This is a genomic window from Psychrobacter immobilis, from assembly GCF_003148585.1.
GTDB classification, from domain to species: domain Bacteria; phylum Pseudomonadota; class Gammaproteobacteria; order Pseudomonadales; family Moraxellaceae; genus Psychrobacter; species Psychrobacter immobilis.
This window is the reverse complement of record NZ_QGGM01000004.1, coordinates 115344-160268: the sequence shown is the minus strand read 5'-3', so window position 1 is coordinate 160268 and position 44925 is coordinate 115344. Positions and strand designations below refer to the sequence as shown.

At 41.5% G+C, this 44925-nt stretch carries 35 protein-coding genes (1 of these 35 cut by a window edge); 9 read left to right on the top strand and 26 right to left on the bottom strand.

Annotated elements, in window-relative coordinates:
- On the bottom strand, positions 1-1022 hold a 1022-nt coding region (gene galE, locus C8D84_RS05470; RefSeq protein WP_109590645.1), incomplete at its 3' end, for a UDP-glucose 4-epimerase GalE.
- 161 nt (positions 1023-1183) lie between these two features.
- Here galE (C8D84_RS05470) and C8D84_RS05465 point away from each other — a divergent pair.
- The 4 genes from C8D84_RS05465 (at position 1184) to C8D84_RS05450 (ending at position 5025) form a co-directional block, all read left to right on the top strand.
- Positions 1184-2167, top strand: coding sequence for a capsular polysaccharide export protein, LipB/KpsS family (locus C8D84_RS05465; RefSeq protein ID WP_109590643.1), 984 nt, complete (start codon positions 1184-1186; stop codon positions 2165-2167).
- 48 nt (positions 2168-2215) lie between these two features.
- Complete coding sequence (locus C8D84_RS05460) at positions 2216-3475, top strand: nucleotide sugar dehydrogenase (protein ID WP_109590641.1); 1260 nt, start codon at positions 2216-2218, stop codon at positions 3473-3475.
- A 3-nt stretch (positions 3476-3478) separates the two neighbouring features.
- Positions 3479-4570, top strand: coding sequence for a glycosyltransferase family 2 protein (locus C8D84_RS05455; protein ID WP_109590639.1), 1092 nt, complete (start codon positions 3479-3481; stop codon positions 4568-4570).
- A gap of 242 nt (positions 4571-4812) precedes the next feature.
- On the top strand, positions 4813-5025 hold the full coding sequence (locus C8D84_RS05450; protein WP_157292339.1) for a helix-turn-helix domain-containing protein: 213 nt from the start codon (positions 4813-4815) through the stop codon (positions 5023-5025).
- Positions 5026-5490: 465 nt separating this feature from the next.
- Here C8D84_RS05450 and C8D84_RS05445 read toward each other — a convergent pair whose 3' ends face one another.
- From C8D84_RS05445 to sdhC, 13 genes are all read right to left on the bottom strand, one after another.
- On the bottom strand, positions 5491-8370 hold the full coding sequence (locus C8D84_RS05445) for a glycosyltransferase (RefSeq protein WP_109590635.1): 2880 nt from the start codon (positions 8368-8370) through the stop codon (positions 5491-5493).
- An 18-nt stretch (positions 8371-8388) separates the two neighbouring features.
- Complete coding sequence (locus tag C8D84_RS05440) at positions 8389-9783, bottom strand: hypothetical protein (RefSeq protein ID WP_060490207.1); 1395 nt, start codon at positions 9781-9783, stop codon at positions 8389-8391.
- A 55-nt stretch (positions 9784-9838) separates the two neighbouring features.
- Positions 9839-10864, bottom strand: a complete 1026-nt coding sequence (gene galE, locus C8D84_RS05435; RefSeq protein ID WP_109590633.1) for a UDP-glucose 4-epimerase GalE — start codon at positions 10862-10864, stop codon at positions 9839-9841.
- Positions 10865-10963: 99 nt separating this feature from the next.
- The gene (sucD, locus tag C8D84_RS05430; RefSeq protein ID WP_045455414.1) at positions 10964-11839 is read right to left on the bottom strand and encodes a succinate--CoA ligase subunit alpha; all 876 of its coding nucleotides are present in this window, start codon (positions 11837-11839) and stop codon (positions 10964-10966) included.
- Positions 11840-11991: 152 nt separating this feature from the next.
- Positions 11992-13158 carry an ADP-forming succinate--CoA ligase subunit beta gene (sucC, locus tag C8D84_RS05425; RefSeq protein WP_109590631.1) on the bottom strand — a complete coding sequence of 389 codons (1167 nt, stop codon included), beginning with the start codon at positions 13156-13158 and terminating at the stop codon, positions 11992-11994.
- 156 nt (positions 13159-13314) lie between these two features.
- A complete protein-coding gene (gene lpdA / locus C8D84_RS05420) occupies positions 13315-14769 on the bottom strand; it encodes a dihydrolipoyl dehydrogenase (protein ID WP_109590629.1) in 1455 nt (484 codons plus the stop codon).
- 221 nt (positions 14770-14990) lie between these two features.
- Positions 14991-16232, bottom strand: coding sequence for a 2-oxoglutarate dehydrogenase complex dihydrolipoyllysine-residue succinyltransferase (odhB, locus tag C8D84_RS05415; RefSeq protein ID WP_055123664.1), 1242 nt, complete (start codon positions 16230-16232; stop codon positions 14991-14993).
- 153 nt (positions 16233-16385) lie between these two features.
- Positions 16386-19268, bottom strand: coding sequence for a 2-oxoglutarate dehydrogenase E1 component (locus C8D84_RS05410; protein WP_109590627.1), 2883 nt, complete (start codon positions 19266-19268; stop codon positions 16386-16388).
- Positions 19269-20031: 763 nt separating this feature from the next.
- On the bottom strand, positions 20032-21336 hold the full coding sequence (locus tag C8D84_RS05405) for an RNA-guided endonuclease InsQ/TnpB family protein (RefSeq protein ID WP_087813902.1): 1305 nt from the start codon (positions 21334-21336) through the stop codon (positions 20032-20034).
- A 507-nt stretch (positions 21337-21843) separates the two neighbouring features.
- Complete coding sequence (locus C8D84_RS05400) at positions 21844-22554, bottom strand: succinate dehydrogenase iron-sulfur subunit (protein WP_055123743.1); 711 nt, start codon at positions 22552-22554, stop codon at positions 21844-21846.
- A 211-nt stretch (positions 22555-22765) separates the two neighbouring features.
- Positions 22766-24616: a succinate dehydrogenase flavoprotein subunit gene (gene sdhA, locus C8D84_RS05395; protein WP_087813903.1), complete on the bottom strand. Its 1851-nt coding sequence runs from the start codon at positions 24614-24616 to the stop codon at positions 22766-22768.
- A gap of 463 nt (positions 24617-25079) precedes the next feature.
- On the bottom strand, positions 25080-25466 hold the full coding sequence (sdhD, locus tag C8D84_RS05390) for a succinate dehydrogenase, hydrophobic membrane anchor protein (protein ID WP_228244486.1): 387 nt from the start codon (positions 25464-25466) through the stop codon (positions 25080-25082).
- Positions 25467-25486: 20 nt separating this feature from the next.
- On the bottom strand, positions 25487-25873 hold the full coding sequence (gene sdhC / locus C8D84_RS05385; protein WP_083475612.1) for a succinate dehydrogenase, cytochrome b556 subunit: 387 nt from the start codon (positions 25871-25873) through the stop codon (positions 25487-25489).
- A 1029-nt stretch (positions 25874-26902) separates the two neighbouring features.
- Here sdhC and gltA point away from each other — a divergent pair.
- Positions 26903-28183 (top strand): citrate synthase, encoded by a 1281-nt coding sequence (gltA, locus tag C8D84_RS05380; RefSeq protein ID WP_055123667.1) that lies wholly within the window; start codon positions 26903-26905, stop codon positions 28181-28183.
- 172 nt (positions 28184-28355) lie between these two features.
- Here gltA and C8D84_RS05375 read toward each other — a convergent pair whose 3' ends face one another.
- Complete coding sequence (locus C8D84_RS05375) at positions 28356-29306, bottom strand: hypothetical protein (RefSeq protein WP_109590625.1); 951 nt, start codon at positions 29304-29306, stop codon at positions 28356-28358.
- 72 nt (positions 29307-29378) lie between these two features.
- Positions 29379-29885: a hypothetical protein gene (locus C8D84_RS05370; protein WP_045443744.1), complete on the bottom strand. Its 507-nt coding sequence runs from the start codon at positions 29883-29885 to the stop codon at positions 29379-29381.
- Between the two features lie 418 nt (positions 29886-30303).
- Here C8D84_RS05370 and C8D84_RS05365 point away from each other — a divergent pair, with 418 nt between their 5' ends.
- Positions 30304-31593 carry a replication-associated recombination protein A gene (locus tag C8D84_RS05365; RefSeq protein WP_055123669.1) on the top strand — a complete coding sequence of 430 codons (1290 nt, stop codon included), beginning with the start codon at positions 30304-30306 and terminating at the stop codon, positions 31591-31593.
- A gap of 325 nt (positions 31594-31918) precedes the next feature.
- Positions 31919-33031 (top strand): bifunctional 3,4-dihydroxy-2-butanone-4-phosphate synthase/GTP cyclohydrolase II, encoded by a 1113-nt coding sequence (gene ribBA, locus C8D84_RS05360; protein WP_055123670.1) that lies wholly within the window; start codon positions 31919-31921, stop codon positions 33029-33031.
- A gap of 93 nt (positions 33032-33124) precedes the next feature.
- Here ribBA and C8D84_RS05355 read toward each other — a convergent pair whose 3' ends face one another.
- The 6 genes from C8D84_RS05355 to C8D84_RS05330 form a co-directional block, all read right to left on the bottom strand.
- Positions 33125-33613 (bottom strand): acyl-CoA thioesterase, encoded by a 489-nt coding sequence (locus C8D84_RS05355; RefSeq protein ID WP_055123671.1) that lies wholly within the window; start codon positions 33611-33613, stop codon positions 33125-33127.
- Between the two features lie 58 nt (positions 33614-33671).
- Positions 33672-34649 (bottom strand): hypothetical protein, encoded by a 978-nt coding sequence (locus tag C8D84_RS05350; protein WP_055123672.1) that lies wholly within the window; start codon positions 34647-34649, stop codon positions 33672-33674.
- 101 nt (positions 34650-34750) lie between these two features.
- Positions 34751-35740, bottom strand: a complete 990-nt coding sequence (locus C8D84_RS05345; RefSeq protein ID WP_109590623.1) for a uroporphyrinogen-III synthase — start codon at positions 35738-35740, stop codon at positions 34751-34753.
- Positions 35741-35838: 98 nt separating this feature from the next.
- On the bottom strand, positions 35839-36873 hold the full coding sequence (gene hemC, locus C8D84_RS05340; protein WP_109590621.1) for a hydroxymethylbilane synthase: 1035 nt from the start codon (positions 36871-36873) through the stop codon (positions 35839-35841).
- 217 nt (positions 36874-37090) lie between these two features.
- Positions 37091-37828: a LytR/AlgR family response regulator transcription factor gene (locus tag C8D84_RS05335; protein ID WP_109590619.1), complete on the bottom strand. Its 738-nt coding sequence runs from the start codon at positions 37826-37828 to the stop codon at positions 37091-37093.
- 304 nt (positions 37829-38132) lie between these two features.
- A complete protein-coding gene (locus C8D84_RS05330) occupies positions 38133-39284 on the bottom strand; it encodes a sensor histidine kinase (RefSeq protein WP_109590617.1) in 1152 nt (383 codons plus the stop codon).
- 125 nt (positions 39285-39409) lie between these two features.
- On the opposite strand from C8D84_RS05330, the gene argH reads away from it, so the two are divergent.
- Both argH and C8D84_RS05320 read left to right on the top strand, forming a co-directional pair.
- Positions 39410-40783 (top strand): argininosuccinate lyase, encoded by a 1374-nt coding sequence (gene argH, locus C8D84_RS05325; protein WP_109590615.1) that lies wholly within the window; start codon positions 39410-39412, stop codon positions 40781-40783.
- Positions 40784-41089: 306 nt separating this feature from the next.
- Positions 41090-41380 carry an oxidative damage protection protein gene (locus C8D84_RS05320; protein ID WP_045443086.1) on the top strand — a complete coding sequence of 97 codons (291 nt, stop codon included), beginning with the start codon at positions 41090-41092 and terminating at the stop codon, positions 41378-41380.
- Positions 41381-41469: 89 nt separating this feature from the next.
- Here C8D84_RS05320 and phoU read toward each other — a convergent pair whose 3' ends face one another.
- From phoU to pstC, 4 genes are all read right to left on the bottom strand, one after another.
- Entirely contained in the window at positions 41470-42288 is an 819-nt protein-coding gene (gene phoU / locus C8D84_RS05315; RefSeq protein ID WP_228244476.1) for a phosphate signaling complex protein PhoU, read from the bottom strand.
- Between the two features lie 119 nt (positions 42289-42407).
- A complete protein-coding gene (gene pstB / locus C8D84_RS05310; RefSeq protein ID WP_109590758.1) occupies positions 42408-43334 on the bottom strand; it encodes a phosphate ABC transporter ATP-binding protein PstB in 927 nt (308 codons plus the stop codon).
- A gap of 97 nt (positions 43335-43431) precedes the next feature.
- Positions 43432-44337, bottom strand: a complete 906-nt coding sequence (pstA, locus tag C8D84_RS05305) for a phosphate ABC transporter permease PstA (RefSeq protein WP_109590613.1) — start codon at positions 44335-44337, stop codon at positions 43432-43434.
- 91 nt (positions 44338-44428) lie between these two features.
- Positions 44429-44925, bottom strand: the 3' portion of a protein-coding gene (pstC, locus tag C8D84_RS05300; RefSeq protein WP_055123678.1) for a phosphate ABC transporter permease subunit PstC. The gene runs 457 nt beyond the window's last position; 497 of the gene's 954 nt are visible here — the last part of the coding sequence; its start codon lies off the right edge, out of view; its stop codon occupies positions 44429-44431.

Below are 44925 nucleotides of genomic sequence, written 5' to 3'. Positions count from 1 at the left end.
TTATAACCATTCGGATTCATACTTTGCCAACGCCAGCTATCTTGGCACATCTCAGTAATTGATAATTTTGCTTGCCACTCTAACAGGTTTTTCGCTTTATCAGCACTGGCATAGCAGCTTGCTATGTCACCTGCGCGGCGTTCTGCAAATTGATAAGGAATTGATTGTCCAGAAACGTTAGAAAATGCTGTTACTAACTCTAATACAGAAGTCCCTTTACCAGTGCCTAAATTAATGGGTAAAAATCCTACTGGTGCTACTTGTCGCTCTAAATAATTTAACGCAGCGACATGACCTTGCGCCAAATCAGTAACATGGATAAAATCACGCACGCCAGTACCATCAATAGTTGGATAGTCATTACCAAAAACATTAAGTTTGGCAAGCTTACCAACAGCGACTTGCGAGATATAAGGCATCAAATTATTTGGGATATCATTAGGGTCTTCGCCAATCTGCCCTGACAGATGTGCCCCTACTGGATTAAAGTATCTCAAAGGAATCAGATTCCAACTGTCATCTGATACGGCAAGGTCTTCTAATATGTGCTCGACGGCAAGTTTGCTTTGACCATAGGGATTGGTACAAGAACGCGGTGAATTCTCGTCAATAGGCAGCGATTCGGGGTCACCATAAACTGTTGCTGATGATGAGAAAACAAGATTTTTGACATCATACTCAGCCATCACTTCTAGCAAGGTAATGGTACCACTGACGTTGTTATTGTAGTATAGCAATGGCTTGGCAACAGATTCGCCAACTGCTTTTAGTCCAGCGAAGTGAATCACGCCGAAGAAATGATGAGATAAAAATACTTGTCTAAGTGACTCAGCATCGCGAATATCGCCTTCGATAAACTCAATAGGCTGACCAATGAGAGCTGAGACACGATTGATGGCTTCACGACTACTATTAGATAAGTTGTCGTAAACTACAATCTCATAACCAGCTTCATGCAGTGCGATACAGGTGTGTGTGCCAATATAGCCCGCACCACCCGTGACTAGTATCTTGTTTTTCATAATATCGATCCATTATTTTTCGAAGTTATTATTTTTCGAAGTAGGTATTCGTTTTTACTCGTAAATGCAACTATACTGGGAACGATAAAACATTGCCAACGTAAATACCCCAATCATGCCTATCTGCCCTCTCGCTATCAAACTAAGCAAGCCAACATATTATGAAATTTAACGCTTACATCCGACCGCTATTATCAGGTTATTATAAACATAATCGTCAGCCAAAACAGCGTTTGGCGTTAGTCGTTGGTATGCTGCCATGGCAAGACTTGGTTGATGACTGGGTATTGGAGTCATCACATGTTCAAATACAACGACATTTTGATATGCGCTACTTTGACATATGGTTAAAGCCATTTATCAAGCGTGTAAACCCTGTTATCTATATTTGGGGTTATAAAGCGCCTGAGTATTTTATTGATTACATCCGCAAGCAAGGTCTAGACATTTTCTTTTTAGAAGATGGTTTTATTCGTTCAGGCCCTGACGATGAATCAGGCGCTCCACCGCTGTCTATTGTAATGGATAGCCAAGCGCCCTACTTTGATACCACTCGCCCAAATGACTTAACTGACCTCATAGCAAACTTTGATTTTGAGCAGGATGGTTATGATGAGGCGTTGGCACAGGAGATGCTGGATTATTACGTTTCTCATCGGGTGAGTAAATACAACCATCAGCCTTATGTCAATGTCATACCACTATATGGCGTTAAGAGTAAAAAACGTATATTAGTATTAGGTCAAGTGCCGCATGATGATTCATTAAAATATGGTGGCGGTATTGGTATTACGTTGCTTGATGTGGTCAATCAAGCAATTGAAGAAAATCCTGACGCACAAATCATTGTGAAACCACATCCAATGACACTCGATGATTTATCTATCGTCCATATACTCACTGAGCTAGATTGTCTTATTCTAACCCAGTCTATTCATTTGGTTGATGCTTTAAAGACTATCGATCACGTATATACCATTACATCATTAGGTGGGTTTGAAGCTTTGCTAAGAGGCAAAAAAGTCACCGTATTAGGGCGACCTTTTTATAAAGGTCTATGCAATGATGATGTAAAATCAAACACACCATTACTTTCTCAGCTATTTTATATCTGCTATTATGCCTACAATCTTAATTATCACTAAAGTAGCCAAACACTCTTATCTAATTAATTCATACCAAAAGGTCATTCGATGAATTCCAAAAAAATCGCCATTATAGGGTTAGGTTACGTAGGTCTACCACTAGCTTGTGCGTTTGCAAAAAAATATGACGTTATAGGCTTTGATATAAATGAAACACGTATTAACGAGTTATCTAATAATATTGATAAAACTAGAGAAGTGACCAGCGAATACCTCAAAAACACTTCTCGTCTTACTTTTACTTCTGACTCTAATGACCTAACCGCAGCGAACGTATTTATCATTACCGTACCAACACCAATTGATGATAATAACTTACCAGATTTATCCCCATTGGTTAAAGCTTCGCAGATGCTAAGTAAAATTATTAAGCGAGATGATATCGTTATCTATGAATCAACAGTATATCCAGGTGCTACAGAAGAAGTTTGTATTCCTGAGCTAGAAAAATCCAACTTAAAGTTAAATATAGATTTTGGTGTTGGTTATTCTCCAGAACGTATTAATCCAGGCGACAAACTGCGCACAGTAGAGAACATATTAAAAGTCACTTCAGGTTCAAACCCTTACTACACAGACATAGTGGATGAATTATATAGCTCAGTAATTACTGCTGGCACATTCAAGGCTTCCTCTATAAAAGTCGCAGAAGCATCTAAAGTTATTGAAAACACTCAGCGTGATGTCAATATTGCTTTGATAAACGAATTGGCCCTTATTTTCAACGAAGTTGGTATCGACACTCATGAAGTCATAGAAGCTGCTGCTACTAAATGGAACTTTATCAAGCTTATGCCTGGTTTAGTAGGTGGGCATTGTATTGGCGTAGATCCTTATTACTTGGCACACAAAGCATCATCTTTAGGATTAAATCCCAATTTAATTTTGACTTCTCGCGCAATCAACAACTCTATGAGTAAATTCGTTGCCGAACAAACCATCAAAAAGCTTATCTCATATGGGAAAAATATCAAAGATGCCCGTATTTTACTTTTAGGTGTTACCTTTAAAGAAAACTGTCCAGATGTCAGAAATACCAAAGTAACAGATATTGGTATTGAACTTGAGAAATATGGGGTAAGAATGACTTATTCCGATCCTTGGGTTACTGAAGAAGACTGGAGTAGCCTAGATGTTGATTATGTCGATTATAACGACATTCGAGAAAATAGTTTTGACGCTGTTATTGTAGCCGTTAATCATGCAGAGTTCATTGGTGAAGACGACAAGATAAATAGTTTTTGTACCAAACCAAAAGTAATCATCGATGTTAAAGGTGCATTAGTGAACCCAGATTGGCGTTTATAGTCTATGAGTACACTTCTAAAAGAGTTTGATCACCATGTTCAGGCTCAGCAATACGCCAGCGCGGACGCTCTAGTTGAGAGCCTTCTACAGACTGACTGTATTGCTAGCTTGGAAAGAAAAGATGCACTTCAATTTCTATATAGAATAGGTTATGTCTATCCTGAATTAACTCTAGAATTAAGTAAGCAAAGAGATGATATCCCTAGACCATTTAAAGATACTTTAAGAATAGCTTTAGGAGATATTCCTCCTCTACGCTTTTATAACCAAGCTGATACACTAGTCGCCATAAAAATTTCTCTCATGCGACATAAACCGTTATGGGCAAAAATACTCATTTATAGGTTTTACCATCAGTACGGGCTACAACCTATCGATCTAGTTAAAAACAATAAGATTACCATCGGTAATAATCGTAAAAAAGTTAAGAAAATTCATAATGCTCAGAAAGTCAGCATTATAGTCACTACCTATAATTCTGCAGCTTTTATCGAAAACTGTATAGACTCTTTATTGAATCAGTCAATTAAAAATATTGAAATTATTGTAGTAGATGACGCTAGCACTGATGATACTGTAGATATCCTCAAGAAGTATTCAACGATAAAAGTTATTAAACTTTCAGAAAACAATGGCACATACCATGCTAGAAATATTGGCATAGAGCAATCAACCGGATATTTTGTAACATTCCAAGATTCAGATGATTGGTCACATCCTGAGCGTTTAGAGTTACAACTTAAAGAGCTCTTAAATACATCTACTGCTATTGCTAGTTTCTCACACTTTTTTAGAGTTGATCAATCATCTGGCTTACCAACTTGTAGACAAAACTATCCATTATTGCGTCTTAACCTTTCCTCAATGATGATATCACGCTCTATTCTAAACAAACTAGGGAAATTTGATTCGTCAAAAAGGATTGAATCAGATAAGAAGTTATTCGAGCTCATAAAGTCTAGCTATAACGATGGTTCTATTGTATATATCAGAAAACCTCTTGCTATTGGGCTATACAGACATGATTCTTTAACTACAGCTCAATGCTCTGGATTTGATAAATATGGCTACTCGAAGATGAGATACCTCACATAGTTAATTCAAAACAGTAAAAAGTACAAGACTTCTCACTAATACAGGATATAATTCTTATCTATAGATAAATGATTTGATTACATTTAGCATTAGGCCTCTTGCAAACGTAGATTCAGATCTCAGAGTATATAACTGAACCCTAAATACTTAAAAGATATACTAAACTACTTGAACAGAATGATGTAGGTTTTAAACGTTATACCAGCATTTATAAAGCCAATTTTGAGCAAATGCTAGAAGCCATGCAAGAGCATGAAGCTTCCAAGACCAAATCAGGTCGTTTAAGTGCTCTTAGCTTAGAAGCGCAGATTTTACTAGCAATGACCTATTGGTATGAATACCGAACCCTTTATCATATTGGTATGCACTTTAACGTTCATGATTCCTCCGCCAGTCGTATTGTCAGAAAAGCAGAAGACACCCTTGTTAACTCAGGCAGATTTGACTTGCCATGAGAACTGCCACACAGTAAGCCTGAGGATATCAATTGGTCAGCGGTCATCATCGATGCCACTGAAGCACCCATTGAACGTCCAAAAAAAACCAAAGTAAGCACTACAGCAGAAAAAAGAAACAATATACCTTAAAAGCTCAGATAATCATACAGTGGCAAATAGGTCTGATTAAGTTGTTTAAGATCGTCGCTCAGCGCTATCGCAATCGACGTCAACGTTATGAGTTAAGAATGAAACTGTTCGTAGGATTAGTAAATTTCAAGCTTAATCTATGACTTTTGCAAGAGGTTTAATATAGACTCTAAAAATTTTATGACTGTTTTTCTTCAGATTAATGATATATCTTATATTTTGTTTATAACTATATCACCTCATGATAAATAGTTATCTAATGCATAATAAAAAAACAATAAGATCTAGCAACACACTATGAAGAAGTATAGTGTACTGCTAGATCTTCTCACATTAATTTTTGTAACCTAATCCTAAAATACTCTTGTTAAGCTGCCTAGCCAGATTAGCAGAACTAAATTTATTTTTTGCCAATTTTATATTCTCATTTCTAAAATTAGAAATACATTCTCTATTAAGACTTAGAATATGCTGTGCATATAAATTGATTTCTGTTTCAGAATATTCTAAATTTTTCATATCCTTTCTTTGTTTTATGGGAATCAATTTTGAATTAAATTCCTTTAAAGTAATATTGATAGCGGGGAACTGAGGATAAATGCAATAAATTCCTTTTCCTAATTGCTCCAACATAGTGATGGGCAAGCCTTCTGATGGTGATAAGTTCACTGCTACATCTATGACATTGTAAAAATCTTCTAACTCTTTGCCTAATAACTCTCCAAGATAAATAATCTTTTTATTATCTTGAAGAGTTAATAACTTCTGTTCAAATAATTTAAAATAGTTAGAGTCTTCCACCCTATCTGACTTACCACCTACTATTATAAAATATATATCTTTTCTCTGTTTAGTAACAGTTTCTGCAAGATCAACTATATTAAGCAAGTTTTTATCTTTAGCTACTCTCCCAATGTATGATACAACTAATGCATCTTTTGGAATTTTTAATTTTCTTCTAAGTTCTAAATTTATATTTTCATAGTATTCAAACGAAAAATCATGATTCAAGGTGTTATTTACAATATTAACTTTATCAGTTGAAACACCTGCATTGACCAAGTCTTCTTTGATATAATTATGAATAGCAATGTAACGATGAGTGAAAAAACGGAATTCTTTTTGATATTTTATAATCCATTCTACATCCGAATGCATAATTGTAAGATAATAAAAGTGTTTATTATAAGACATCTTTTCAAAGAGCTTATCATTATAAGCATTACAATTATAAATATAATTGCCATCTTCTACTTCATTTGCAAAATTATTAAATTCGTCTTTTTCTTCAAAGAAATTGGGTACATAATGCGTTTCAAAGTTGTTACTTAAATATTTATCCAAATAGTAGCCACTACCTACAGACCAAATAACAATATCAAAACCTATTGTTCTTAAAGCATAAGCATGATTAAAATGAACATATTCAGCTCCTCCTATATGATTATTATGTATAATCATATGTAATTTAGGCTTTAATTCACTTTTCTTATATTCAAATATAGAACTTCTAGGAATATATGATAGATTAGATCTATCCTTCAAAATAAAGTCTTTAAAGCTTTCTTTTGAATCCTCACTTAAGTCGACTTTAAACTCGTTAACTATTCGCTCACTATCTAACGCTGGTTTATAGTCATCAAACTGAAGAGTAATAAAGCTAGGTGAGTTCTTAATATCATACAAGGTGTTTATGTTATTGAAACCCGCTCTACATGCCCTAACTGCAAAATCAATATGCCCATATCCCTTAAAACCAAAACTCTTAGTATCAAACCAACCTATCTTATTGACTACATCCATGTTGAACGCTAGGAAAGCACCTTGTGAATAATAAGCACTAGAATAAGATATACACTTATCTGTAGTGCTTTTCACCTTGGCGTCTCTCCATTTAGTTTGGTAATTACATAAAAATCCAAACTCATTCATTCCATCTATATATGCGTTATCCCAGCCTTTTTTAACAAAGATGACATCATCATCACATTTAAAAACATAATCTGGTTTTATTTTATTTATTCGATCTAATATAGCATTAGTACCTTCATGTACTCCTTTCCTATTATTATAAATAATATGAATCTCAGTACCAACAATATTAATATTTTTAAGATACTCAATAGTCCCATCTGTAGAGCCATCATCATTTATTATGAGATGCCATTTATAGTATGGATTTCTAGTTGACAACCAAGTTTTTATAAAAACCTCAAGATAGTCTAGCCTATTATAAGTAGTAACAGCCAAAACAACTTCAAATTTATTTTTTTCACTAGAGTAGTACTTTGTTTTAAAATCGTCTTCTGGATGCCATTGATGATATAAGCCAGCAGCTTGAGCCCTAATAAAGCTATCTCCAAGCTGATCTTTCATATGATTATCTTCTGAACCCCACGATCTTTTCTCCCACCAGCTAATTTTCTCTGAAATCACTTTAGGTATAACAAGATTGCCCCACCCTTCATCTCTTATCCAACCTTCTTTATTATAAGGAGTGTAGTATGAATAACAAATAGGGAAGAATGGTTTTTGCTTGTCATAAGCATACTGCAAACTCTGAATCAAAAATTCTTTAGAAATAAGCATATCAGCGTCTGTAAAAAATAATATATCTCCAGTCGCCTTCTCTGCTGCTATATTTAAACCTCTACCTCTACTAAAAGGTTCATCACTCTTAATTACTTTTGCTTCAATTCCTTCTCTAACCCCTACAATTTCGTTTATCCAATCTTCCGGAGGATGATCATCTGAATTAAAATCAACAATAATTATTTCCAAGCATATACCATTAATTTTCGAATCGACGATACTTTTAACAAAGTTCTTTAAAAGATCTAACTGGAAGTTCATAGGATTTTTTTTATAGGAAGTAACAAAAGTTTTATTTTTAGTAACCCCATCCCAACTTACATTAACACAAGATCTGTTTTTTACTGAAATACAAAAGGTAAATTTAACATTATTCCATTTTTTTAATATAATTTCATCTAATTTTACCTGTAAATCTAAAACCTCATCTAAATCTGACTTTATTAAAGAATCAGACGCAATTTTTCCTAGATAATTTGGAAGACTATTAAAACAAAGTAAGTAACTAATATAATAATCTTTGAAATCAGGATTACTTTCAATTAAGCTCTCTAATAAGCTCATGACTTCAATTTTTTTATTACTTCTTATTAAACTATTTACTTCTTTTAAATTACTCATAAAACATCCCTAATAAAATTATTTTTTCTTAAAATTTTTCACTTCTTTAATCATTTTAAAAGGAAGTATTATGAAATTTATTGGTGAATCAAAGCTTTCAACAAAAACCTTACCTATTTTATAAGATAGATGTCTCTTAACTTTCTCTGCCTCAACTGAATCAGCATACATTTCTATACTTGAAGGTATACTTTTATTAGACTTGAAGTTCTTATGCTCATGTAATAAAGAAGCTGGCAGCTTTACAATACCTTTAACCGATTTAGAGTGTGTTATTATTGTAGAACCAAGTATATATGGTAATTCTTTTTTAAGAGCTTCTGCAGCACCCTTCGGATAAATTTTGTTACTATTACTTACTATACTTTCCTTAGTATTACCTAAATTTAAATAATACTCCTCAATTTTCTCTTGCGCTAATTGTAACTGCTCCATTAATAACTGGTTAGTTACTTCAAGCTCATTAGTACATTTATTGGTATCAATTTTTTTCTCGGATGTACGCCTATCTAAAATATTCTTAATCTCAATATATTTTTTTTCTATTTCTTTCTTATCTTTATTTACTTCATCTAATGTTTCTTTTAAAAAACTATTATCAACCTGTTGTTCATGATATTTTTCAGCTAAATCAGATTCCTGCAAATGGTTTAGTAAACTAACTAAACTATTTATATTGGTTTTTTTAAGCTTATAAATTGAATTACTATCCTTAATGGCTGCTTTATCTAATAAAGCATTAAATAGTCTAATTACCTCTGGATATTGACTCAATACCTCCTCAAAAACATGATCTTTTACTATATTAGACTGATGATCTAGACTGTGCTTACTGTTATCCTCAATCTGATTTGATACTTGCCAGCTACTCTTAAGTTGCAAGGTATTAGCAATCGTTTTCAGTTTTTCGCTTAGTTTACTGATGCTATCGATAGCACACTTTCCTTCTATCAATAACGCTTTATTTTGATTATTTTCTAGGAAATCTAACATATTCTGATGATAACTCACCCAATCACTCATAATTTGATTAAGTAAGTCTACTGTCATTGCTTGACTTGAAATTTGATTTAGTAGATTACTTGGATGGTCAAATACAAGAATAAATATTACATCAGATGCTGTTTCTTGCCAATACTCTAACGCCATTAGATTTTTTTCAGACTCCCAACCCCAATTTTCGAAATCTAAATTAGACAGTAAAAAGTCAGTCATGACATTATCAATCAATTTATTATTCGTAACAGCTGTACTATTTCGTGATATTACTTTAAAAATAGTATCTGCAATCTGCTGGGAAGTTAATTGATGAGTATAGCTATGTAGAGGCTCACTCAACCCTCTATTATATAGTTTTTGCATTAATAGCTTGGAGTTAGAAGAACGGTGTCCAGTTTGAATGATAATACTCATATGATTGTCTCTTTTAAATAATAAAATGGTAGATTAATAGATAGAATAAAGATATTTACTTATAACCATTCGGATTCATACTTTGCCAACGCCAGCTATCTTGGCACATCTCAGTAATTGATAATTTTGCTTGCCACTCTAACAGGTTTTTCGCTTTATCAGCACTGGCATAGCAGCTTGCTATGTCACCTGCGCGGCGTTCTGCAAATTGATAAGGAATTGGTTGTCCAGAAACGTTAGAAAATGCCGTTACTAACTCTAATACAGAAGTCCCTTTACCAGTACCTAAATTAATCGGTAAAAATCCTACTGGTGCTACTTGTCGCTCTAAATAATTTAACGCAGCGACATGACCTTGCGCCAAATCAGTAACATGGATAAAATCACGCACGCCAGTACCATCAATAGTTGGATAGTCATTACCAAAAACATTAAGTTTGGCAAGCTTACCAACAGCGACTTGCGAGATATAAGGCATCAAATTATTTGGGATATCATTAGGGTCTTCGCCAATCTGCCCTGACAGATGTGCCCCTACTGGATTAAAGTATCTCAAAGGAATCAGATTCCAACTGTCATCTGATACGGCAAGGTCTTCTAATATGTGCTCGACGGCAAGTTTGCTTTGACCATAGGGATTGGTACAAGAACGCGGTGAATTCTCGTCAATAGGCAGCGATTCGGGGTCACCATAAACTGTTGCTGATGATGAGAAAACAAGATTTTTGACATCATACTCAGCCATCACTTCTAGCAAGGTAATGGTACCACTGACGTTGTTATTGTAGTATAGCAATGGCTTGGCAACAGATTCGCCAACTGCTTTTAGTCCAGCGAAGTGAATCACGCCGAAGAAATGATGAGATAAAAATACTTGTCTAAGTGACTCAGCATCGCGAATATCGCCTTCGATAAACTCAATAGGCTGACCAATGAGAGCCGAGACACGATTGATGGCTTCACGACTACTATTAGATAGATTGTCGTAAACTACAATCTCATAGCCAGCTTCATGCAGTGCGATACAGGTGTGTGTGCCAATATAGCCCGCACCGCCCGTAACTAGTATTTTGTTTTTCATAAATTTATTTTCGAGACAAAAAAAGACACCCCATTGTAGGGGTGTCTTTGTTTCTTTGCAATGCAGTTTTGGTAGTTAAACTGTAGACTTATGCCTATCTTACCAACCAGTAACTTCTTTTAACTTCTCACCAAGCTTAGATGGGTCACGCGTATACGCGATACCAGCATCTTCAAACGCTTTGAATTTCTCTTCAGCAGTACCTTGACCGCCAGAGATGATAGCGCCGGCATGACCCATACGCTTGCCTTCTGGAGCGGTAACACCAGCAATATAACCAACGACTGGCTTAGTCACATGGTCTTTAATATAAGCGGCTGCTTCTTCTTCAGCAGTACCACCAATCTCACCGATTAAGATGATCGCTTCAGTTTGTGGATCTTCTTGGAACAGTTTCAATGCGTCAATTTGGTTCATACCAGGGATAGGATCACCACCGATACCGATACAAGTTGACTGACCAAAACCAAGCTTAGTGGTCTGAGCAACGGCTTCATAAGTCAATGTACCAGAGCGTGAGATGATACCCACTTTACCTGGCAGATGGATATGACCTGGCATGATACCAATTTTGCACTGACCTGGCGTGATAACACCTGGGCAGTTAGGACCAACCATGCGTACGCCTTCAGCTTCTTCGATATAACGTTTTGCTTTTAGCATGTCTAAAGTAGGCACGCCTTCAGTAATAACGATAATCAATTTAACACCAGCATCTACCGCTTCAACGATAGAATCTAGTACGAATGGTGCTGGGACATAGATAACAGAAGCGTCAGCTTGGGTGGCTTCCATAGCTTCTGCCATCGTGTTGAATACTGGTAGGCCTAAATGCGTTTGACCGCCTTTACCTGGCGTTACGCCACCGACGACTTTAGTACCGTACTCAATCGCTTGTTCAGAGTGAAACGTACCATTTTTACCAGTAAAACCTTGTACCAATACTTTGGTATCTTTATCGATTAATACACTCATTATTTATTCCTTGTATTCGGTTGTCTTGCAATAGCCACCTGATGATGTATTATCCATTAAATATTAATGATAAATTTATATCAACAAGCTGCTATTACGCGTTGACTACTATGCTTAAGCACGTATATTTAAAGGACTATGCCTCAAATATATTAAGCTTTAACAGCATCGACAATTTTTTGAGCCGCATCTGATAAGCCTTGGGCAGAAATCAATTTCAGACCAGACTCTTCTAGGATTTGCGCACCTTTTTCAGCATTGTTACCCTCTAGACGGACAACAACAGGTACTTTTACGTCAACTTCTTTGATAGCAGCGATAATCGCTTCTGCAATCATGTCACAACGTACGATACCACCGAAGATGTTGATTAGAACGCCTTCAACGCTGCTGTCTTCAAGGATAATCTTGAATGCTTCAACAACGCGATCTTTAGTTGCGCCGCCGCCAACGTCCAAGAAGTTAGCAGGCTTGCCGCCATACAATTTGATGATGTCCATGGTTGCCATTGCAAGACCAGCGCCGTTAACCATACAACCGATATTGCCTTCTAAAGCAACATAGTTTAGGTCAAACTCAGCCGCTTTAAGCTCACGCTCGTTTTCTTGAGTTTTGTCTTGTAGTGCCGCAATTTTAGGCAGACGATATAGTGCATTTGAATCGATACCAATTTTGCCATCAACACAAACGATTTCGCCATTTTCGCGAACAGCCAATGGGTTGATTTCCATTAGAGCAAAGTCGTTTTCAACAAATGCTTTATAAGCACCAGTCATTAATTTAACGAACTGGTTGATTTGCTTACCTTCTAGACCAAGTTTGAACGCAACATCGCGTGCTTGGAAAGGCATTAGACCAACTAAAGGATCAACATGTACTTTAAAGATTTTTTCTGGTGTCTCATTTGCGACTTCTTCGATATCAACGCCGCCTTCAGTTGATGCCATGAACGTTACGCGACGCGTAGAACGATCAACGACTGCACCAAGATATAGCTCAGTTTGTACTGGATACATATCTTCTGCAACCAATACGAAGTTAACTGGTTGGCCATCAGCGTCAGTTTGGAAAGTAACCAAATTGGTACCGATGAGCTCTTCAGCAACTTGCTTGGCTTCTTCACGAGTTTTAACCAGCTTTACGCCACCCGCTTTACCGCGACCACCAGCATGTACTTGCGCTTTAATAACCGCAATGTCTGTTGGCGTTTTATCAAAAGCAGCAGCAGCTTCGTCGCCGTTATGGGCAATGATGCCTTCTTGAATCGGCAAACCGTAGCTTTTTAATAGCTCTTTTGCTTGATACTCATGTAAATTCATTGATTGTATCCTTTATTTTTTACAATTAATAAAAAGTGAAAACAAGTGCGCGTATATACATATTAGACAAGCATATGGCGCACTCATGACCGTGGTGGAAGCCATAACAACCCCACCGCGATCAGGTTATAAGTTGGTACTGATCAAAATAACGACTTATTTCTTACGCTTTTTACGCTGAATGGCGTGAATAGCACGGCCATCAGCAGACAGAGCAGCTTCATGCACGGCTTCTGAAATGGTTGGATGAGCAAAGGTCATCAATTGCAAATCTTCGATACTAGAGACAAATTCCATCGCGATCATACCCTGATGGACGATATCACCAGCACCAGCAGAGATAGCATGCATACCTAATAGGCGATCTGTTTTAGCATCAGCCACGACTTTGATAGAGCCTTCTGCTTCGCTTTGAGCCAATGCACGGCCGTTCGCTGCTAGGTTGAATGAACCTGTTTTGACTTCGTAGCCAGCTGCTTCAGCTTCTTGCTCAGTCAAACCAACCCATGCGATTTCTGGATGGGTATAGATGACGTTAATGATCGTGTCATAATTAACTTGGGCTTTTTCACCATGAATGCGCTCAACGGCCATCATGCCTTCTTCCATCGCTTTATGTGCAAGCATTGGACCACGAACCAAATCACCGATGGCATAAACACCATCAAGATTGGTTTTACATTGATCATTCACGTCGATAAGACCACGTTCAGTCAATTGAATGCCACTGTCATCACCAAGTAATTTTTCAGAATAAGCACGGCGACCAACACAAACGATCAGTTTGTCGAAGCTTTCTTCAGATGACTCGCCTTTGGTTTCGCTCGTGACAACAACTTGATCGCCTTTGACTTCAGCATTGGTTACTTTGGTATCAACACGGATATCAAGACCTTGCTTCTTAAGCATTTTACCCGCTTCTTTTGCGATATCTTTGTCAGCAGCTGCTAAGAAACTTGGCAACGCTTCATAAACAACCACTTCAGCGCCTAGACGACGCCATACTGAACCAAGCTCAAGACCGATAACACCAGCACCAATCACGCCCAAGCGTTTAGGTACAGCAGTGAAATCAAGGGCGCCAGTAGAGTCAACGATGCGATCGCCATCAGTTTTAGCAACTGGGATATCGATCGGCACAGAACCTGCCGCAAGAATCACGTTTTTAGCAGTGATGGTCGTTTCTGCTTCATCTGCAAGGGCAGTAAATTTAACTTTTTTATCAGCGCCTTTGCCGTCTTCTAACGTGCCCCAGCCTTGTAGCCAGTCAACGCCATTACCTTTTAATAATGCTGCAACGCCGCCCGTCAATTGCTTAACGATACCTTCTTTGCGTGCAATCATTTGCTCAATATCAATAGCAACGTCACCAGTGCTGATACCATGTTCAGCAAGGTCATGCTTAGTCGCTTCGTAACGATGCGAGCTATCAAGTAATGCTTTTGATGGAATGCAACCAACGTTCAAGCAAGTGCCGCCAAGTGCTGGCTCACCTTTATAAACGCGTTTTTCGATACAAGCAACGCTCATACCTAACTGACCTGCACGGATAGCGGCTTCATAACCACCAGGACCGCCGCCGATGACGACTAAATCATAATTGTCTTTCATAGTACGTTCCTATTTCTAATTATCGTTCTAATTGTAGATATCGTTTAAACTGAGGATTGTCTCGTTAATAAATATGCCATGTTTTGGTTCAATTTTTTTCGCTTTACGGTAAATACACCACATCAGCGAAACATTCTCATTTATTAATAAACAACGAGCACCACTGTTTAGACTAAAGTTAAAAAGCTTGTATCAGCGGTTGCCAATACAAGCTTAAAAGCTTACAGGTCTAGTAGCAACATGGCTGGATCTTCAACCAATTCTTTGATGGTTACTAAGAACTGTACCGCTTCTTTACCATCAATCATACGATGGTCATAAGACAATGCAAGATACATCATCGGTAGAATTTCAACTTTACCATCAACAGCCATTGGGCGGTCGTTGATCGCATGCATACCTAGGATAGCTGTTTGTGGTGGGTTCAAAATAGGTGTTGACATCAATGAGCCAAATACACCGCCATTTGAAATAGTGAAAGTACCACCAGTCATGTCATCTAGACCAAGTTTACCTTTTTGAGCCAAGCCACCAAGCTCACGAATGCGGCTTTCGACGTCCGCCATGCTCATGCGATCGGTATCACGTAGTACTGGAACAACCAAACCACGGTCAGATGATACAGCAACACCGATATCGTAGAAACCATGATAAACAATGTCATCACCGTCTAGTGAAGCGTTTACTGCTGGGAAGCGTTTAAGTGCTTCGGTTGCCGCTTTCACGAACAATGACATAAAGCCTAAACGTACGCCATGACGTTTTTCGAACTGGTCTTTATATTTAGCGCGCATGTCCATTAATGGCTTCATGTTCACTTCGTTAAACGTCGTTAGCATCGCCGTTTCTTGTGAAGCTGCTAGCAGACGATTGGCGACTGTCTTACGAAGACGAGTCATTGGCACACGTTTCTCAGTACGCTCACCCATTGATTCAGCCACTGGACGGCCGCTATCAGATTTGATGCTGCTGTCTGCTTTCAATGTTGGGTTAGCCATATCCGTTTTGGTCACACGGCCGCCGCGACCACTGCCTTCCACTTCTTTAGGATCAACGCCAGACTCTTTCGCTGCTTTACGCACTGCTGGGCTTTGATCTTTATGATCCGCTTCGTCTTTTTTATCTGTTGCTTGGACAGGCTCGCCACCATCTGCTGCTTGCTTAGCTTGTACTGGCGCTGCTGGTTGATCTGGATCTACCGCAGGAGCACTATCTGCACTGGCGCTTGCACCAGCTTCGAATTGACCAATGATCTCGTCAGACAACACGGTATCATCAACCTGCTTAACGATTTTGGTCACAACGCCGTTATCAGGCGCCACAACTTCTAATACGACTTTATCAGTTTCGATTTCAGCCAATAGGTCATCACGATTGACTTGCTGACCTTCAGTGACATGCCACTCAACGATAGTACCGTCGGCAACTGATTCTGGAAAAACGGGGGCTTTGATATCAGCCATCGATATACTCCTTAGATTGGGATATTCATATTTGTTATTAAGTCGTGATAGGCAGTCAGTGCCATCTTGCATAGCGATCTTAGATAATACTATCTAGATTTTATTACAACATACTGACTGTTATCGCCTGATTCATTTATCTTCAATAATCTGTTACTTAGCCAACTCATCGACACTGATACCAAGACCACCAGCGATCAACGCTTGCTGCTGCTGAGCATGCAGTTTAGGTGACCCTGTGGCAGGTGCTGCACTCGCAGGACGCGCCACTGGCTCCATGACTTTCGCCTTGGTTGGGTGTGGTACGACGATACGGAACATATGCGGTGCTAAATAATACCAAGCGCCTTGGTTCAGCGGCTCTTCTTGCGTCCAAACGATCTCAGCCAAGTTGCTGTATTTTTCAATCTCAGCCATCAAACGCTGCTCTGGTAATGGGTAGAGCTGCTCAATACGAACAATAGCGACATGATCTAGACCTAAGGCGCGGCGCTGCTCAAGCAAATCGTAATAAACTTTACCACCACAAAGCACCATACGAGTGACTTGGTCTGCATTTTGGTTGTCCATCTCTGGCAGTACCGTTTCAAACTTACCATTCGCCAGCTCTTCAAGATTTGAAGTGGCTAGCTTATGACGTAGTAAGCTCTTCGGCGACATGACAATCAATGGCTTACGAATTGGGCGAACTGCTTGACGACGTAGCGCATGATAGATCTGTGCAGGTGTCGTTGGCGTTATTACTTGCATATTGTCTTCAGCGCATAGCTGTAAGAAACGCTCAAGACGAGCAGATGAATGCTCAGGACCTTGACCTTCAAAACCGTGTGGTAATAACATAGTTAGACCACAAACGCGCTGCCACTTGGTCTCACCACTTGAAATAAACTGGTCAATCACCACCTGCGCGCCGTTGACGAAGTCACCAAACTGCGCTTCCCAAACGATCAAGGCATTTGGTACTGTCGTTGCATAACCATATTCAAATGCTAATACCGCTTCTTCTGATAACAATGAGTTATAAGTGGCAAAGCGGGCTTGAGTGTCACTCATATGAGCCAATGGCACATACATACTGCCATCATTGATATTATAGATTTCGCTATGACGATGTGAGAAAGTACCGCGACCCACATCTTCACCAGTGATACGTACCAATACTTTATCGTTATCGACTAGTGATGCGTATGCCAACGTTTCAGCTGCACCCCAGTTTAATGGCTCTTCGCCTGTCTGCATGGCCAAGCGCTGCTCAACTACTTTTTGGACTTGGCGTTGTAACTTATAGCCTTCTGGCATTTCCGCCATACGACGTCCATACCCTTTTAGAATCTCAATGTCGACACTGGTATCCCAATCATCCACCAAATCGTGACCTAAATAAGGTTTCCAATCGACGAACAACTCTTCGTTAGGCTCATTGACCAATGAGTTTGCAACATAGTCACCACGGTCTAGAGACTCACGATAGTCATCTTCATACTGCTTTTCTTCTTCAGCATTCAAGATACCGTCTTCGATGAGTTTTTGTGCATAAATCGTACGAGTCGTTGGTAGTTTCTTGATAACTGCATACATGAGTGGCTGAGTCGCTGACGGCTCATCGGCTTCATTATGACCATTACGGCGATAGCAGAACAGATCGATAATGATGTCTTTATCAAACTCGTGACGGTAATCTAATGCTAACTGCGCGGCAAATACGACCGACTCAGGATCATCACCGTTCACATGTAGGATAGGTGCATGTACCATTTTTGCAACGTCAGTACAGTACTCAGTCGAACGCACGTCTTCTTGACGGCTGGTCGTGAAACCGACTTGGTTATTGATCACAATATGTACAGTACCACCAGTGGTATAAGCACGGGTTTGTGACATTTGGAACGTTTCTTGAACCACGCCTTGACCAGCAAACGCAGCATCACCATGAATAACGATTGGCAATACTGAATTACCGCCTTTATTGTCTAAAAGTGGCTGATCGTTGCGACGCACCTGACGGGCACGTACGGAGCCTTGCAATACCGGTGCTACAATCTCAAGATGTGATGGGTTAAATGCCAAAGCCAAATGCGCTTCACCGCCTGGCGTCATCACATTCGATGAAAAACCATTATGGTATTTAACGTCACCTGAGCCTTTTTCTGGCTGTACTTTACCATCAAACTCGTCGAACAAGTCCGCAGGGTTTTTACCTAAGATATTGACCAATAGGTTTAGGCGACCACGGTGAGCCATACCAATGACCATCTCTTTAGTGCCATAGCCGCCTGCACGTTGGATGATTTCATTGATAGCAGGGATAAAGCTTTCGCCGCCCTCTAGTCCGAAACGCTTAACGCCCGTATATTTACGTGCTAAGTATTTTTCTAGACCTTCAGCTGCTGTTAGCCGCTCAAGAATAGATAAGCGCTTTTCTTTATCAAACTTGATGTAACCTAAGTTGGTTTCTAGATACTTTTCCATCCAGCGTTTTTCAGTACTGGTGGTAACGTGCATGTATTCAGTACCAATGTAACGGCAGTAAACACGTTCCATAATTTCGATGATTTCACGCAATGGCGCTTCGTCTTTACCGATATTTAAATCATTGGTAGGAAATACTGTATCCAGATCAGCTTCTGAAAGGTTATGATAAGCAAGGGTTAAATCTTCCACTTCTGCACGTGGATGTAGATTTAACGGATCAAGCTTGGCGCGGCGATGACCACGGCGACGGTAAGCTGAAATTAGCTGTTGTACACCCATTTGTTTAGGGTTAGCACAGTCGGCTAAGCCTGCGTTTTCAGCAGGCGCTTGAGTGCTGGCTTTATTAGCAGTTTGGTTGCGAGCAAGCAACAAAAACTGCTCCTTAATAGCATTATGCTGTGCATCGTTTGGCGATTTGTATTGTTCAAAATACGTTTGCCAATCGGTATCAACACTATCAGGGTCGTTTAGGTACTGCTCATAAAGAGCTTCTATATAGCTGGCGTTGTCAGCAGCCAGTTCTGTATGTCCTAGGCTTGCGGCTTCTTTAGTTATACTATTCATAATAATCGTCTATTTGATAGATAAATGAATGGAATCGTGCTTATTATTGTGTAATCTGTTGTATGTGAGACATCTAAATACTTAATGCTACAAAAACTCAATCGTATTCTGTTCAGTACTGATTTATGAACCACACTTATTACTATAAAAGAAAAGTACGCTTATCTGTGATTTCGCTTATGACAGACAGTGATGCTAAATAGTGATAATAAGTGCCATTACAATACCTATATTAAAAATATAATTATTTGTGAACGTCCAGTTTTGTTATCTGACTCGTCTCACAACATTAATTTATATATACTGAAGTTAGTCATAACCAATTCATCAAAGATAAACGATCGATGAATTATTGACGCCTTCAGCTGGCCTATTATTTGGCTATCCTCGCTGGAACGTCTGGTTATTTCCAAGCTATCATTGCTTTTATGGCAAACATACGTTGCTGTATAGAGTAGCATAACAGCAGTCCGCGCCATAGTTTGTTTGTTCAATACTAACTATTTAGGTAATGAATATCTACTATCATTCTGGATGTATTATTCCAGTCTATTATTTGTTTTGAATACTTACTTTATCAGTAAGTTAACCATTAACGACTGATAGTGGTTCGTCAAAACAAATAATTATTAAAATAATGCGCTATTCTAACATTTAACGTGGTGAATATCTCTGGCTGAATACTTTTTTCTAACACCAATTATTTGACATACTCCCGCCACTTTCGACAAGCTCAAGTGTGGGATTCTAAAAGCAAAAGCTCTTAGGTGACTTTCTCACGAAGGTCACAAGCTTTCTGTTTCATCGGGCGACCTTTACCGCGTCCTCCCTCCACAGACAAAACGGCATGTCCTACCGTAAGAATATTACGAGCTGCATTAACATCAGCATTCGCAATATAACCACATTCAACGCACTCAAATTTTGCTTGGGTGCGTCTATTTTCTTTGGCAACATGCTTGCACTCAAAACAGGTTTGGCTAGTAAATCTTGGGTTTACTTGGATCAATAATCCACCTTGCCACTGCTGTTTATACTCAAGCATAGTCAACGCCATACCCCAACCCTGATCAAGAATTGATTTATTCAATCCTGATTTGGCTCTGACATTGCGACCTTTGTTTTCAAGCGTACCACTTGCTGATTTCGACATATTAGCTATCTTCAAATCCTCACAGACAATCATGGCGTGGTTTTTGCTGATGTCAGTGGTGATCTTATGCAAGTAGTCATGGCGAATATTGGCGATATGATGGTGAAGCTTTTGGATTTTACGGTTTTGCTTTTTCCAATTATTACTAAATAAGACCTTGCGGCTTAATTGGCGCTGTAGCCTTGCTATCTTGACTTGATTAGCTTTGAAGCTATTTTTGGGCTGAATAATATCAGCGTTTGAGGTAGTGATAAATTTAGTAATCCCTAAATCAATACCAATGGCGGTTTTGGACGGATGGGTCGGTGTTTCAACCTCACGCTCCGTACCGAAAGACACGTACCATTGGCCGGATTTCTTACTGATGGTGATATTCTTTATGACACCTATGATCTCTTGAGATTTTTTAAACTTCACCAAGCCAATACCATTCGGTAATTTGACGCGATTGCCATTAACGCGGCAATATTTATCAAACTGAACCAAGCGGATTGAATCTCGACCATCTGATTTACGTTTAAAACGCGGCATGAGTGGGCGTAGTTGGATTTCAGTGCCGTCGGCAAGCTTGAGGCATTTAGTTTTTCTAGGTTTTCTGTTATTTTCTTTCAGCCTTGCATGAACTTTAGGGTCAAAAAAGCGCGACCAAGCAGAAGCGAGATCACGAACTTTCTGTTGTAAAGATACCGCATTGGAGCTTGTTTTTAAGAATGCAAAATCAGGATTGGCTTTAATATCCATGATTTTATTAACCAAATTCGTTGCATTAATAAACTCATTCTTAGCAAACATCTCAAACGATATGGCCAGCATTTGATTCCAAACAAAGCGCGCAGAACCAACAAGGTTATTTAAGATAACCTCTTGCTCTGCGTTAGGCTCAAGCCTAAACTTATACGCTTTACTGATTTTCATAACACCAATTCATTTTCGTCTGACATGTTATCAATACTAAAGATTAACACGATTTATTTCAGTAACTAATCTGTATAAGAATATAAGGCGGTGTTCTAAAAAGTATGGTGACGAAAAAATTTAATACGAAGTCTATGCTAATTTCTCTGATTCCATAGAGCTTTCAAGGCTTCAAAAATTGTTCAAATTTTAGTCAACATATTTTTTGACACACCACCGAATATAATAAATACTAAGTGACATTCCCCTCCGCCCTAATGCCGGGTGGAGTCCTATTTCGCTTTTTTGATAGATTGCTGACGTATATATCATGCCTTCTTACATACAACCAACGTATTGATAGCCCAGCCTTACCTTTAACCATGTCGAATAATCGTCTCTATAAGCCCTATCTGGCACTGAAAGACAATCAAAGAATCTCAGATTATTGTTCATAAAAAACACCACCTAATGATTAGGTGGTGTTTTTCGTACGCTATCTGCAAAAAAACAGACAATTATAAACGATTAACCTGCTTGGTCAATGAGCATATTACGTAAATGACCGATTGCTTTGGTTGGGTTCAAGCCTTTTGGACAAACTGATACACAGTTCATGATACCGCGGCAACGGAATAGACTAAATGGATCATCTAAGCGCGCCAAACGTGCTTGCGTATCACCATCACGGCTATCAGCCACGAAGCGATAAGCGTGCAGTAGTGCTGATGGACCTAAGAATTTATCAGGGTTCCACCAGAACGATGGGCAGCTGGTTGAACAGCATGCACATAGAATACATTCGTACAGACCGTTTAGCTTTTCGCGTTGCTCAGGTGACTGCAAACGCTCTGTCGGCGGTGCTGGCTGATCATTTATCAAGTACGGATGTACTTTCTCATATTGCTCATAGAATTGGTTCATATCAACAACCAAATCGCGAACAACAGGTAGACCTGGTAATGGACGAACCGTGACTTTTTCTGGCAGAGTGTTCATGTTAATGAGACACGCTAGACCATTCTTGCCATTGATGTTCATGCCATCAGAGCCACAAATACCTTCACGGCAAGAGCGACGGAAGGTCAGTGTTTCGTCTTCCTTTTTCAGGCGTAATAACACGTCAAGCAACATACGATCTGAGTCTAGCAACTCAATCGTATACGTTTGCATGCGCGGCGCTGCGTCCAGATCAGGATCGTAGCGATAGATTTCGATGGTGCGAGTACCTCGGCTCATAATGCTAAACTCCACACGTAGGTGATGGCGGGCATACAAAGGTTGCAGCATATCAGCGCTATTGATTAGCCCATATTGACAGTAATTATCAAATATCAACTAATCATATTGTCACGCTGGCATGAGCATGTAGCTGGCGGTCACCTTTTAATAAATGAATAAAAAATAAAACTTTTACGCTGTTCGTATCGCTAAATTGCGCAGTCTAAAATTAATAGACGCGAACTTTCGGTTCGATATAATCAACCGTTAGTGGTACTTTACGAACTGGCTTATAAATGATGCGATTGCCTTCAGAATACCATAAGGTATGCTTCATCCACTCGTGGTCATTACGGCCATTTGGTGCGTAATCATCATCTTCTGGACGGTCATAGTCAGACACGCTATGAGCACCGCGGCTTTCGTGACGCATTGCCGCTGATACCATCGTCGCTTTGGCCACTTCATACAAGTTAGCCACTTCGAATGCTTCAATGCGCGCTGTGTTAAATACTTGTGATTTATCAGCCAAATGGATTTTTTCAATCTTGTCACCAAGCGCTAAAATCTTGTCAACGCCTTCGTCCATCATCGCTTGCGTACGGAACACACTCGCATGCGCTTGCATGGTTGCACGAATCTCGTCAGCCACGTCTTGGGCATTGTAGCCTTCAGTCGACTGTTGTAGCTTGTCTAAACGACCGACCGTATAATCTAGCACGCGTGGATCTAGAGGCTTATAGTTATGATCGGCATGATGGAATTCATCAACGATATGCTTACCAGCAGCACGACCAAATACCAATAGATCAAGCAAAGAGTTGGTACCTAAACGGTTGGCACCGTGAACACTGACACAAGCACATTCACCGATAGCATAAAGACCTTTAACCACGTTGCCTTTTGCATATAGACCGTCTTCGTCCGTACCTGCTTCTAGATCAGGCTTAATGACTTGACCATGGATAGTGGTTGGAATACCGCCCATCATATAGTGAATGGTTGGAATAACGGGAATTGGCTCTTTGGTGATATCAACGTTAGCGAAGTTTTTACCAATCTCAAATACCGATGGCAAACGCTTCATGATAGTTTCTACACCCAAATGGGTCATATCCATTACGATATGGTCAGCGTTTGGACCACAGCCGCGACCTTCTTTGATCTCTTGATCCATAGAACGAGAAACCAAATCACGTGGTGCCAAATCTTTCACGGTTGGCGCATAGCGCTCCATGAACGCTTCGCCATCTTTGTTACGTAAGATAGCGCCTTCACCGCGGCAACCTTCAGTTAACAGTACGCCTGCACCGTGGACACCTGTTGGGTGGAACTGCCAAAACTCCATGTCTTGCAATGGAATACCAGCACGAACCGCCATACCAATACCGTCACCAGTATTGATATAAGCGTTAGTAGATGCCGCAAAGATACGACCTGCACCACCTGTCGCTAAGACAGTAATTGGTGATTGGAATACAGCAACCGTACCTGTTTCTTGCTCAAGCGCGATAACACCGTTGATATTGCCCGCTTCGTCTTTGATCAAATCAAGCGCAATCCACTCAATAAAGAACTCAGTACCTTGCTGCAAATTCTTCTGATATAACGTATGTAGTAGCGCGTGACCCGTACGGTCAGCCGCAGCACACGCACGTTGTACGGCTTTTTCGCCATAGTTTGAGGTATGACCACCGAATGGGCGCTGATAAATCGTGCCGTCTTCGTTACGGTCAAACGGCATGCCCATGTGCTCAAGCTCATAGACAACTTTAGGCGCTTCACGGCACATGTATTCAATCGCGTCTTGGTCACCCAACCAATCTGACCCTTTAACGGTGTCATAAAAGTGAAAATGCCAGTTATCGTTGCTCATGTTGCCCAAACTTGCGCCGATACCGCCCTGAGCCGCAACCGTGTGCGAACGGGTTGGGAATACTTTGGTCAAAACGGCAACTTTCATGCCTGCTTCTGCCAAATGTAGTGAAGCACGCATACCTGAGCCGCCGCCACCAACGATGACTGCATCGTAGTTTAGCGTCTTAATATTACTAATGGTATTATCTTGTCTAGTTGCCATTACGGTTTTCCTAATGCCTATTAATGCTTAGAAGTAAATAAAAAGGCTGTCTCAAAATCATCCTATTGCTGGACAAAACACTTTATTGTCTCGCCACTATTTGCAATTATCAAAGTGGACGACGCTCACAACCTTTAACCACCTAATTTGCATATCTATCGTTATATTGGGTTCGCTCACTGACTAAACCATAGCGCACCTATTATATAAGTGACTGGCTAAGTCAATGATGTCCAACGCTATGATTGGCTATGACTATTTTTGGCTACTAACGGATGACTTTGACATTTGCTAGTCGCGTCCGTTATTGTTTATAGATAAATCAAGTTACAGATAAATAAATATTATCAATACATAGTCTGTTCAATATAATATGGATACAAGGAAGGCAAGTCACTAGAACTACAAATAGTAGACTAAGCGAGCCTGACACCGTATCCAGATTATAGGGGATTGGCTATCGTTAAACAGCAACCACACCGAAACCAGTACCCCAAAAAATCATGATGCCCCAAAATAGAAACACTAAAATAGCGATAATCATCAATGACTGTAGCACTAAGCGTAGACCTGCTGCGCTTGAGCCCAATTTGCCAGTAGTGATATAGTCTGTGAACACGGTCCACATACCAACCCAAGCATGACCAGCTAGGGCAAGTACCGCCACCAAGCTAAATAGGCGCATAGGTAAACTGGTCATAAATGATGACCACTCAAGATAAGTAATATCACCGTGTGTCAAAAAGAAGCCCAGCAATACCACACTATAAACGGCTAAAACGACAGCGCTAATACGCTGGATAATCCAATCGCGTGAGCCTGAACCTGTCAGACCAGTCGCACTTTTGATTCCTGAATCATTTTTTATCATTAGAACATCACCCATACAAATGACGCGACAATTAGAATCGCTGCAATCACAAAACTAACCATAGACGCAGTGCGGCCAGATTTTAGCTCTTCGTTCATGCCCATATCAGCAAATAAGTGCTTGATGCCCATCACAAAGTGATAAGCAATCGCGGCAACAAATATCCATGCTAAGAAGCGCACAAGTACGTTGTCAAATACGGTTTCAAAGCTCTCAGCCGAAGCCAATGAGTTCTGTAGTAACCACAGCATGACAGGAATCAATAAAAATAAAATAATGCCAGAGATACGATGCAAGATAGAGGCGATCGCAATCGGTGAGCGATTAACGCTAATCACTTGGCTTAAAGGCAGATCAATAGGTCGGTTGCTTTTCACAGCGGGCATCCTTTTTGCGGTTATACTCCTGTATCTGCTATCAACGCTTGATATCACTGATGTCGATTAAGCATTGAGCAACACACGAGACGAATAAAGTAAGGAAGAGCTAGCTGACTTCGTTTAGTTTGCGCTAAATATGAAGAAAGGATCGTGGGGTACAAGGTATTGATAAACTGTTTAATATCGCTCGTCAAATCGACAGGTCTATAAAACAACCCGTCTATTATACAACAAAGAAAATAAACATGAGTAAGATCGATTAACTAGTCTATTTTTACTGGTCATATTAATAAAAACAACGCTACTCCGTCATCGATATCAATACAGCCCTTTTACTAATGACTTAAAAATAGAACAGTTAACAAAAGCATTCAAACCCTGGATTACAGATATTGTCTATCAAAACGCTAGTGCGTCGTTGCTCTGGTGCTACTCAGCCATAACCGAGTATGAATAGAAAAACGACACTACATCATGACCACTTATCAATTCGCACAAAGCGAGTGCCAGTTAAGTTCCTACAATTATAAAATGACTGGGCGATAATTACAAATTTATCCCCTAAGTAGTAAAAGGCAAACGCTGGGTTAACAAATAAATAGACAGCGGTCATACGTATTTGCCAAAATTGCTCAATTTTGAGGGAATTTACGCCAAACTCAATTCGTCTACTACGCATACTCTGTCTGTTTTTAACCCGAATATTAATCAAACCTGCTACATTATTATCGTAAAATTCTTTAAAAATTATGCGGATAATGTAGCTGTACTTACTGTCATAAAAACAAGCTTTCTAAGCAAAATAACCAATCAGACATATTTTGATACAAAAATTACAGTGAATAAACACGACTAAACCGTGCCAATTGGTGCTATTGATGGTAAAAGTCTTTTCAAATCATAAGTAATTACTGCTAATATACCCTGCGTATTAAATGAGTTAAATGCATTTTTATGATTTGACTAACGATAGACCGAGGGTATGCGTCTGTCGTAATTTTATTCTAACAAGCTAAAACCAATGGAGAGCAATTTATGGCTGACACTAATGCCAAACTAACCGTCAATGGTAAAGAATACGAGTTTCCTATTATCGAAGGTACTTTAGGGCGTCCAGTTCTAGATATTGCTGCTCTACAAGAATCAGGATTTTGGTCTTATGACCCTGGTTTTAAAGTAACCGCCCCTGTTGAATCAAAGATTACTTATATTGATGGCGGTAAAGGTGAGCTACTACACCGCGGCTACCCTATCGATCAATTGGCAAATAATGCTGAATATTTGGAAGTGGCTTATGCCTTGATTCATGGCGATTTGCCGAACGCTGAGCAAAAAGCAGATTTTTTTGAAAAAATCCGTAAGCATACGGGTGTTCATGATCAATTGCGTAAGTTCTTTGAAGGCTTCCGCCGTGACGCACATCCAATGGCCATTATGGTTGGTGTCGTTGGTGCTTTATCCGCGTTTTATCATGAAGCATTAGATGTCAGTAACGAAGAGCATCGTGAAATCACGGCTATCCGTCTAATCGCTAAAATGCCAACGCTTGCTGCAATGAGTTATAAATACTCGCAAGGCGAACCGTTCATGTATCCACGCAATGACTTTAGCTATGCTGAAAACTTCTTATACATGATGTTTGCCACGCCTGCTGATGTTGATTACCAAACCAATGACGTCATCACTCGCGCCATGGACAAAATCTTTACTTTGCATGCTGACCACGAGCAAAACGCGTCAACGTCTACGGTACGTCTAGCTGGTTCTACTGGCGCCAACCCTTATGCGTGTATCGCTGCTGGTATCGCCGCCCTTTGGGGACCATCACATGGCGGCGCGAACGAAGCCGTGCTTGAGATGTTAGATGAGATCGGTTCAGTTGAAAATGTGCCTGAATTCATGGAAAAAGTGAAGAGCCGTGAAGTGAAACTGATGGGCTTTGGTCATCGCGTTTATAAAAACTTTGATCCACGCGCACAAGTAATGAAAGAAACTTGTGACGAAGTATTGGGTGCATTGGGCATCAATGATCCTAAGCTTGAGCTTGCCATGGCACTTGAGAAAATCGCTTTAGAAGACCCGTTCTTCGTTGAGCGTAACTTGTATCCAAACGTTGATTTTTACTCGGGCATTATCCTAAAAGCCATCGGTATCCCGACGTCAATGTTTACCGTAATCTTCTCATTGGCTCGTACTTCTGGTTGGATCAGCCATTGGTTAGAGATGCACAGCACACCGTTCAAAATTGGTCGTCCACGTCAGTTATACACTGGTGAAACGCATCGCGACTTCGTTAAAGTTGAAGACCGTAAATAGTCACTTATATTTTAGTTTTTAGAACCATAAAAAATCCCGCCATCGTGCGGGATTTTTTATGGTTCTTTTTTTATGGTTCTTACTGTCTCATTTGATACGGTTAGCCACATTACATTTTATAAAAACCCTATCGGTTACTGAATGAATAACTGGTTGAGTGACAGAATTGCGGCTACTGGAATTCTGTTAGTGTTTGCTCATATTTGGCAATTTGCTCATCATAACCTTTAATGGTGTCATTAAACTTAGTCATAAGCGTCTCAAATTCTTTTTGTTGATTCAGTTTCATCTGCTGCATATCAAGCACTTGCTGAGCTTCTATCTGCTCCCAAACCTGATGCTGAATAATCAAACGCGCTAATGCTGGGCTCTTGGCACTGAGTCTACCAGCAATTTCTGCATGCTCAAATAATTGCGGTACTAACGTCGCGATATTAATTAACGTATCAACATCTTCTGCGCTAAGAGGCGTCGTCACAGGCTGATAAAGCGCTTCCATCGCTTTCTGGTAGCTTTCGATGATTTGATCTTCTGTTAGCATGACGGGCTTACGCGGCTCAAGGCTAATGCGCTTTAACACCGTTAAATCACGCTCGCCAACTTCCGTACTGGTATTGATATCAGCCTCAGCGGGGATATCCACTTCATCATCTGTGGTGTTAGCAGATAGTGAGCTGCTATCAGTTGTATCGCTGTTATTCTTCATCACGTTATTAGTATTAGTATCGCTAGCAGCAGTATCATCATTTATCAGCAATGAATCCTCACTATCTGAGCTATCAGCGGCTTGTAAGGATTCATACTCTGCTTGTAAACGACGCTGTAGCCTTTGTGCTTGCGCGACATAGATAGGCTGAAACTGCTTTATACGGGTAGCAGCAGAATCACTTGGGCGCATAGGCTGACTGTCTTCAGTGCTCGTTTTTTCAACGCTCTGACTGTCTTCTGGCGCAGGTTGAGTCTCTGCTTGCTGCTGACAACCACTTAACAGCAATACGCCGCTGAGTGTTGCCGCAAGCAAGGTTGACGAGTGCTGTAAAAGGTTGTTGTTTTGATTGATAGAATCATCAACCACATCTTTATTCATTTTATAATTGGGCTTTTTTGACAAAAATTTAAACATAAGGGTACGTGTCCTTGTTAAGGCAAAATAATAAAAACCAAAGTCGTCATGGCAATCCATTGCCAATGGATATCACTTCATATTGTCGTCAGACTTCACAATTAAAAATGGAATACAAGTTTCTAATGCTTGACAGTCTTGTCCACGCTGACGACGAATAAAATAATCCTGAACCATACGCGCCTGCTGTTCGATACCGTAGTTAAAGAAGGATTTGCCTGTCTTGAGCACATAATCATAACGGCGATCAATAAGTGCACCGCGCACCACTTTTAAGCCTTGCTGTAATTGCCATACATGGGTTAATTCATGTATCAGCCAGCTTTTTTTACTCAATGAAGCATCGCTAAAATCTATTATCCAATCTGCTGGGTTAAAATAAATATTGCCATTAGGACTAACGGCATAATGTTTCAACACCCACCAAGCAGTCTTGAGCTGAACCTCATCGAGATTGATGCTGTCGCCAAATACTGAACGCGCCAGCGCTATCTCACCTGTAGTAAGCAAACGTGATTGCTGCTTGGCACTGCGATATAAATAGCGAGCAAACAAGCGCTGTAATATCGGCGGAGACATCATGACGGTAATACCTTATGCCTAATGAATGGATGATCACAAATGATAGGTCGTAAATCGCGCGTGATATCTGCGGTCTATCAATGCTGTTGAACCGTTAATAGGGATAAAAGCATAAAAATCAAAGTATTTGGGACATAAGCTGTACACTTGATTGACTTTTATTAACGTAAATCTGCGTTAGCCTATCGTGTATGACACATACTAAATAGCATCTTTATAAATTAGCCTACTTTTACTACTCATGTCTAATATTCATTAGTGCGAAAATCATGCCAAACAGACAGATATGGTCTTTTTCCATAGCAATGATGAATGTAATCTAGGATGTAGTCATTTAGATGCAGCAATAAAAACCCATTAATCACTGTCGTTATGAACTAATTGATAGCTGTTTAAATTGATAATAGAGATTTCTATGCCGCCTAATTTTCATGCCGATACACCCCTTGCCCAGCGTATGCGCCCAACGACACTTGATGCAATCATTGGTCAAGAACATCTACTAGCGGCAGGTGCGCCCTTGCGGCGTTTGGTCGAACAAGGGCATCTGCCATCGATTATTTTGCATGGTGAAGCTGGCATCGGCAAAACGACTATTGCCATGCTGTTGGCTGATGCTGTTGGCAGGCCTTTTCATGCCTTGTCTGCCTTGAATACTGGGGTCAAACAACTGCGAGAAGTGTTAGACAATAAGGACTCATTGGCATTTGAATCGCCAGTGGTTTTTATCGATGAGATACACCGCTTTAACAAGGCTCAGCAAGATGCACTACTGGGCGCGGTCGAATCTGGTGATATTACCTTGATTGGTGCGACAACTGAAAACCCCTCCTTTAGTGTCAATAATGCCCTGCTATCACGTTGCCAAGTATATCGTTTAGAGCCACTGACGCCTGAGCAAATCAGTGCGGTATTGCAAAGGGCAATTTCAGAAGATTCAGTGCTGAAAAATTTGACGGTTGATTTACAAGCACAGGACACTATCAGCCAACTGGCGCATGGCGATGCTAGAAAGGCGCTAAATTTATTAGAGCTTGCTATTCAAACGGCGGACACTAAGCAATCACCGCTCGTCATTAACGATGAATTGGTCGCCCGTGTCGCCCAAACAGCTCTAGTTCGCTATGACAAAGATGGTGAGCAGCATTACGATATTATCTCGGCGATGATAAAGTCCGTACGTGGCTCAGACCCTGATGCTGCGCTTTATTGGATGGCGCGGATGCTCGTGGGCGGTGAGCCTGCTGATTTTATCGCGCGGCGTTTGGTCATCTTGGCCAGTGAAGATATTGGTAATGCCAACCCTAATGCTTTACTGCTTGCCGATGCAGCATTACGTAGTGTGCAGTCAATTGGTATGCCAGAAGCGCGTATTATCTTGGGGCAAGTAGTGGTTTATCTGGCGACCAGTGCCAAAAGTAACAGCACTTATAAAGCCATCAATGCTGCGATGGCGTTGGCAGAAAAAGATGCCTCTCCTGTGCCGCTACACCTACGTAATGGCGTGACCAAACTGATGCGTAATCGAGGCTATGGTCAAGGTTACGCCTATCCACACGATTATCCCAATCACTATTATCCGCAAAGCTATTTACCAGATAATTTAGTAGGTACCAGCTTTTATGAATTTGCCGACAACCAGCGCGAGCAACACAGCAAACAGTTTATGGATTGGCTAAAAAGCCAAGCAGCCAGTAATGACTGATGGCTCACATGGTCGATTAGCCCTTTGCTTAATACACCATTGAATACATGAATCGTCGTGACCATTAGTAATACTTATCACTATATTTGACAGTCTGGCCCATATAGTTTCGAGATGAAGCAGCACAGTGGGCTGAAAAGCGTTAAAATGTCCTCATATTGATATATGAGTAATGATTAAATAACGTCTACGGTGGATTAATTTGATCCAATGCACTTTGCCTAACCGCAACAGCGCTCTGTAGCATCTACTGTTACAATAGACAGATAATGCTTTATATTCCACATCACACCTATCTATAAATAATAAAATATTGAGACTTACTATGAGTTTAAATACGATTCCTGAGATTATCGAAGACATTCGTGCTGGCAAGATGGTCATCTTAATGGATGATGAAGACCGTGAAAATGAAGGTGATATCATTATGGCAGCGACCCATGTGCGCCCTGAAGATATTAACTTTATGATTACTCATGCACGTGGTTTGGTCTGCTTGACCTTGTCACAAGCACGCTGCCAACAGTTGGCATTGCCGCTGATGTCTGATCGTAACGAAGCAAAATTTAGCACCAACTTTACGGTTTCTATCGAAGCCGCTGAAGGCGTTACGACGGGTATCTCTGCTGCTGACCGTGCACGTACGATTCAAGCCGCGGTTTCTTCTTCGGCAAAACCTGAAGACATCGTCCAGCCTGGACATATCTTCCCAATCATGGCTCAAAATGGTGGCGTCTTGCACCGCGCTGGACATACCGAAGCTGGTTGTGATTTAGCACGCCTAGCAGGGCTTGAGCCCGCAGCAGTGATTGTCGAAATCATCAATGCTGATGGTACGATGGCGCGCCGTGATGACCTTGAGATATTTGCCGAAGAGCATGGCATCAAGATGGGTACAATTGCTGACCTCATCAACTACCGCATCGCGAACGAGCAAACGGTAGAAGAAATTGAGTCGCGTCCTTTTGAAACGGAATACGGCACCTTTACGCTACATCGCTTCCGCGAATTTGGCGCTGATGAAACGCATTTGGCTTTGGTAAAAGGCGATGTGAGCGAAGGCGTCAGCACTGTCCGTGTCCATGGTTTTCACCCACTACGCGACTTGTTTGCTGCCAAAAATGATATGACGGGTCGTAGTGGCTGGAGCGTACGCTCAGCGCTGGAGGAAATTAGTAATTCAGATCGCGGCGTATTAGTTTGGATTGGTAGCAACCAGCCAATAGATTTAGGAGAGGCGTTAGACAAAGCGGCAGACAATGAATCGCAATCGACCATTACCCAGCAGCCGTATCGCAGCATTGGTGTTGGCGCACAGATTTTGCGTCATTTAGGCGTTCGTGATATGCGTTTATTATCATCACCCATGAAGTTTTACGCATTATCAGGCTTTGATTTGAACGTCATCGATTTCGTACATGCGCCAAAGCAAGATTAATATTTGACTGATTGATTCGATATCAGCCACATAGCAAAAGGTACGCTAACATAACGTTAGCGTGCCTTTTTTTCATTTATTTAATATTCAGTGCTAAAGCTTCGGTATATGACCAACTTTTGCTTCTAATGCCAATAGCCGAGCGCGCTCTTCCTCTGTCCAAGCTAACTTACGCTTTCCCTCACTATCGAGACGTACCACGACTGCCTCAGCCGTCGCGACGATGGCTGCTTGCGCGGTGCTATAGTAGCTATATTCCATCACGATACTCGTATTCCCTAAACGCTGACAGCGCACTCCTAATAGCAAAGTATCAGGATAAGTCACTGGGCGTAAATACTGGCAACTTGATTGTGCCAATACCGTCACCATACTACCATCAAACATACCTAGCGCCTGCAAATAGCCAATTCGTGCTGATTCAGCGTAACGGTAATAAATCACATTATTTAAATGGTTAAACGCATCCATCTCGCCCCAGTGAATGGGCTGGTGATGAATAATGGGATAATGTGACAATTCGTCAGGATGATTATCTGCGATATTGGAGGCTGCATGTGCTGCTTGATTCAAACTGTCCATAACGTCACTTCTCTTATTTTTGTATTCATAAATCTATCAATCAACATCCAATGAACCACTAACGCTGAGATTTATCCAAAATCTGAGTGGTCAACAATGGCGTTGGTTTCGGTGCATTGGCAATCAATTTATCTAACCAATCTATGACTTCTCCGATATTTGTCGGAGAGGATCTGGTTGGTAGGTTCTTGTCGGTAGAGGTTTGCTTTTTGCCTACGGACGCATCATTAGAGGCGTTTTCAGTATTAGTCATGGCTGCCTTTGGCGCTGACTCTTGAGGAATAGCAGACTTCGGCACCAAGGTTTGTAGTTGATTTCGTGCTTGACGCAGATAACCAACCAGCTGCTCTTGTTCGCGCATATTACTGGCTTGACTGGCCAGATTTAAGGTCATAATCACTTCGTGAATGGTCAGTTGTTTGCGCGAGAGGCTCATATTATTATCAGCGCTATCGTGCGGTGTCGCCTCGCTACTCACACGCTCATAGCTGTGCAAAAACTCTTGAATATTTTGGATGGCGAGGTTTTGTAGCTGCCAAGGACTGGGCTGAGTGCTGCTCGCCTGCAAACGTTCGATGTCTTTTATCAAGCTTTGTTTGATCACAACCGTTAGCGCTGGAGCAATCTCATTGCTGCTTTGCGAAAGCTGCCAATGTAGACCACGCAACAAATCAATCGCTGCACTGTCGTTATTGTCTGCCAACAATCTATCAGCGGCTTGTATCTGAATACGCAATAAATCTAACTGGTTTTGTGCTTGGCTACTGGCGGCAGATCGAGGCTCTGGCAGCGTCTGCTGACTCATCGCAAATAGACGGTCATCCATCTCATTCAGACGGCTGACGACTTGCTCGTTGCTTTGCAAACGCTCATTAACACTATGCTGGAAACGCTGCTGGCTGATGTAGAGCCACAATAGGGCCGCGATAAGCAACAAGATAACCAACCACTGCAGGCGCAACAAAAACACATTTGCTTGTCGGCGCTGCTGAGTAGCAGAAGGTTCCTGAGATAACGATTCAGAATTGATTGACATAAGGCAGCACCGTTATTTTGGTTAAAACAGGTTTAAAGCGAATAAATAAAAAGTGAAACATAATAGATAAGGACAGATCATCGGTTGGTACATTTATACATTTAACAGGCTTTAGCATGGATAGCAGCAAGAATGGTTTCTGGCGCCAAATCTTCCACACGCCAATAACTTAACTGCTGCTCAGCGACCATATTAGCTAAGCGCTCACCCAACACCACATAAGAAAAGTCTGACAATTTATAGGGCAAAATAGCGGGGTTTTCTCTGGCTGTGTGTTGCTTTAATGCCTTTTCTGCTACAGCCCGAACGATGCTTTCCCAATGCTCAAAGGCTGTACCGCTACTGACCACAACGATTGGCTTTGGCTGACTAGCTGATGTATCTTGCATACCATTGCGAGCTAGAAACCCTTGTAGCCACTGCTCGTATTGAGCCAGCGCATCGACTGGCATTATGCGCTCATACCAAGCAATGCTATCGATATGCACACCGCGTGCCAGCAACGTATCGACCAATAATCGCCTACCACCCAATCCACGCCACACGAGCAACTTGTCACCTGCTTGCAAACGCTCAATCTCAGGCATCGCTAGCATACCTTCGTTATTGGCAATGTGAGGCTGAAGTACTTGATAGTTCGACGCCTCGATTTTGGCATTGTTTAACACCGACGCGGTCGCTTCACCCACGGCAATCAAGTAGCTCGGAGCTTGCAGAGCATTAATTGCTATATCTTTTCGCTCATTATTACTGTCATTGTCATCGTCATGGTTTTGAGCTTGACGCTTATCTTCAAGCGCTTGCCAAACAGCCAGTCCTGAAGCGGCCGCCGTTGGGCTAACAATCACAAGCGCCTTATAATCGCCTGCTAGCCACTGCCGCATCAGCATCATGTCTTGCTCAGTCGTTGGGCGCGATTGTAACGTCAACATCGGTATCTCTACCACCGTCAGCCCTGCTGCTTGTAGATGATCTGTCAATGCAGCGGCACGCTCTACTGGGCGAGTATTGATGACTACTTGCGTGGGTGATGACTCATTATTTGATTGACTGTTAGCAATAAGCTGGGCGTGATTTAATGTTGATGACATAGACGTACCATGACAAAAGACTGATAGAATTGGCTTAACGATAGCCCTAGCATCAATAATACTGGGGCTATGACTAAGATAATCAAAATACTGGCCTGTTATTCAGGATGATAAATCGCGGATAAGATATCACCCGCGCCATCGGCAAGCAGTATATTGGCAACATCGATACCAAGCTGATTAGCCTGTACTTCTTGCTCGGCTTGTGTGCCAATCAACGTGACGCGTTTTTCTGCTTTTAGCAGCTCACTGCCATCCGCTTGACCGACGCGGCCACGCAGCCATAACACATTGCCGTTGTCGTTATTGCCATTGTCACCGTTATCATCATTGTTGATGCTCATTTCATCCGCCATTTGTAACACGGCATAAGCGGCGATCGGCACTTGGCAGCCACCCTCTAAGTGACGGTTCAGCGCGCGCTCAGCAATGAGACGGATACGAGCTTTATCATCATTCAGTGGTGCCAGTAATTTTAACACCTCATCATCACCTTCGCGGCATTCGATCGCTAAGGCGCCTTGACCAACCGCAGGCAGGCAGGCATTGATATCAAGCTCGCCGCGTATGCGCTCATCCAGCTCGATACGCTGCAAACCACTGGTCGCTAAAATAATCGCATCGTACTCGCCAGCATCTAGCTTGCCCAAACGTGTACCGACGTTACCGCGTAAGGTTTTGATTTGTAGGTCTGGGCGATAGGCTTTAAGCTGACACTGACGACGCAAACTTGACGTGCCAACAACTGCCCCTTGCGGCAATTCATCAATACTATTATAGGTATTAGACACAAAAGCATCAGTCGGTGAGGCGCGTTTGCAATAGACGCCCAGCATCAAGCCTTCTGGAAGCTGCATCGGTACGTCTTTTAATGAATGTACCGCGATGTCCGCTTGTTTGTCATATAGTGCTTGCTCAAGCTCTTTGACAAACAAACCTTTACCGCCAATTTTAGCCAAAGGTGTGTCCAAAATCTTGTCACCCTTAGTGACAATTTTTAGCAAGTTAATCGTCAATTCAGGATACAAATCTAGTAGACGAGCACGGATATGCTCAGCTTGCCATAGTGCTAAAGGGCTCTGACGCGTGGCGATATTCAAGGTAGTCAAAGCAGTTTGCTGCGGATTACTCATAAAGGGCCTCAATAAATTCGATACTGTTCACGTCAGTACTATGCAGGTCAGTATTAAGCAATACTGCAAATTTTCCACAAAAAATGGGCGATATAAACCATATATAGTCAATGCTGACGCAAAAAAATACCCCTATTTAAGCATAAATAAGGGTTTGATGATATGGGATGATTATTTCACGGTTATTTTGCTGTTATTTCACTATACAAACCGCAGCTTACATGCTTTGAATCTTCTCACGTAATGCAGGTAAGTGACGACGGCTAACCGCAAGTGTCTCATCAATGCCTTTAAAGCGTATTTGATATTGTCCTGCATCCAACGTTTCTAAAAAGTCCAAAAAGCTAAGGTTGATGATGGCATTACGGTGTACTCGAAACAGCCGATCCTCAAATTCTTGTTCAAGCTCTTTTAGCGTCTCATCAATCAGGACAATGCCATCTTTGTGACGGACTTTGACGTACTTTTGATCGGCGGTAAAATAATAGATATCTTTGAGCTTGATGAGCTCAACGCCTCGGTGAGTACGAGCAGCGATATGCTCACGTACTGGACGCGCTGTTGGGTCTTCGAGTTTACGAATCTCATTTAACTGCGCCGCGTTCAAATTTTTCGCTTTATCTAGTGCTTCTAGTAACTCGTCTTTATTGGCAGGCTTTAATAAATAACCAATCGCATTGGCTTTTAGCGCGGCAATGGCATAATGATCATAAGCGGTGACAAATATAATGGCTGGCGGATGCTCAAGTTTGGCAAGCTCTTGCGCACAGCGCACCCCATCCATCTCAGGCATACGAATATCTAATAATATGATGTCTGGCTGCTGAGTTTTGACAGCGATAATGGCTTCTGCACCCGTGGTTGCTTGAGCAACGACTTGATGACCTGACTCCTGTACAATTCTAACCAAACGCTCACGTGCTAGTGGCTCATCATCACAAACTACGATACGCATGCAAACTCCAATCCCAGGATAAACTTAGTATTTTTTTCAATGGCCTTACCAACATATTAGCACTCATTACCAATCACTTAGCATAAAAACCTTTAATTATTTCATAAAACAATAACTGGCTATATTGACGTTGATAGCCTTGTGCATTGAGTTTTATTGCGATGCATTTATCGATAATAATTTTTATGGGGAATCATGGCTAAATATAAAGTAAAACAACCCCTTAGCTATAAAGATGGTGCAATAAGTATGCCATACCTATTCCTTGAGAAATAAAATAAAAAAGTAAGCCCCAAAAAAACGGTCATAAACTAACATCTTGCAGCGGATAGTCGATCACAGTAATAATTTGACTACTGGTAACGCTACTTTTAATATCCGCACTTTGGCCGAAATAAGCCCGTAAACGTTCCGCTTGAATATAAAAGTTCATGTGCTGACGTAAATCATGGTTAATAATCATGGTTTTTTTCGGCAGCTCGACACCAATCGTAATCACAACCCGATGCTGCTGCCAAGTGACTCTAATATTGATATAAATTGTTTCAGTGGTCATCTCCACCACATTCAGCAGCATTTTTTCTAGCACGCTCTGTAAGGTCAAGGCGGTAATCACCATGTCATACATGACATCTTCGTCAGGCAATTGCCAACTCACTTCAAGCTTATCCGCTAAGCGGCTAGACTCAATCGCTAGATAGTGCTCACAAAGAGCAATTTCTTCTTCAAAGCTAATCTCTCGTGCCCCATTGAAACTGGCACGGAATAAGGCAGAAACGTGCTGTAATAAAGCGGAAGCTCTTGCTGGATTGGACTCTATCAGTGACACAAGGGTATTGATGGTATTAAAGAAGAAATGTGGAGCGATTCGTGCTTTGATCACATCATTTTGTGCACTCAATTTCTGCTCAAACGATTGTTTGAGCGCATTCGTCTCACGATAACGGCGTAAAAAATACAGTAAGAACACTAAGGTAAAGCCACCACCAATCACCGCATCAAACAATATATTTAGAATAAAAGTTTGACGGTCATATTCAAACCAACCAACATTAATCATTACCAGCATGACTAAAATCATGGATATGGTAGATGCCACCATGAGTAAGGCAAGCACATACATGCTGGCTTTAGGTATGCTCATGCCCTTAAAAATGGGGCGCAAATAATCAATGAGGTATAAGGAAGGAATAATACTCAAGGTGTTTTGCAGGACTCTGCTAAACAGCTGAATCAAAAAATCTGACCACGTGGCAATATCATAGCGATTTATTACCGTGACAAATAGTGACCAAAAAAAGATATAAATGAACCACTGCCAAGGCTTCATGACTTCCATGAGCTTGGGAATAAAAAACTCTAAGCGCTCCGCTAGTAAGGCAACCTCATCCTTTGCTATACTTGAGCTCTTATTCTGCTGACTTGTCTTGTACCGATATGAACGCCAATTCTTCAAAACCTAGTAGTCCCGAATCAAATGTAAACCCATCTGTCTCTGATTCTAGCACAGATGCTCCGATAACAAATAACGCTGCACAAAACAACCCTGTAAGCAGTCCTTCAAACAGCCAAGGCCAGCAGATGTGGGGCGGACGCTTCAGTGAAGCGACGGACAGCTTTGTCGCTGCCTTCACCGCCTCTGTTGGCTTTGACCAACGCTTTGCGCGTCACGATATTCAAGGCTCAATCGCCCACGCGACCATGCTTAAAGAATGTGACATTTTGACCGCTGACGAAGTAGCCACCATTATTGATGGTCTGCATCAGGTACTGCGCGAGATTGAGGCTGGCGAGTTTAAATGGTCAATCGCGCTAGAAGACGTGCACATGAATGTTGAGTCGCGCTTGACTGACATCATCGGCGCAGTTGGTAAAAAACTGCATACGGGTCGTAGCCGTAACGATCAGGTTGCCACCGATATTCGTCTTTGGCTACGCGAAGAGACTGATAATATCATTGCCTTATTAGTACGCTTGCAAAGTGGTTTGCTTGATTTGGCTGAGCAGCATACTGACACTATTATGCCTGGCTTTACGCATTTACAAACGGCGCAGCCAGTGAGCTTTGGTCATCACGTCATGGCGTGGTTTGAGATGTTATATCGCGATACCGAACGTCTGGTCGATGCGCGCCGCCGTATTAATCAAATGCCACTTGGTAGTGCTGCCCTTGCTGGCACGACATTCCCCATCGATCGTACCATTACTGCTGAATTACTGGGTTTCGAAGGTATTTGCCAAAACTCGCTTGATGCTGTCTCAGATCGTGACTTTGCGATTGAGTTCACCTCAGCCGCGTCTATCCTTATGATGCATATGTCACGGATGAGCGAAGAGATTATCCTATGGATGTCAGCGCAGTTTAACTTTGTGCAAATCCCTGATCGCTTCTGTACTGGCTCATCCATCATGCCGCAAAAGAAGAATCCTGATGTGCCAGAGTTGGTTCGCGGTAAAGCAGCACGTGTTTTTGGCCAATTGATGACACTCCTTAGCCTGATGAAAAGCCAGCCACTGGCTTATAACAAAGACAACCAAGAAGACAAAGAGCCGCTGTTTGATTGCGTCGATACGCTTACCGGCTGTTTATTGGCTTTTGCTGATATGTTACCGAATATCACTCCAAATAAAGAAAACATGCGCGCCGCTACGATGAAAGGCTATGCGACTGCGACTGATCTTGCAGATTATCTGGTACGCCAAGGTGTTGCATTCCGTGATGCTCATGAAGTGGTGGGTAATGCCGTTGCTTTGGGTATTGCCGAGGGCGTTGATTTAAGCGATTTGTCATTGGCGCAGCTACAGCAATTTAGCGATGCTATCGGTGATGATGTATTTGACTATCTAACGTTAGAAGGCTCATTAGCAGCTCGTGACCATCTGGGTGGTACAGCGCCAAATCAAGTTAAGCAAGCCGTTGCTCGCGGTCGCAGCCGTTTAGAAGTATTCGCGTAAAAGCGCATTGTTGACCAGACAGCTTCTACCATAAAAAACACCCGCCCCTGCTGCGGGTGTTTTTGATACCATGATGAGGTAAAGTAAATTCAGCTAATAATATTTAAGTCACTTATGCTGAATAAGTGCTAACTAATACCATTCACAGAAATTAGAGTAGCAAGGAAAACGCGTGAAAGTACTACGCCTTGTAGGCTAAGCGAGTTTGACACAGCCAATCTTACTTTTTGGGTTTGGTATCACTATTCTCATGAGTGATTCAATAACATATTTTTATAATAACTAAACCATAATAAGGAACGCCTCATGACTGAGACTTTTAATCCGCAAGCCAATACGGTATTTTGCCGTAAGTATCAGCAGGAATTGCCAAAAATGCCGCACCCGCCTTTTCCTAATAAAAAAGGTCAGGAGCTACAGGAAACGGTATCTGACAAAGCGTGGAAAGAATGGCTTGAACAGCAAACGATGCTGATTAACGAAAACCATCTAAGCATGTTAGATCCTGCTGCCAAAAAATTCCTCACTGAACAACGGGATAAATTTTTAGATAATGAAGATTATGAGCGTGCACAAGGTTGGACGCCAGAGAGCTAGTTATTTTTTATTATTGCCATAAAATAAAAAACGCGCTATTTAATATCGCGCGTTTTTTTGGATGTAAAATTTACGATGAACTGTTTTTTTCAGCCCTCATCACCGTTTGAGTCTACAAAATCCGTGGCTGACTTGACGGCAGGTTTAGTGGCAGATTTAGCGACAGACAGGGTGCTGACTTGGCGCGCCGCCATACGGTCATTGGCTTCTTGCACCGCTTTTTCGACCAGCGCATAGTCGGAATGACGCACATCTTGCCCACTAATATAGTTAATCACCAGTTCTGCAATATTTTGTGCATGATCGCCCACCCGCTCAAGCGCGCGCAATACCCACATAATATTGATGACTTTTGAAACGTGCCGTGAATCTTCCATAATATAGGTCATCAAAGCACGGATGGCTGACTGATACTCATCATTGACCATGCTATCGTTACGCATGACCTCAAACGCTTGCTCAGCATTCGATTGGCTAAATGCCTCTAGCGCATTGTGCAGCATCAAACGAACCTGATTGCTAAGATGTTGAACTTCTGCATAGCCATATGACAGTTTACCTTGTGCCGCAATTTTTTTGGCCATCTGAGCGATTTTCACGGCTTCATCACCGATGCGTTCTAAATCAACCACGCCTTTACTGATGGACATGACCAAGCGTAAATCACTGGCGGCGGGCTGACGTTTTGCGACCAATAGCAAGATATGCTCATCCAACTCGACTTCCATTCGATTGATATCAAAGTCCATATCAATCACCTCTTGCGCCAGTGTCTCATTTTTATCGATAAGCGCATGGATCGCTTTCGCCACTTGGTTGGCCGCGCTATCACCCATGTATAGAAATAGACGGATAGCTTCATCAAGGTCTTGGTCAAAACTTTTGGAGATATGCTTATCGCTTTGCATAAGAGGTATTCCCTAAAATCCATATTTTGGTAGCGCGGTGTGGCTGTTGAGTCGAACAGATTGGCTCACGATATCTTATTGAACGTATCGAGCACGTCGTCCTTGCTCAGACCGCGATGTTAGCCATAACGACCCGTAATATAATCTTCCGTGGCGGTTTGGGCAGGCTTGGTAAATATCTGGTCGGTCTCGCCCATCTCAATCATATCGCCTAAGTACATATAGACGGTATAGTCAGACACTCGTGCAGCCTGTTGCATGTTATGCGTGACAATAGCAATGGTGTAATCCTGTTTTAAGTCTTCAATCAAATCTTCGATCGCACCTGTCGAGATAGGGTCAAGCGCTGATGTTGGCTCATCAAGCAATAACACTTCAGGCTTGGTCGCGACGCTACGCGCAATACACAAGCGTTGCTGCTGACCGCCTGACAACGAAAGCCCTGACGCTTTTAATTTGCCTTTCACTTCTGGCCATAATGCGGACTTTTTAAGTGCCCACTCTACCCGATTGTCCAGCTCAGCCTTGCTCAACTTTTCATAAAGGCGTACCCCAAAGGCGACATTGTCATAGATTGACATCGGGAATGGGGTTGGCTTCTGAAAGACCATACCGACTTGGGCGCGTAGCAAATTGACATCGACGTCTTTGCCCAAGATATTGTTGCCATCAAGATTAATATTGCCTTCTGCCCGCATACCCGGATATAAGTCATACATCCGATTAAAGGTACGCAACAGCGTCGATTTTCCGCAACCTGAAGGACCAATGAAAGCAGTGACTTTTTTATCAGGAATATCGATATTGATATTTTTTAGCGCCTGAAAGTCACCATAATAAAAATTCAGATCCCGAATTTGCATTTTTGCTGCAGGCATGTTTTTGGGAATATCATGAAGCGTCTGTTTGGTTAGGCTGGCAATATCTGGCTGCTCCATTTGTGCTGCCGTCGACATCGGTCTGTTTAATAAACTGTCTGTTGTTGGATTAAATTTATCTGCCGCATTGAATTTATCGACAGGCTTTTTTGTACGGATTTTGCTCATGACGTCATTCATAATGTGTTCCAACCCAGCTCAATGAATATAAATGGAAGTAAATGCTCGAGGTAATCTAGGACAAGCCTTAATTTACCATCAGTCTTTATTTAGCCTGACCTCTACTACCGATGAATCTCGCCAAAATATTTAATACCAAGACAGAGGTCGTGATCAGCAACGCTGCCGCCCACGCTAAGGTATGCCAGTTATCATAAGGACTCATCGCAAACTGATAGATGGTATTGGGTAAGTTGGCGATAGGCTGACCCATATCTGTACTGAAATATTGGTTGTTAAGCGCCGTAAATAGCAACGGTGCTGTCTCACCAGTGATTCGAGCAAATGCCAATAACACCCCAGTGGTCAGTCCTGCTCTAGCCGCCTTAATCGTTACTTGAGTCACCATTTTCCACTTAGGTGTACCAAGTGCGTAAGCCGCTTCACGAATACTATTAGGAACCAGATTGAGCATATTCTCAGTGGTACGCACGACCACAGGAATAACGATTAATGCCAATGCTAACGCGCCTGCCCAACCAGAGAAACTTTGACCTTTTACCATCAGCGCATAAATAAAGAGACCAATCACAATCGAGGGCGCAGATAGCAAAATATCATTTAAGAAACGCGTTACCTTGCCAAGCATACTGCCTTGAGCGAACTCAGATAAATAAATGCCGGTCATAAGACCAATAGGGGCACCGATGAACAATCCTGAAAACGCGAGCATTACTGAACCGACAATGGCGTTACGCAGCCCGCCCGCACTCATCGGTGGCGGTGTATCAGCAGTAAAAATAGGCAGCTGCACAATACCTTGAAATCCTTCAACAAAGAGCGTCAACAATATCCAAAACAACCAAAACAGTCCAAAAACCATCGCCGACATGGCAAAGCCTAGACCTAACTTGTTGGTCAAACGGCGCTTGTTATAAAGACTTTGGTTGTAGCGGCTAGCGCTGTTTGGCTGAGTCGGTAGTGGTGCATTGATCGCATTGTTAGCAGCCATACTATTTATTTCCCATATCTTTTATCAATATCTATCAATGTTTATTGATGTCCAATAAATCCGTAAAACACCTATCGAGATTGTCAAACGCCTACCGATTACCTGCCTTGTGATCCATGCGCATGAGCATGAGTTTTGCTAGAGATAGTACAATGAAGGTGATGACAAATAAGATTAAGCCTAAATGTAATAAGGAAGCCAAATGTAGCTCACTCGACGCTTCGGCAAACTCGTTGGCTAAAGCTGAGGTAATGGTGACACCAGAGGTAAATAGACTCGGACTGATGTTAAAGGCATTACCAATCAAGAAAGTCACTGCCATCGTCTCACCCAATGCCCGACCCAATCCTAAGATCACGCCACCAACCACGCCAGCTTTGGTATATGGCAAAATGATCTTGAACATGACTTCCCACGTCGTTGCGCCCATACCATATGCTGATTCTTTAAGCAGGTCTGGCACAACAGAGAAGACGTCGCGCATGGTAGCGGCGATAAATGGAATGATCATGATGGCGAGTACAAGGGATGCCGTAAACATACCCAGTCCCATTGGTGCACCAGTAAATAGCTTACCGATGATAGGCA

What these genes read in the sequence shown, in the direction of transcription:
- C8D84_RS05465 (WP_109590643.1), top strand. Translation starts at nt 1,184, where the DNA reads ATGAAATTTAACGCTTACATCCGACCGCTATTATCAGGTTATTATAAA.
- C8D84_RS05460 (WP_109590641.1), top strand. Translation starts at nt 2,216, where the DNA reads ATGAATTCCAAAAAAATCGCCATTATAGGGTTAGGTTACGTAGGTCTA.
- C8D84_RS05455 (WP_109590639.1), top strand. Translation starts at nt 3,479, where the DNA reads ATGAGTACACTTCTAAAAGAGTTTGATCACCATGTTCAGGCTCAGCAA.
- C8D84_RS05450 (WP_157292339.1), top strand. Translation starts at nt 4,813, where the DNA reads ATGCAAGAGCATGAAGCTTCCAAGACCAAATCAGGTCGTTTAAGTGCT.
- C8D84_RS05445 (WP_109590635.1), bottom strand. Translation starts at nt 8,370, where the DNA reads ATGAGTAATTTAAAAGAAGTAAATAGTTTAATAAGAAGTAATAAAAAA.
- C8D84_RS05440 (WP_060490207.1), bottom strand. Translation starts at nt 9,783, where the DNA reads ATGAGTATTATCATTCAAACTGGACACCGTTCTTCTAACTCCAAGCTA.
- galE (WP_109590633.1), bottom strand. Translation starts at nt 10,864, where the DNA reads ATGAAAAACAAAATACTAGTTACGGGCGGTGCGGGCTATATTGGCACA.
- sucD (WP_045455414.1), bottom strand. Translation starts at nt 11,839, where the DNA reads ATGAGTGTATTAATCGATAAAGATACCAAAGTATTGGTACAAGGTTTT.
- sucC (WP_109590631.1), bottom strand. Translation starts at nt 13,158, where the DNA reads ATGAATTTACATGAGTATCAAGCAAAAGAGCTATTAAAAAGCTACGGT.
- lpdA (WP_109590629.1), bottom strand. Translation starts at nt 14,769, where the DNA reads ATGAAAGACAATTATGATTTAGTCGTCATCGGCGGCGGTCCTGGTGGT.
- odhB (WP_055123664.1), bottom strand. Translation starts at nt 16,232, where the DNA reads ATGGCTGATATCAAAGCCCCCGTTTTTCCAGAATCAGTTGCCGACGGT.
- C8D84_RS05410 (WP_109590627.1), bottom strand. Translation starts at nt 19,268, where the DNA reads ATGAATAGTATAACTAAAGAAGCCGCAAGCCTAGGACATACAGAACTG.
- C8D84_RS05405 (WP_087813902.1), bottom strand. Translation starts at nt 21,336, where the DNA reads ATGAAAATCAGTAAAGCGTATAAGTTTAGGCTTGAGCCTAACGCAGAG.
- C8D84_RS05400 (WP_055123743.1), bottom strand. Translation starts at nt 22,554, where the DNA reads ATGAGCCGAGGTACTCGCACCATCGAAATCTATCGCTACGATCCTGAT.
- sdhA (WP_087813903.1), bottom strand. Translation starts at nt 24,616, where the DNA reads ATGGCAACTAGACAAGATAATACCATTAGTAATATTAAGACGCTAAAC.
- sdhC (WP_083475612.1), bottom strand. Translation starts at nt 25,873, where the DNA reads ATGCCCGCTGTGAAAAGCAACCGACCTATTGATCTGCCTTTAAGCCAA.
- gltA (WP_055123667.1), top strand. Translation starts at nt 26,903, where the DNA reads ATGGCTGACACTAATGCCAAACTAACCGTCAATGGTAAAGAATACGAG.
- C8D84_RS05375 (WP_109590625.1), bottom strand. Translation starts at nt 29,306, where the DNA reads ATGTTTAAATTTTTGTCAAAAAAGCCCAATTATAAAATGAATAAAGAT.
- C8D84_RS05370 (WP_045443744.1), bottom strand. Translation starts at nt 29,885, where the DNA reads ATGTCTCCGCCGATATTACAGCGCTTGTTTGCTCGCTATTTATATCGC.
- C8D84_RS05365 (WP_055123669.1), top strand. Translation starts at nt 30,304, where the DNA reads ATGCCGCCTAATTTTCATGCCGATACACCCCTTGCCCAGCGTATGCGC.
- ribBA (WP_055123670.1), top strand. Translation starts at nt 31,919, where the DNA reads ATGAGTTTAAATACGATTCCTGAGATTATCGAAGACATTCGTGCTGGC.
- C8D84_RS05355 (WP_055123671.1), bottom strand. Translation starts at nt 33,613, where the DNA reads ATGGACAGTTTGAATCAAGCAGCACATGCAGCCTCCAATATCGCAGAT.
- C8D84_RS05350 (WP_055123672.1), bottom strand. Translation starts at nt 34,649, where the DNA reads ATGTCAATCAATTCTGAATCGTTATCTCAGGAACCTTCTGCTACTCAG.
- C8D84_RS05345 (WP_109590623.1), bottom strand. Translation starts at nt 35,740, where the DNA reads ATGTCATCAACATTAAATCACGCCCAGCTTATTGCTAACAGTCAATCA.
- hemC (WP_109590621.1), bottom strand. Translation starts at nt 36,873, where the DNA reads ATGAGTAATCCGCAGCAAACTGCTTTGACTACCTTGAATATCGCCACG.
- C8D84_RS05335 (WP_109590619.1), bottom strand. Translation starts at nt 37,828, where the DNA reads ATGCGTATCGTAGTTTGTGATGATGAGCCACTAGCACGTGAGCGTTTG.
- argH (WP_109590615.1), top strand. Translation starts at nt 39,410, where the DNA reads ATGTGGGGCGGACGCTTCAGTGAAGCGACGGACAGCTTTGTCGCTGCC.
- C8D84_RS05320 (WP_045443086.1), top strand. Translation starts at nt 41,090, where the DNA reads ATGACTGAGACTTTTAATCCGCAAGCCAATACGGTATTTTGCCGTAAG.
- phoU (WP_228244476.1), bottom strand. Translation starts at nt 42,288, where the DNA reads ATGCAAAGCGATAAGCATATCTCCAAAAGTTTTGACCAAGACCTTGAT.
- pstB (WP_109590758.1), bottom strand. Translation starts at nt 43,334, where the DNA reads ATGAGCAAAATCCGTACAAAAAAGCCTGTCGATAAATTCAATGCGGCA.
- pstA (WP_109590613.1), bottom strand. Translation starts at nt 44,337, where the DNA reads ATGGCTGCTAACAATGCGATCAATGCACCACTACCGACTCAGCCAAAC.